A 57,671-nucleotide genomic window follows, 5' to 3' on the forward strand; every position below is an offset into this window, starting at 1 on the left:
CCGTTGACTCTGCCGGAGCGTGGCGCGGTTCAGGTGCAGGTCGCCGTCGGTGTCCCCGACGAATCGGGCCGGCGTTCGGTGGGGATCTACTCCCGCTCGGAGGACACGTCGAACGTGTCGGACGTGTTGGACGCACCCTGGACCCAGCACGCCACAGGTTCGCTGGCCGGCCGTTCCGAGGGGGCGGACTCCGGCTTCGACGCGACGGTGTGGCCGCCGACCGGTGCCAAGTCTCTGGATGTCGAGGGTTGCTATGAGCGGTTCGAAGAGCTGGGCTTCGCCTATGGTCCGGTGTTCCAGGGGCTGCGGGCGGCTTGGCGGCGTGATGGTGAGATCTTCGCGGAGGTGAGTCTTCCGGAGGGTGCGGAGGGTGACGCGGCCGCGTTCGGTCTGCATCCGGCCCTGTTGGACGCGTCTCTGCATGCTTCGCTTCTGGCGGGTGACGGTGATGGTGATGGGGGCGGTGGTGGTCTGCCGTTCTCGTGGGTGGGTGTGTCGTTGCATGCGGTGGGTGCGTCGGCGTTGCGGGTGCGGTTGGCGCCGGTCGGTAAGGACGCGGTTTCCGTGGCCGCTGCCGACGCTTCCGGTCAGCCGGTCGTGTCCGTCGACTCGCTGCTCGTACGGGCCGTGTCGCGCGAGCGGCTGAACGGCCCCGGGGGTGCGGGCCGGGACTCCCTGTTCGGTGTGGAGTGGACGCCGGTGACGGCCATGGCCGAGCCGGACGCTCCCGAGTCCGTCGTGATCCTCGGACCGGACGCCTTCGGGCTCGCCGGCGTACTGGCGAAGGACGGTACGTCCGGTACGAGCGTCGAGGCGTACGTCGATCCGGCGTCGCCGGCGGCCGGGGACACCCCGGTGCCGGATGTCGTGCTGGTGCCCGTCCTGGGCGAACCGGACGGTGCCGAGGCAGATGCCGTGCCCGGCTCGGTGCGCGAGGTCGTCTCCCGGGCGCTGGGGCAGCTTCAGTGGTGGCTGGCCGAGGAGCGGTTCGCCGGGTCGCGGCTGGTGTTCGTCACGCGGGGAGCGGTGGCCGTGGACGGCGGTGCTGTCGCCGACTTGGCGGCGGCCTCCGTATGGGGTCTGGTGCGGTCCGCGCAGTCGGAGAACCCGGGCTGCTTCGGGCTGCTGGACCTCGACCCGGCGGATGACGCCGCCGCGTGGGCGCCGCTGGCTCGGGCTCTCGGTTCCGAGGAGCCGCAGTTGGTGCTTCGAGGGGGCGAGATCAGGGCCGCCAGGCTGGATCGCGTAACCCTTCCGGAGCCCGTCACCCCGGCCGACGGGGAGACCGGAGACGGACAAGCGACAGGAGAGAGCTGGGAGCGGGGCGGCACCGTACTGATCACCGGCGGAACCGGCGGTCTGGGCGCCGTACTGGCCAGGCACCTGGTCGCGGAACGCGGCGTACGCCAGCTGCTGCTGCTCAGCCGCCGAGGTCCCGGCGCCGAGGGCGCGGGAGCGCTCGTCGAGGAGCTGGAGCGGCTCGGAGCCGAGGTCACGGCCACGGCCTGCGATGTCGCCGACCGGGAAGCGCTGGCCGAGGTGCTGGCCGCCGTACCCGCCGCACATCCGGTCTCGGCGGTCGTACACGCCGCCGGCGTGCTGGACGACGGCGTGATCGGTTCGCTGACGCCGGAGCGGTTGGTCACGGTTCTGCGGCCGAAGGTGGACGCGGCGTGGCATCTGCACGAGCTGACGCGGGATCTTGGTCTGTCGGCGTTTGTGGTGTTCTCGTCGGTGGCCGGTGTGTTCGGTGGTGCGGGGCAGGGCAATTACGCGGCGGCCAATACGTTCCTGGACGCTTTGGTGGCGTGTCGGCGGGCGGAGGGTTTGCCGGGTGTGTCGCTGGCGTGGGGTCCGTGGGATCAGGCGGGCGGGATGACCGGGTCGGTGAGCGAGGCGGACATGCTGCGCCTGGCACGCTCCGGGATGCCGCCGCTCTCCGTCGAGCAGGGCGTCACGCTCTTCGACGCGGCGGTCACCGGCTCGCGGGCGTTGGTGCTGCCCGTACGGCTGGATCTGGCGGCCCTCCGCGCCCAGGGTGAGATCCCGGCTCTGCTCAGCGGTCTGATCCGTACTCCGTCACGGCGGTCGGCGACGGCCGCTCCGCGGTCGGCCGAATCGCTCGGGCAGCGACTGACCGGACTGACCGATGAGGAGCGTCGTGACGTTCTGCTGACGCTGGTCCGCGATCAGGCGGCCGTGGTGCTCGGACACGCGGACGGGACGGCCGTCGGCGCCTCGCGGCAGTTCCAGGAGCTGGGCTTCGACTCCCTGACGGCGGTGGACTTCAGGAACCGGCTGAACGCGGCCACCGGGCTGCGCCTGCCGGCCACCCTGCTGTTCGACTACCCCACCCCGGCCGCGGTCGTGGACCATCTCCACTCCCAGCTGGTGACCGAGGAGGTCACCGGGGCCGGATCGGTGCTCGCCGTTCTCGACCAGTTGGAGAAGGCGATCACCGAGATGACCGTCGACGCACAGGAGTTCAAGCACGTCGCCGGGCGCATCGAGGTGCTCAGGACGAAGTGGGCCGCGTTGCGGCAGGAGTCGGCGAACGGCTCAGGCGAGTTCGATCTGGAGGCGGCGTCCGACGACGATGTGTTCGCGCTCCTCGACGACGAACTCGGCCTGTCCTGAACCGAGGCGCCTCCGGGAAACCGCGGGGGCTCCGGGAAGCGGCACGGTCCGCCTCCCGGAGCCCCGGCCGGCCGGGGCGTCGTAGGCGGTTCCTTCACTCCCGGGTGGGTTCCGTCACCGATGTCCATACAGAGACTAGGGAATTTCCCACTGTCCGTCCTAGTGGAATGGGGTGGTCGGTCACCGGGCCGGCACGTGGCGGTCGATGAGAGTGCGAGTCGGACGACGTGAGTCATCCACCCACTCTGTTGGGTAGGAGTGCCGCATGGAACGTTCGGTCGCTTCGGCGAGATCACGGCGCGCGCGGCGTGCAACGTCCCGTCATATTCCACTGTCACCGGCCCGGAGGCCCGGATCGCTGCGCGGTCCGGATCGCCCGGCCCACCGCTAGGAGGATGCAACACGATGACGACGTCCACCGAGGAGAGCCTCTGGGCGCGGTGCTTCCATCCAGCACCGGCCAGCTCGGAACAACTCTTCTGTTTCCCCCACGCGGGTGGCTCGGCGTCTTTCTACTTCCCGGTCTCCGCGCAACTGTCGTCCGTGGCCGAGGTGTTCTCGGTCCAGTACCCCGGCCGTCAGGACCGGCGCAAGGAGACCAGCCCTGGCGACCTCGGGGTCATGGCCGATCAGATCTACGAGGCGTTGCGCAAGCAACTCCGCGCCCGGCCGACCACGTTCTTCGGGCACAGCATGGGCGCGACGATCGCTTTCGAGGTCGCGCGGCGGTTCGAGGCCGATGGCGGCGAACTCTCCCATTTGTTCGCCTCCGGTCGGCGTGCCCCGTCGCGCCACCGGGCCGAGAGCGTGCACCAGCGCGACGACGACGGCATCGTCAGTGAACTGAAACTGCTGTCCGGTACGAACACGGCGCTGCTCGGCGACGAGGAGATCCTGCGGATGATCCTCCCGGCGATCCGCAGTGACTATCGGGCCATTGAGACCTACCGCTGCGATCCAGCGACGCGGGTCCGGGTCCCGATCTCCGCGCTGACCGGCGACAACGACCCGAAGACCACGCTGGACGAGGCCGAGGACTGGCGTGGCCACACCACGGGAGCCTTTGACCTGAAGGTCTTCCCCGGCGGGCACTTCTTCCTCAGCTCACAGGCGCCGGCGGTGATCGGGCTCCTGCGGAAACATCTCTCCACTCAGGCATAGTCCGCCGATCCGGGCCGAGCGACCGCTTCCGCCGAGCGACCGATCTCGCTGAGCGAGCGATTCCGAGGAGAGACCGGGCTCACCGAGCGGCCGATCCGTCCGCGTCGCCCACCTCTGTGATCAGGGGCTCCGAGTGGTCAACACCCCTCGGTGATCGACACCTTCGGGTGGTGTGTGATCCCTGATGGGCTTCTAGCGCCAGTGATGGCGCGATTCCGCTTGTCGCTCTGCAAGGATGTCTTCTTGTGCGGTCATCCGGATGATCCGGTTATCCGGACATCCGGGTTTCCGGAGTGGGGTGTTGCCCGGAGTGCGGGCGGCTCTCCGGGCGGGCTTGTCACCAACTCCCGGACGGCGCAATGGCGTCCAGCGGACAGTAGTGCTTGATCCAGTTCGCGCTGGGTAGTCCCCAAGTGCCGAAACGGGCCTGGTGGGCTTCGTGGGTTGCGGGATCTTGTGATCATGTAACCTCGCGCCGCCGATCGTGGAACGTTCAGCTGTTTTTGCGAGATGTGCGGGATGTGCGGGATGCGTCGGCGAGTCATCGCGCCGTTGTGTCCCCCGAGAGGCGAGGAGACCATGATGCTGGAACAGGCCGACCTCTCCGGTTTGTCCAGCACCCTGGTCGGTCGCGCCGGCGAGCTGCGGATACTGAGCCGCCATGCCGAGGCCGCGCGCGCCGGACGTGCGGGCCTGGTGATGCTGTCCGGTCCCGCGGGCATAGGGAAAACGAGTCTTCTGCGGGCGTTCCTCAGGAGCGACGCGTGCCGCGACATGGCCGTGCTGTACGGATCGTGCGGCGAAGTCGCCGCGGGCGCGGGATACGGCGGCGTACGGGAGCTGTTCGGCTCGCTGGGGCTCAGCGGTGAGGACGCCAAGAACTCCCCGCTGCTGCGCGGCCTCGCCCGTCGCGCGCTGCCCGCCCTCACGGCCGGACCATTCGAGCAGGAGACGTCGGGCGCGTCCGCCGCCTATCCGGTGTTGCACGGGCTGTACTGGCTCGCGGCGAATCTGATGGTGGACCGCCCGCTCGTGCTCGTACTGGACGATGTGCACTGGTGCGACGAACGCTCCCTGGGCTGGGTGGACTTCCTGCTGCGGCGCGCGGACGATCTGCCGCTGCTGGTGGTGCTCGCCCACCGCAGTGAGGCCGAGCCGGTCGCGCACCCCGCGCTGGCCGACATCGCCGCGCAGCGCCGGCCCGCCCTGATGCGGCTGGGGCCGCTCACGCACGCCGCCATAGACGAGATGGTTCGGCAGATCTTCCAGGCGCCCGTCGAACCATCCTTCACCGAGCGCGCCGCCGCCGTCTCCGGCGGCAACCCCCTGACCCTCAGCCGGCTCCTGGGCGAACTGCGCGCCGAGGGGGTGCAGCCCGACGAGAAGGGCGTACGGAGAGTCGCCGAGGTGGGCGGCCAGGTGATCGCGTCCTCCGTGAGCGCGCTGCTGGACAATCAGCCGCTCTGGGTGCGGGAAGTGGCCAGGGCGATCGCGGTCCTCGGCGAGGAGTCCCCCGATCTGGTCGGCATGCTCGCCGATGTGCCCCCCGCGCTCGTCACCGAGGGCGTTGTGTCCCTGCGGCGCGCCGAGGTGCTGGCGGCGGACCGGGCGGACCTCGTGCACGACGTGGTGCGCTCGGCCGTACTGGAACCCCTCGGCGCCGAAGCGCTGGCCGGTCTGCGTACCAGAGCCGCCCTGCTGCTGAGTGACGCGGGCAGGCCCGCCGAGGAAGTCGCGGGCCTGCTCATGCTGTTGCCCGCCCTGACCCAGCCGTGGATGCCCGCGGTGCTCCGTGACGCGGCCGTCAAGGCCGAGGTGCGTGGCGCTCCCGAGGCCGCGGTGCGCTATCTGCACCGTGTGCTGGAGGTGGAACCGGACAGCGTCCCGGTACGCATCCAGATGGCCACGTCCCTGGCGGAGATCAATCCGACGGAGGCCATCCGGCTGCTGGAGGAAGCGCTGTCGCTGGCCGACGACCCACGCGCCAGGGCGATGGTCGGCGTGCGGTACGGAATGGTCTGCCTGGCCGTTCAGCGGTCGCCCGCGGGCGTACGGGTCCTCGAAGAGGTCCTCACGGAGCTGGAGGCCGCGTTGGGGCCCGGCCCGGATCCCGCCGACCGTGAACTGCGCACGCTCGTCGAGTCGGTCCTGCTGATCGTCGGGATGGACGAGAAGTCGACAGTCTCCGCGACCCTGGACCGGGCCAGGCTGCTGACGGCGCCGCCCGGTGATACGCCGGCCCAGCGCCAGATGCTCTCGATGATGACCGTACTGACCGCGATGGAGGGCCGCTCGGCGGACCGGACGGTCGAACAGGCCCGCCGCGCGCTGAGTTCACCCGGCGTGGAGCGGGAGAGCTGGCCGCTGCTCGCCTCGTCATTCGCGCTCAGCCTCGCCGACGAGGTCGAGGAAGCGCTGGACGCGCTGGACCGCACGCTCCGGCACAGCCAGGAAAACGCCGCCGTCTGGACCTTCGTACTCGCGCTGTCCACCCGCGCCCTGGTGCTGCACGGCGCGGGCGCGTTCCCCGACGCGCTGGCCGACGCACAGACGTCCATCGAGATCATCGGCGAGGAGAAATGGGGTGACGGCGCCGCGCTCCCGCAGATCGCACTCGCGACGATGCTGATCGAACGGGGCGAGGCCGCACGGGCCGAGGAGGTGCTCCGCGGTATCAAACGGGGCGGCCTCGACCGGTTCGTCATCGAGTACCACTGGGCGCTGATGGCGCGGGCCCGGGCCCGATGGGCGCTCGGCGACGGGGAGGCGGCTCTCGGTCTCTACCTCGAATGCGGCAGTTCGCTGGGGGAGTCCCGGTTCAGCAATCCCGCGTTTCTGCCGTGGTGGTCCGAGGCGGCCTGTCTGCTCGCGATCATGAACCGCGGCGACGAGGCCCGGGAGATGACCGAGTACGGCGGCGAGCTGGCCCGGCGGTGGGGCACCCCCCGCGCCCTCGGGCTCGCCGCGCTCGCCCGCGGCGTGATCGCCCCTGGCGGCACGGGCATCGAAGCGCTCACCGAATCGGTCCTCACCCTGGCGGGATCGCCCGCCAGGGCGGAGCACGCCAAGGCGGAACTGGTCCTCGGCCGCACCCTGCTGAAGACCGGCGACCAGCGTGGCGCCCGTGAGCATCTGCGGACCGCCACCGACCTCGCCCAGCGCTGCGGAGCCCTCGCGCTCGCCGGAGTCGCCCGCAGGCTGCTGGTCACCGCCGGCGGCCGGACGCGGAAGATGAGCGCCTCACCGCTCGACATGCTGACGGGAATGGAACGCAGGGTGGCCGGCCTCGCCGCCGCGGGTGCCAGCAACCGCTCGATCGCGGAGACCCTGTTCGTCACGGTACGCACCATCGAGACACATCTGACCAGCGTGTACCGGAAACTGGGCGTGAGCGGGCGCACCGAACTGGGCGCCGTTCTGCGCACGCCCGACATCCCCGATGGGCAACCACCGGGCTGGGTATCCGAATCACGCTGGCGACGCTGAGGCGAACGGGGCAAGGCGGTGCGTGTGACTGGCCGGAACAACAATTGTCCGAGCACGCGGTCCCCTGAGTGGACGCACGGACCGGACATCCAAAGAGACGCGATGGACCTGCTCGAACGGGGCCGCGAGCAGGCGGCGCTGACCTCCCTGCTCACCTCGCTGGGCGGAAGACGCGCGGGCATCGTGACCCTGACCGGCAGACCGGGCCTCGCGCAGAACGCGCTGCTGAGATGGGCAGCCCGGAGCGCCGAGGACCGTGGACTGCGCGTGCGGCACGCACAGGCGGCCCCGGCCGAACGCGACGTGCGCTACGGCGTGATCGCCCAACTCATGACATCGCCGACGGGCCAGGCCGAGGACGGTCCGGCCGGCGGCTCGCTGCGGGAACTGCTGGAGCACCGGCATCCCGATCCGCTGCCCGGACTCGACGGAACCTTTCACTCCGCACAGAAGATGCCTACCCTGCTGGTGATCGAGGACACCCAATGGCTCGATCCCGCCTCCCTGCGCTGGCTGCACGCGCTGGTCCGGCGGCTGACCCCGGACACACCGGTCGCGGTGCTCGCGAGCGGCAGCGGCGTGTCGGCCAAGGGCCGGGACTGGCTCGGCCTGCTGCCCACCTCCCCGGTGCCCGTCAAAGAGCTCGTGCTGCGCGGCCTGACCGAGCGCGGCGTCGCCACCGTGGTGGAGACGGTCTGCGGCACCCAGGGCGACCAGCGGTTCACCGCGACGGTCGCGGCGGCCACCGAGGGCAACCCCGCCGTACTGCGCGATGTGCTGTGCCAGTTCATCGACCAGGGCCATGAACCGGTCGCCGCCCGGCTGCCCGAGCTGCGTACGATCACGGCCGCCGTCGTCGGCGACCACGCGACGCGCGCGCTGAACGGCCTGCCCGCCGAGGCCGTCGCGCTGCTGCGGGCGCTGGCCGTCTGCGGCGAACTGCTCAGCTTCCCCCTGGTCCGCGCACTGGCCGGGCTGAGACCCGTACGCGGCCAGGAACTGCACGTGATGCTGGAGGCGGCCGGACTCACCGTCTCCGGGGGAACGAGGACACAGGTACGCCACCCCACGGTGAAGGCCCGGGTGCTGGAGGACATGGCCACCGACGAACGGGCCCAGCTGTACTCCCGCGCCGCCGAACTGGCCCACCGGGCCTGGGCGAACGACGAGGACGTCGCCCAGATCCTGCTCCGTACGCCGCCGCTGGGAGCCCCCTGGGTGGTCAGCACGCTGCGCGAGAGCTTCGCCGCCGCCCTGGACACGGAAGACCACGGCCGCGCCGCCGCCTATCTCTCCCGCGCCCTGCGCGAACCCCTCGAACCGCGCGAGCGCGCCCGGCTCACGCTGGAACTGGCCGCCGCCGAAGCGATGTCGGCGCCCCTGGCGGGGGACCGAAGGCTCGGTGAACTCGTCAGGGCCGGCAGCGGCGCCCCCGAAGGACTGCGGGCCCGCGCCGTCGACCTCGGACTCGCCCGCGGCAACAGCGACTGGGCACGCCACGCGGTGGCCGAGGCGCTGTCCGATGTCCGGCCGGGCGAACGCGACAGCCTGATCGCGCTGTTCTGGCTCGCCGACGAGTGCCGGGACGACACCGAGCCGATGGTGCCCGAGGTGCCCGCTCTGCCCGAGCGCCTCTCGACCCCCGAGCAGAGCGGTGTACGCGCCTGGCAGTTCGCCGTCCGCGGCGAGGACCTGGAGACGACCAGGACGCTGGCCCGCGCCGCCCTCGCGGGCGACGGCGCCGACACCCCGCTGGTACTGCCCCGGCTCGCCGCCTGCCGGGCCCTGATCCTGACCGATGACCACGAAGAGGCCCAGGCGGAGCTGGACGCGCTGCTCACCGTCGTACGGCGCGGCCACCACAGGGCGGCCACCGCGCGGATCCTGACGGCGCGCGCCGAACTGTCCCTGCGCGCGGGCCGGTTCGACGCCGCCGAACGGGACGTCGAGGCCGCCGAACGGGCCCTGCCCGTGTCGAGCAGGCATCCGCTCCTCACCCCGAGCCTGACGGCCCTGCGCATCGTGACCGCGGTGGAAGCGGGTCGCCAGGGGTACGCGCGCTCGCTCGCCGCCGCGCCCACGCAGCCCGGAGCGGAGGAGGGCGTCGCCTGGTCCGTCCTCCTCTTCGCCAGGGCGCGCGTGGCCGCCGTCGACGGACGCTGGACCGAAGCGATGGAGCTGGCGAAGGAGAGCGGACGGCGGCTGCTGCGCCGGCAGTGGAGCAACCCGGCGCTGCTGTGCTGGCGCCCGCAGGCGGCCGCGGCCTGTTACGCACTCGGCGACCGCGAGGAGGCGGCGCGGCTGAGCCGGGAGGAACTGAGGCTCTCCCGTCGGTGGGGCTCGGCGAGCGCGGTCGGCCTGGCCGAGCTGTGGACCGCCCCGATGACCGGCGTCGGCGGCAGGCCCGTGGTCGGCGCCCGCGAGGCGGTCCGAGTGCTGCGCGACTCACCCGCCCGGCTGTCCCACGCGTGGGCGCTGGCCCGACTGGCCGCCTGCGAGCTGGAGGAGGGCGACAGCCGGGCCGCCGCGCTCTCCCTCGCCGAGCTCTCCGCGTTCGCCACGGCCTGTCCGCAGGGCCGGCTGGCAACGGCGGTGCGCCGGCTCACCGAACGGCTGGAGAGGCCGGCCGGGCCGGTGACCCCCGCCCTGCCCCGGGAGTGGACCACGCTCTCCGAGGCCGAACAGCGCACCGCGACCTTCGCCGGACGCGGCCACGGCAACCGCGAGATCGCGGAACTTCTCTCCGTGAGCAGACGCACCGTCGAGCTGCGACTGAGCAACACGTACCGAAAGCTTCGTATCACCGGGCGCGAGGAACTGTGCGTGCTGGTGCGGAACATGGGAGAACGGCCGAGCGATGCTTCTTGAGCGGGAGTCGGAACTGGCGCGGGTGGGGGCCGCGTTGAGCGCCGCCGACGGGGGCACCTCATCGGTGTTACTGCTGTCGGGCCCTCTCGGCATCGGAAGATCCGCCCTGCTGCGGCAGCTGCCCGGAGTCGTCTCCGGCACGGACGTACGTGTCCTGCGGGCGAACGCCGCCCCGATGGAGCGGGACTTCGCGTTCGGCGTGGTCCGGCAGCTGCTCGACAGCCTGTTCTCCAGTGCCTCGCGGGCGGACCGCGAGCGCTGGGCGCGCGAACCGGACCGGGCCACCGGCCTGATGTTCGGCGCCGACGATATTCCGTCCGGCCGCCCGCTCGCCGAAGACATGCCGAGAGGGAACACGCACGGGGGCGCGGGCGCCGGAGGACCGGCCGGCGCCGCGTCCGAGGCGACTCTGCACGGCCCGCGCTCGCTCCTCGCCGACATCAGCGCACACGCCAGGCTGCTCATCCTCGTGGACGACCTCCAGTGGGTGGACGTCCCCTCCCTGCGCTGGCTCGCCTACCTCACCAAACGGCTGCGGGGCCTGCGCGTCGTGCTCGTCTGCACGCTCCGGGACGGGGACCACGGCGCCGGACACGCCCTGGTGCGCGAGATCGCCGCCGCCTCGACCCAGATACTGCGCCCCGCCCCGCTGTCGCGCGACGCCACCCGGGACGTGATCCATGAACGGTCCGGCGTGCCCGGACACGAGGAGTACGTACGCGCCTGCCATGAAGTGACCGGCGGCAACCCGCTGTTCCTGATGTCCGTACTGCTGGGCATGGAGACACGGGGCCACGCGCCGACCGCCGACCACGCCGACCAGGTACGCGCCCTGCGGCCCGCGGGGCTGCGGGAGCGGCTGGCGAGCAATCTGAGGACCCGGCCACAGGCGGTACGTGACACGGCCGCGGCGATCGCCGCCTTCGGCGGTCACGGAGACCCCGCGCTCATCACGGAACTCGCCGGACTGGACGAGATCGGCTTCGGCGCCGCCCGGCGCGCACTCCTCGAAGCGGGGCTGCTGGCCGACACGCGCGAACCGCGCTTCATCCACCGCGTCGTCCAGGACGCCATCGAATCCGCGATGTCCGTGGCCGAACGCGAGCGCTGGCACGCCGCCGCCGCGGACCTGCTGTACCGCAGCGGCCGTCCCGCCGAGCAGGTCGCCGCCCATCTGATGGCCGTCACCACCTTCGGCCGCCCCTGGTCGGCGATGGTGCTGCGCGGCGCGGCCGACACCGCGCTGCGCCGGGGCGCGCCGGAGACCGCCGCCCGCTATCTGCGCCGCGCGCTGCTCGGCCACCGCCCCCAGGACGAGAGCCGGGCCAGACTGCTGGTCGATCTGGCCACCGCGGAGCGGGGGTTCGACCCCGAGGCGTGCCGGCGCCACATCGTCCAGGCGATGCCCCTGCTGGCCACGGTCGGGGACCGAGCCGCCGCCGCGCTGCGTATCCCGCCGCCGCTGCTCGACGCCGTGGCCCCCTCCACCGCCGCGCTCCTGCGCGGTGTCAGTGACGAACTCGGCCCGCCCGCCGAACTGGACGGGCCGGCACGGGAGATGGCCCTGCGGCTCGAAGCCCGGCTCAGGCACTGCGGGCACGAGAACCCCGGAGAACTCGCCTCGGCCATGGAACGCCTGCGCGAGCTGGGGGAGGAGCCACCGCTCGGCTCCGCGGCCGAACGCGAGCTGATGGCCGTACTCCTCTTCTCCGGCGCTCTCACCGGCCAGCTGTCCGCGGCCGAGGCGGCGCGCACGGGCGCCCGCATCCTGGAACGCGAACCGGCAACCTCGGCGGGCGCGCACACCACTCTGCCGCTGGTCGTCGTCACCCTCTTCGCCGCCGAGTCGGTACAGGACGTGGGCTCGTGGCTGTCGACCGAACAGCAGACCCGATGGCAGAACGCGACGGGCGCCGACGGCGTACTCCTTCTCGCGGAACGGGCGTTCGTCCTCGTCTCGCAGGGCAGGCCCACTCAGGCACGCGAATACGTCGAGCGTGCCATGGGATCGGCCGAGACGGACTGGCGCGAGGCCTCCATCATGATCCTCTCCACGGTCGCGCTCGAACTGCGCGACCCGGCGCTCAGCGAGCGGATCCTCGCCAGGGCCCGGCGGCGCCGGACGGAGGGGCTGGCGCTGACGGCCTCACTGCGGATTCTGCAGGCGTCGGTGGACGCCCAGCGGGGACTGCGGCCCAGAGCACTGGAGAGTCTGCTCGCCTGCGGCCGTCAACTGGACGTCTCCCGCTGGCGGAACTCGGCGCTCTTCCCATGGCGTCCGCATGCCATCGGCCTCTACCAGCGGCTCGGCGACTCCCGGTCCGCGCTGCGGCTCGCCGAGGAGGAACTCGCCTGGGCCACGGCGTGGGGAGCCCCCGCCGGACTCGGCCGCGCCCTGCGGCTGAAGGGCTGGCTCCAGGGCGCGCAGGGCGTCCCGCTGCTGCGCGACGCGGTCGCCGTACTGCGCGGCTCGTCCTTCGAACTGGAACTCGCCAGGACGCTCGTGCTGCTGGGCCGGCAACTGGGCAGCGGCACGGAGGCGGAGGCGGCGCTACGGGAGGCGGGCACCCTCGCGGCGGCCTGCGGTGCTCCGTGGCTGGTCGAGCGGGCCGAGCACGGCCTCGGTACGGCCTCCGCGCCGAAGACCGCCGTTCTCACCCGCAGCGAGCGCAGGGTGATCACTCTTGTCGGCCGCGGGCTCACCAACCAGGAAATTGCGGGTGAACTCGGCGTGAGTTCGCGCGCTGTTGAGAAACATCTTACGAATTCCTATCGGAAGCTTGGCATCTCGGGCCGGCATGAGCTGGCGGATGCTCTTCCCGCGTACACGCAGAGACATAACTGTTAACGGCATGCTACGCGGCACTGTGACCTGTGCGGCCCCTGCGCGGCTTGGTTCGGTCCGGCTTGCCACGCGGACCTCAGGGGAACCTCAAACAAGGCTTAATTGCACGGATGTCTCGCCAATCGGTCCCGCCCGGCATGCCGGGTTTTTCCCACCGTAGACATCGTCATTGCGGACCGAACCTTCCCAGGGTGGGACCACAGCTTTAGCCGTGTGAACAGGGGACTTGTTGACGGGCAACCACAAAGCTACCTACTCTCAATTCAGTAAATGGATAACCCGTCAATGAGGTCATGTGAGACCGGCTGCCGGTGTTATCCGGCCCGCATAATGATGTTGAGCATTCCCAATGAATCGGGGGAACCCGAAAGGATGGCGGTCTCGTGGCGATTGCTGCACTCGCAGATTCGGCGCAGGTCACAACGAGCGACCTCAAACCCGACCAGAACGGGCACGGACGCGCCCAGCAGTTCGACCAGCCGGGGCTGTGCATGGCCTCACTCGACCCGGCTCTGACCATCCAGCAGGCGAACGAGGAGTTCTTCCGCCGGTTCGGCGACTCCTCGGCGGGCGTCTGCGGCCGTAGCTTCCGCGATCTGGTGCATCCCAGCGTCCAGCAGCCGCTCATGCGTCAGTTCTCCCGCCTGGTGGAGGGCAAGCGTCAGCGGTTCGCCTCGCACGTGGTGGCCGTGGGACCGGAGGACTCCGCGTTCGCGGGGACGCTCACGGCCGCGGCCGTGAGCGGGGAAACCCCTCAAGTGGCCGCGATCCTGGTGCTCATGCGCTCCTCGGAGGGGTCCGCGGACGCGGGCGTCCTGACCAACCAGAAGAAGATCCTCACAGAGATCGACGCACGCATTCTTGAGGGCATAGCCGCAGGTCTGTCCACGATCCCGCTGGCCTCCCGGCTCTATCTGAGCCGGCAGGGCGTCGAGTACCACGTGACAGGGCTGCTCCGGAAGCTCAGGGTGCCCAACCGGGCCGCCCTGGTCTCCCGGGCCTACTCGATGGGCGTGCTGAACGTCGGCACCTGGCCGCCGAAGGTCGTCGAGGACTTCATCAAATGACGGCGGAGCCGACCGCCAACGGCTCTGTCCGCCGCGGCTGATGCCGCCCGTACCGCGGGAATTCGCCGACATCCACTCGCCGAACCGGCATCCACCCGCCGAACCGCACAACCACCCGCCGGACAGTGACGCCTTGACGGGCGCCACGGTCCGGCGGGTTTCTGCGTTCTTGTCCGACTTCCCTCATCGATCCGCTCCGCCGGCTATTTCGCCCGGTATCCGTCGCGGGTCCGGCTGGTCATGCGACCGTGAAAACTCTCTCACGAGTCCGCTTGTGCCATCCCGGTTGTCTGTTTGCCGGAGCATTGCCGAAGTCCGCTTCGAAGGCGTGTGCACGGCCGCGGTGGGTGCACCCGGCGCCCTGGCGATAGTGGAGTTCACATGTATGTGCTATTTCGCATCGATGGCGTGCGAGAAACGTTTCACTTCGTCTCAACGCAACTCCCCCGCGCCGTGGAGAGCGTGTGGCCCACAGTAATTGTGCTGTGCGGCACATTTCGAAGCCCGATGTTCGAACGGAATGGTTACCGTGTGGTTTTGGCCGCCGCCGCTTGTGGTTTTACTGACCGATTCGACCGGTGATTCGGGCGGGGCGACGGCAGTCGGGGTACGGTCGGCCGGTGTTGGCCGGAAAACGTGGCCGGGAAGTGCCAGGCGCATAGTCATGCGTCCCGCGAAGTCGTCGGACGACCCTTCCCCTCACACCATACTTTTAATCTCCCGGTCGCCATCGAATCCGGACCGACCGTGGCTGGGCCACGGTCGGTCCGGAAGAGACCTCGATACGAGGGGCGGACACAGGCGGTGTGGGGGGTGCGGTGGTCGATCAGACGGACCCTCAGCCGGCGGACGCCTGGTAGAGACCGCGGCCGGCGCGGTGGGCACGCGAGGTGCCGACGAGCCGGTCGAGGGTGCTGCGTACCGCGTTGATGCTGCCGGGAGTGCCGTCACGGCCCAGCTCCTGCGCCACATCGCGGGCACGGACGGGGGTGCCGTCGGACGCCGCGAGCACCGCGAGGATCTGCTCGGTCAATCCGCCCGGCTGCTCGTCGGCGGTGGCGGGGGCAACCGTCTTCTTCGCCGCCCGGGTCTTCGTGGCCGTGGCGGGCGCGGACTTCTTGGCCGGGCTGCTCTTCCGCTCCTTGGGAGCCGGCGACTTCGCCCCGGAATCCCCGCCGGAGGCGCGCGTCGACGCCGATGCCGACGCGGACTTACGGGACTTGCCGGCCTTGGCGGGCGCGGGCTGCTCCTCGGCGGGGGCTTCCTGGGCGGGTGCCTCTTCGACGGCCGCCTTTTCGGCGGGAGTCTCGACGGCGGGAGTCTCCGTGACGGGAGCCGGGGAGGCGGGAGTCTCCACGGCCGACGGCTCCGCGGCCCGCTGTTCCGGCACGGTGTCCTGCGCCTGCGGGGCAGGGGTGAGTGCCTGCAGGGCGCTCAGGGCGGTACGTACCGACTCCAGGCGCTCGGTGACGCCGGCCAGTTCTTGTTCGAGCGACTGCTGCTGTGTTTCCAGCTGGGGCAGTTCGCCGCGCAGGAGCGCCGTCGTGGTTTCGATGCTGTCCGGTGCGCCGGATGTGGATGTCATGGTGTAGCCCTCTCGTTCCGTGTCACCGCTGTCATTGCCCCCGTTGGTGACCGCTGGAGAGCAGACTAGGCTCTGTTGCGTTGTGATTGGTAACGGACGAGCTCGGTACGGCCCGGGTTCCCGGCGAAACGTCCGTGTGCCGGGGTGTGAAACGGGTCGCCACCGAGTGCCAACTCCCCCTTGAACCACGGGTGGTGCGGGATCGAGGAGCGCGCTGCCCGCCGCGAGGACACCGTCATAATTACTGTCGGCGCCGGCAGTGTGGCCGCGGGGTGATCCCGGTGGCCCGAGCGGAACCGGGAGCCCACCGCCGGGAGCCGACCGCCGGGAGCCCACCGGCCGTTCGTCGCATCGCCTCGGAACGCGTGCGACATACGTGCGTAACAGAACGGCCGCTCGAAGGACAAGCGTTGGTGTTACGGTCGGGGACACGCGGTCGCCGCTGCCCGCCGGTCTGCCTCACCCGCTCGACGAGACCGGTCGTACAGGAGACTCGTGTCCGCACCGCCTTCCCCTCGTTCCCTTTCCTCCGTCGCGCGCTCCGTGCCCGCCTGGCTCACGCACCCGCTGAGCTGGCGCTCCGCGCCCATCCCGTGGACCGCCGTGCTCCGCGGCGCCCTGAGCGCGGGACCGCTGCTGGCGCTCGGCGCGCTGACCGGACTCCTGAGCCAGGCGGTCCTCGCCGGGCTCGGCGCGATGCTCGCCGGTGTCAACGACCGGCCGGGTACGCGGCGTACCGGTGTGGTCCACATCGGCCTGCCCGCCGTCGGCGGCGCCCTCGGGCTGCTGTTCGGCGGTCTGCTCGCCGACGCGGGGAGCCGTTGGACCGCAGTGCCCGCCCTCTTCGTGGTGGGCTGGCTCTCCGGCGCGCTGAGTGTGACCGGACCGGTGTGGTCGGCGGCGGCCATGCAGTGTCTGGTCACCGCGGCGATCGGCGCCGGGATGCCGATACCCGGCCCCGCGTGGCTCAAGACCGTCTGCTATCTGGGCGGCGCTGCCTGGCTCCTGCTGCTCCGGTTCCTGCTGCGCGCCCCACGGCGCTTGCTGCGGCGCGGCGCCCGTCGCGAGGGAGAACGCGAGGCCGTCGCAGCGGTCTTCGACGCGCTCGCCGACGCCCTCCGCGCCCTCGGCGGACCCGACGCGGAGCCCGCCCGTCGACGGCTGATCGCCGCACAGCACCGCGCGGACGAGTCGCTGCGCCTGATGCGGCTGCTGTCCTTCCCCGGACGGCGCGAGGGCCGTGGCTCCGCCCAGGCGTACCGGATAACGGAGCGCTTCGCCGCCGCCACCGCCCTGTGCGAGGCCGGTGTCGCGCTGCTGTGGGAAGGCAGGCCGCTGCCCCCGCACGTGGCGGAGGCGCCGCGCCTGCTGGCCGCCGCCGTACGTGCGGACTCCGCCCCCGGCGCCCTGGCGAGCCCCGTCTCCGACACGGTCCAGCGCGGCGCGTTCGACCGCGCGCTGCTGGCCGCGGCGGTGACCTTCGACCGTACGGCGCAGCGCGCGACGCCCGTACCGCCCGTACCGCCCGTACCGCCCGTGCCCTACGAGCCGACACGTCCGGTGCGTCCCCCGCGTCCGTCCCTGCACACACGAAGCGTCCGCCGGGCGCTGAAGGAACTGACCGCGCCCGGCTCGCTCCGTACGCTCGGCCGTGTGTTCGCTCCCGCCAGGCGCGAGAACGCGCTGCGCGTGGCGCTCTGCGTGGCGGCGAGCACGGCCGTCGCGCTCAGCCTCCATCAGACCCACTGGTACTGGCTCCCGGCCACCGCGGCCTTTCTGGTGAAGCCCGATCTGGGACCGCTCTTCTCCCGTGTGGTCAACCGCGTCGCCGGCACCGCCACCGGCGTGCTCGTCTTCACCGTCCTCACCCTGGCCATGGCGGGACTCGGCGGCCTGTGGTGGCTGGTCGCCGTGGTCGTGGCGGGCGGCGCGCTCATCCCGGTCGCCACCCGCCACTTCGGCTTCCAGACCGCGGTGGTGACCCTCCTCGTCCTCTCCTTCGTCTACGCGGTGGGTGACACCGAGGCGACCGCGGCCCGGCTGCTGGACACGGCACTCGCCTGCGGGATCGTGCTGCTCGTCGGCCACCTTCCGCGTCTGACGGACCCGCGCGTGCGGGTGGGCCACCGCTTCGCCGTCGCGCTGCGCCGCACGGAACGGTATCTGCGGCACGTACTGGACGACCCGGGGACCGCACCCGCCCCGTCCGCGGGCGCGTCGGTCACAGCGGCGGCGCCCCGCGGTGGAGACCCGACGGGCATCGCGCTGCGGTACGCCGCGTACCGGGCGCTCTCCGAGGCGCGGGCCGCCGCGGAGACGGCCGCGGCCGAACTGCCGGGGCCCCACCGCGCACACCGCCACGACTGGCCGGCCGTCATGGCGCGCGCGGAGCGCATCCTCGACGCCGCCACCGTCTGCGCCGTACGCGTCGAGCACGGGGTGCCCCTGCCCACCGCCACCGAGGCGCGCTGGGTGACCGGGGCGCTGGCCGCGATGGCGGACGCGCTGGAGGGCGGCCGCGGCACTCCGATGCCCACGCTGCCGCCGGTCCCGAAGCACTGCCGTTCGCTGCGCGATGTGATGACCGAACTGCACGGCATCCAGTCACTGACCACCGTCGCCTGAGCCGCGCGCCGCGCACCACCGGGCGTCAGGTGACCGCCGGGACGGCGGCGGGACGTGGCCGTTTGCGCCGGGTGAGCGGCTTCTCGATGAGGTAGTGGGACGCCGTGGCGGCGATGAGGCTGGCGGCGACCGTGGCCGTCGCGTGCCACGTGGCGTTCACACCCAGATCGGAGACCAGCCGGCTGAGCGGGTAGTGCCAGAGATAGAGGCCGTAGCTGAGGTTGCGGCCCACCCAGACGAGCGGGGCCAGGGACAGTCCCCGGGAGAGCCAGGTACGCGGCTGGAGTTCCAGCGCCGCCACCACCGTCGCCGACAGCACGGCGGTCACCAGGAAGCCGACGGTGTACCAGGGCATGGTCCAGGCGCTCGCGCCGGTCATCGGCACGTACCGGACGATCAGCGCCAGGATCCCCAGCGCCGGCCAGGCGAGCCGTGCCGACCAGCGCCGCAGCGCGGCCAGCCGCGGGTCGTCCCTGTGCAGCCGGGCCACCAGAACCGCCAGCACCGCACCGGCCAGCAGCTGGTCCGCGCGGGTGTCCACGCCGTTGTAGATACGGTGCGCCGCGGTCGGGTTCCACAGGATCAACCGCCATACCAGCGGCAGCAGACACAGCACCGCGGCGCAGAGCAGCACGGTCCGCGCGCCGACCCGACGCAGCAGCAGGACCAGCACGGGCGGCCAGAACAGGTAGAACTGCTCCTCCACACTCAGCGACCAGGTGTGGGACAGCAGAGAGGTGTCACTCGAATAGATGTCGGGCTGGGCGGCCCTGACGATATTCATCAGGAAGGTGACGGCCAGCGCGATCGCCGCCCACGCGCGGTCGAAACTCGGCAGCCGCGTGGTGAGCGCCAGCACGGCGCACACCGCGCAGACCGCCAGCAGGGCGGGGACCAGCCGCAGCCAGCGCCGCCAGTAGAAGGACCGCATGGCGACATCGCCGGTACGGGCGAACTCGGCCAGCAGCAGCCGGGTGATGACGAAGCCGCTGATGGTGAAGAAGACATCCACCCCCAGGGCGCCACCCGGCAGCAGGCCCGGTTCCAGGTGGTAGACGATGACCACCGCGACGGCCAGCGCCCGCAGACCGTCCACGCCCCGGACCCGCCCGTCGGCCCGCAGCGCGGAGGGAAACCCGCGCCCGCCCCGGACGAGCCGGTCCTCGACCCGTCGTGGGAGGAGGGCCAGGGCGGCACCGGCCCGGGTGGCGTGGTGTCCGGCCCGGTCGGGTAGGTGTACGGCAGCGGCGTCCGCGCTACCACGTGTGTCCGCGGTCGGTGGAGTGTCCATTCAGTGCCCGTGCCCACCCTGCGGCGGAGCACGCGATAGTTAACCGAAATCTCAGAAACACCACTCGTCCGCCCCACACCACTCGTCCGCCCCACACCGGCGTCCGTGCCGCCCCGGTGTCCCAGGGAGCGGTTACTTCAGTGGTTCGGCGAACAGCGGGACGACCTTCTCCAGCGCGTACGCCACCGAGAACACCGAGTCCGTCGAGAAGGCCGCGCTGAGGGTCTCGTCGTCGAACACCACCGAACGGCCCGCCTTGACGGAGGGGACGGCCCGGTACAGCGGGTCATCGGTGATCTTCGCTGCGGGGATCCCGATGGGTGTCATCACCGTCAGATCGGCGTCGAGCAGATCGAGGTTCTCGCGGGAGACATCGATGAAGAACGACGCGCCGGCCTTGGCGTCGACCTCCGGGTTGTTCGTGAAGCCGAGGCGCTCGACGAAGTCGACGCGGCCCGTGCCGTGCACATACGCGCCGAACCCGTCGCTTGTCCGCGAGCCGAGCGTGATGGTCCTGTCCTTGAACTCGGGGTGGGCGGCGGCCGAGTCCCGGAACTTCTTCTCGGTCTCGGAGATGAGCGCCTTGCCCTTCTCGGGAACACCGAGGGCGGTCGCGACCATCTCGGTCTGCTCACGCCATGAGATCTTGTACTGGTCGCCGCCCTTCGGGACGCCGATGGTGGGCGCGATCTTGCTGAGCGTGTCGTAACGGGTCTGGTCGCCGCTGGACTTGGTGTCCAGGATCAGATCGGGCCTGATGACCGCGATCTTCTCGAACTCCGGCTCCAGTGTGCCGATTATCCGAGGGCTCTTCTTGTAGAGGCCCTTCGCCCAGGGGCCGACCCCGTCGCCGCCGAACGCCAGCCAGTCGCTGGCCCCGACGGGCTGCCTGCCGAGCGAGAGCACGGCCTCGGCGTCGCCCCAGCCCAGCGCGACGACGCGCTCGGGCCGCTTCGTCACTGTGATGTCGCCGAACTTGGTCGCGACGGTGGCGGGGAAGGCGCCGTCCTCGGCACCGGACGCGGCTTCCGGTGAGGAACTGCCGGAGTTCGATGTCGTGCCGCAGGCCGTCAACCCCACGACGAGGGCGGCGAGTACGGCCCACAGCGCGAGGATTGTCGGCCGGGAGCGGTGCGCGGGGCGAGCGGAGGGGTTCTTTCACGATGACATGAACTTAGGTTAGCCTACCCTAAATCATGCTTGAACCGGGGTGATGTGATGACGCCCGATCGGTACGATCACGGGCGTGCCCGAGGCGGGGTCCTCGGTGATCGAACAGCGCATCCCGAACACCTCCGTGACCAGCTCCGCCGTCACGATCTCGGTGGGAGCGCCCTCCGCCACGATCCGCCCGTCCTTCATCGCGACCAGATGGTCGGCGTACCGGCAGGCCAGATTCAGATCGTGCAGGACGACCGCGATGGTGGAGCCGTACTCACGGTTCAGATCGGTCAGCAGGTCCAGCACATCGAGCTGGTGGCTGATGTCGAGGAACGTCGTCGGCTCGTCCAGCAGCAGGATGTCCGTACGCTGCGAGAGCGCCATCGCGATCCAGACCCGCTGCCGCTGGCCGCCGGACAGCTCGTCGACCGGCCGCCCGGCGAGCTCCAGCACATCGGTGGCCAGCAGCGCCCGCGCCACGGCCGTGTCGTCCTCCGCCGTCCAGCGGCGGAACCACCCCTGGTGCGGATAGCGGCCGCGGCCCACCAGATCGCTCACCGTAATGCCGTCCGGCGCCACCGGGCTCTGCGGCAGGATGCCGAGCACCGACGCCACTTCCTTGGTCGGCATCTCCTGGATGCTCCTGCCGTCCAGGAGCACACTGCCCGAGGACGGCGCCAGCAGCCGGGCCATCGAACGCAGCAGGGTGGACTTCCCGCAGGCGTTCGGGCCGACGATCATGGTGATCGCGCCGGGCAGAATGTCCAGGCTCAGCCCGCTGACGACCTCACGGCCGTGGTAGCCGAGCCGGACGTCCCGCGCCGCGAGCGTGTGCTCCGCACTCATGCGCAGATCCTTCCGTTCCATCGGTCAGCCGCCCTTGCCCACACGGTTCGAGCGGGCCAGCAGCCACAGCAGATACGGGGCGCCGATCATGCTCGTCACCACGCCCACCGGGAACTGGACGGAGCTCAGCAGGTGTTGTGCCGCGAAGTCCGCGACGCTCACGATCAGCGCCCCCGTCAGCGCGGCGGGCAGCAGGGCGGCGCCCTGGCGCGGCAGCAGCCGGCGCGCGATCGGAGCCGACAGGAGGGCCACGAAACCCACCGGTCCCGCCGCGGCCGTCGCCACCCCCGCGAGCGCCACCGCGCAGCCGATCAGCGCCAGTCGGCCGCGCTCCACCCGGGTGCCGAGCCCCAGCGCGGTGTCGTCCCCGAGTTGCAGCGCCGGCAACGACCGCGCCGCCAGGAATGTCAGTGGTACGAGCACCACCATGGCCCCCAACAGCGGCCACATCTGCGACCAGGACCGGCCGTTGAGGCTGCCCGTCAGCCACGCGAGGGCCTGCTGCGCCTCGGTCACCTCCGAGCTGGTCAGCAGATACGAGACCAGGCTGGACAACCCGGCGCCGATGCCGACACCGACCAGCACGAGCCGGTATCCGGCGAGGCCCTCGCGCCAGGCCAGTGCGTAGATCGCCACCGCGGTCAGCAACGCGCCCGCCAGGGCACAGACCGAGAGCGGGAAACCGCTGACGCCGAAGGCCGCGCCGGCCAGCACACCCGCGGCGCTCGCGCCCCAGGTGATACCGATCATGTCCGGGCTGGCCAGCGGGTTGCGCAGCAGCGTCTGGAACACCGCTCCCGAGAGCCCGAACGCCGCCCCCACCAGCAGGCCGATCAGCGCGCGCGGCAGCCGCAGCTCGATGATGACGAACCGCGAACCTGTGTCGCCCCCGCCGGCCAGAGTAGCGATGACCTCGCGGAGCGGTACGACGAGATCGCCCACCGAGAGCGCCAGACACAGCGCGGCGAACACGGCGGCCAGCAGGCCGACGGTGACGGCGGTGGCGCGGGCCCGGCCCGCCCGGCGGACCCGCGCGACCTCCCCCGGAGAGACACGGACCCCCGGCGGCCCGTTCACGGAAGACCGACTGGCCGGTGCCGTACGCGCCACGTCACGTCCCACTTCCGCCGCCGACTCCCTCACAGCTCCACCAGATCGCCGCGGCGCACCAGTATCACGAAGGGCACCGCGCCGATGGCAGCCGTCACGATCCCCACCTGTACCTCACCGGGCGAGGCGATGACCCGCCCCACGATGTCCGAGACCAGCACCAGAACGGGCGCCAGGAGCAGGCTGTACGGCAGGATCCACCGGTAGTCGGGGCCGGTGACGACCCGCGCGGCATGCGGGACGAGGAGGCCGACGAAGCCGATGGGTCCGGCGATCGCGGTGGCCGCGCCGCACAGCAGCACCACGGCCCCGGCCGACGCCAGCCGGGCCGGACCCACGCGTTGTCCCAGCGCCCGCGCGAGGTCGTCACCGAGCGAGAGGGCGTTCAGGCGCGGCCCCAGCGCCAGCGCGAACACGGCGCCCACACCGATGAACGGCAGCGCCTGCCAGAGCACTTCGGTGTCCCGGTCGGCGAGCGAGCCGACCTGCCAGAAGCGGAACCGTCAAAGGTCTGACGGTCCGTCAGCAGCATGGCGGTGGTCAGCGAGGTGAGTACGGCGCTGGTCGCCGCGCCCGCGAGAGCCAGCTTCACGGGCGTGGCGCCCTCCCGGCCGAGCGAGCCGATGCCATAGACCAGGAGGGCCGCGCCGAGCGCACCGAGAAATCCGAACCAGATGTACTGCCGCGGCTCCGTCAGCCCGAGCACACCGATCGCGAACACCACGACCACGGACGAGCCCGCGTTGATCCCGAGGATGCCCGGGTCGGCCAGCGGATTACGGGCCATGCCCTGCATCACCGCCCCGGCCAGGCCCAGCGCCGCGCCCGCCAGCAGACCCGCGACCGTACGCGGAATGCGCACCTCCCGCACGATCAGCTGCCCCTTGTCGGACAGATCGGGATCGAGCAGCGCGCGGAACGCATCGCCCGCGCCGGCGTCTCCCGACCCGATCACCAGGCTCGCCCAGGTCACCACCGCGAGCACGCCCGCGGTCAGCAGCAGCCCCACGGCGAGCAGCGGACGGCTCCGGACCGCACGACCGGCTTCACCGGTCTCCACGCCGGTCAGCAAGTCCGTTGTCACGCCCCGCGGGCCTTCGAACCGATCGTGCCACCGCGCATGCGAGCCGCCCTCACTGCCTCTCCGCGACCGGCTGTCCACCGGGCGGAACCGCACCGTCCAAAAAGTAAGGTGACCCTAACATCGAAGTGCGGACGGGTGCGCACCCGGTCGCGGTCCTCCTCGCCGGCCGCGGATCGGCGACCGGCGGCTCCGTATCGGACGTCCGCCGCCCGCCGCGAGGTGGTTCGCGCACTGGTGGAACCGGCGTGGGGGCGAGCCCCTGAACGGCATTTACCATGGTCGCCGTGACCGTGATTGATGCCGAGGAAGTCCGCCGTATCGCGCTGTCCCTCCCTCAGACGGTGGAGAAGGAGGCGTGGAGCATGCCCACGTTCCGTGTCGCCGGGAAGATGTTCGTCACGGTCCCGGACGATCAGACGTCGTTCGCCGTGCGCTGCCCCCGGTATGAGCGGACGGAGCTGATCGCGGCCGAGCCGGAGAAGTTCTGGGTGCCGCCGCACGAGGCGAGTTCCGCGTGGGTGCGGGTACGGCTGAGTGCGCTGGAGGATCTGGACGAGCTGCGCGACATCCTCGTGGACTCGTGGAAGCAGGCCGCGCCGGACCGCCTCGTGGAAGCGTTCTCCACCGCGGAAGCCGGTGCGGGCACGGACACCGGGACCGGGACCGGGAAGGACTGAGTCGCACGGACGGGCCGCACGTACGGGCCGCACAGAGCGGCCGTACGGACCGGCCGCACAACAAGAACGCCCCCTCCGTCGGAGGGGGCGTTCTTGTTGTGCGGCCACGTCAGCCGGGGCTGGCGGCGGGATTCGTACCCGCGAACTGAGAAAACCATAGCCCGCGATCGCCGCGCGTTGGTGGAGTTCGGCGGACATACGGGCCAACACGCGGGCGAATTCACCCATTCGGCCGATCGGTAGTCGGTATTGAAGCCGGTGGGGCCCTCGACGTAGGTTCCGATCCATACCCGCGCCCGCGGCCCGTGGGGCGGACGGGACGGACAGGACGGACGAGCCGGGTGAGGCGGATGGGGGCCGAGGTGGGAAAGTCCGGGGTGCCGGTCACGGAAGACGCGCAGGTCGTGGTCGTCGGGGGCGGGCCGGTCGGCATGCTCCTCGCCGCCGAGTTGGGGGTGTACGGCATCGACACCGTGGTCCTCGAAGTCCGTGCCGCCACGACGGACCGGCCGAGGGCCACCACCGTGCACGCGCGGACGGTGCAGTCCCTGGCGCGGCGCGGCTGCTTTCCGGTGCCCGACGCGGCGGCGGAGGGCACCGTCTCACGGCCGTTCCATTTCGCCGGCCTGCCCGGACTCCGTATCACCGCTCCCGCCTCCGAACCCGAGCCCCTCCTGAAGAAATCCCAGGCGGCGCTGGAGCGGTCCTTCGAGGCGCGGGCGCGGGCCGTCGGCGTGCGGGTGTTACGTGGGTACCGGGCGACCGACGCGCGGCAGAGCCCCGAGGGCGTGGTCGTCACGGCGGAGGGCCCGGAAGGCGTACGGGTGTTCCGTGCCGCGTACCTGGTGGGAGCCGACGGTTCACGCGGCACGGTCCGTGCCTGGGCGGGCATCACGGCGGACGCCCGACCCGCGACGGCGTCCGCGCTGATGGGGCTGGTCCGCTTCGCCGGGGAGCGGGTCCCGCCGCTCGGCTGGCACCGTACCCGCCGCGGCTGGATCATCACCAAACCCATGGCGGACGGGCGCGTGCTGGTCCGTACGCTCGACTGGACGGGCGGGCACGGCGACCGCAACTCCCCGGTCACCCTGGACGAGTTGCGCGATCGGGTGTCGTGGATCGCCGGATACGACGTGGACATGGTGTCTCCGAGCCGGCTGAGCCGGTTCAGTGACTTCGCGCGGCAGGCGGACAGATACCGCGCCGGACGGATGCTGCTCGTCGGCGACGCGGCACATGTGCACTTCCCGATCGGTGGACAGGGCCTGAGTACGGGTCTGCTGGACGCTCTCAACCTCGGCTGGAAACTGGCGTTCACCGTGCGGGGTACCGCGGGGCCCGATCTCCTCGACACCTATCACGACGAGCGCTGGCCCGCCGCCCGCCGGGTCATCGACAACACCTGCGTCCAGGTCACCCTGATGCGCCCGAGCCCCGAACTCGACCCGATGCGCGCGTTGTTCGCTGGGCTGCTCGCGGGCGACGAGGCGAAGGAGGGAGACGGCCGGGACGGCGGGGAGAGCGGCGAGGACGGGGTCCGGCATCTGAGCGACATGATCAGCGGGCAGGACACGGTGGTCGCGCCCCGGTCGGTCGGGTCCTCGCGGTGGGAGGGGCGGTTCCTGCGGAACACCGCGCTTCGGACGGAGTCGGGCCCGGCGGATGTGATCGGGCTGCTGCGCGGCGGCCGGCCGCCGCTTCTGCTCTTCGGCGAGCGGGGCCTTCCGTACGAGGCCGAGGCCCAGGGATGGGCCCATGTCCTCCGGGTGGTGCGGGCCGAGCCCGTACCGGCGTTGCCCTGTGCCGCCCTGCTGGTACGCCCCGACGGCTATGTCGCCTGGGCCCCGGAGGATGTCCCGGAGGATGGTGCCGCGGGCGGCGCGGGTCTGGGTGAGGCGCTGCGCGACTGGTTCGGGGAGCCGCGGTGAGCGCTCGCTCCGGTGAGAGTACGTGCCAGATAGTGCGTCACAACTGAGTGATCTGCGCCACATACGGACCGAATATGGATTGAACTCGACGCGGGGGCGACCGGTCGGCGGCTCGGTCCGCACTGTCGTGTCGACGCAGGTCGGAGACTGCCTGAGGGTGTTCAACCGCTCACGCGGTGTGGCGCATGGGGTGGATGGGACGGCATCTGTACGTAAGGGGACGATCGCTTTCCGTATTTTTCTTGGGTGTCGCGTTGCACGTTTGACCACCCCGGTCCGAAAAGCTGCTTCTTGAGGACACCGAAGTCCTCCAGCACCAGCGGGGGTTCGAGGTGCTGCTCAGTAGAGAAGGACATGCCGTGACGCCCAACGACGTCTTCGCCCTGCTGGTGCTCGCCACCGCCGTGCGCGTCTTCGCCTCGGACCTGCGCTACCTGACGCGGCGTCTGCTGCGCGCCGGGGTGCGGGTGGGAGCCGCCGCGCTGATAGAGGACCGCCACTCCGGTGCTCCCCGTGCTCCTCGTGCTCCCCGGACCGAAGTGCTCACGCCCGCCGCCCACGACGAGGAGGCACAGCCGTGAACATCGACCTCCCGTCGCCGGACGACCACGGCGAATACCTGGCCGAGGTGCAGTACACCCTGCCGCCCGCCCTGGAGGCCTTCCACGACCTGTATGTGAAGGCCTATCTGAACTACGCCCACGCCATGCTCGGCGACAAGGCCGCCGCCGTAGCGGTGGTGCGCCGCTGCTTCTCCCATCTGGCCCTCAACTGGGAGCGCGTCATGCGGGCGGAGAGCCCGGAGGCGTACGCGTGGGCGCTGCTCAAGGCGCGGGTGGACACCCATCTGCGGCTGGCGGGCCTGGATCCCCAGCTGGTGGAGACCGCCGCGTTCCAGCGCACGGCCCGCGCGGTACTGGAGTCGGTGCGGTGCAAGTTCGAGGTGATGGAGACCTCGCTGGGCCTCTACACCGCCATCGCCTCCCTGCCCGAGCGGCAGTACGACGTGATCGTGCTCCTGTACGTACTGGGCTACCCCTCGTACCGGGTCGCCCGCATCATGGGCGTGGAGCGCGACACCGTCCGTTCCCACCGGCGGCTGGCCAAGCGGCGAATCGCCCAGAAACTCGGACTGCCCCAGTACACGGACGCCGACAAGGAGAAGGAGTGAACCCCATGCAGCCCCCGCGCGGCATCGACGAAGTCCTGGAGGACGCTGTGATCCCCGACGCGTTCGCCGAGTACGATCTCGCGGCCTCCAAGGCGCAGATCGCCCGTGATGTCGCCGACACCCTCATGTTCGACTCCTCCGCCGCCCGTAGCGCCGGTGTCGCCCGTCCCCATCCGGCGGCCCCGGCCGGCTTCTTCCCGACCGTCCACGACCAGGCGGGCAAGGATCTGCACGCCCTGTCGGCCGAGGCACTGCACGGCATCGACGCGGCCGGGCAGCTGGCCCGGCTCCACAACTCCCGCCGTATCGACCCCGACGGCGCGCTGTACTTCGCCTGCCTGCTGAACCTGGCCGGATGGCACGAAGGCGCGCAGTTCTGGTGGCAGTTCGCGGCCGGCGCGGGCAACCCCACGGCCGCCTACTGCCTCTATCTCCTCCACCTCGGCAGAGGGGAGCGACGCGACGCCGCGCACTGGGCGGACCAGGCCGCCGATCTCGACTCCGGGCTCGTGGCGCTCCCGGCGGGGCGGCTCAGCGTCTGCCACCCCACCACACACCACCGACGCCCGCCCAGCCCGGCACTGCGCGCGGCCGTGCAGCGCCTGACGATCGAGGAGGACGAGGAGTTCGGCAGCGTTCCCCACCCCGACCCGCATCTCGCGGAACAGATCGGGGAACTCGCCGACGCGCTGTGAGCCGGCCTCCGCGCCTCCTGTGGCTCCGCGCCTCCCGCGGCCTCCTCACATGTGGAGGGCCGTGTCCCGGAAGGTGCTCAGCACGGCCGCCGGCGGCGTGTCCTCCGGGGCCGGATGGGGGTAGCCGGCGGCCAGGACGTACAGCGGGGTATGGGCGATGTTGTCCAGGGCACAGCGCTCCGCGACGGCCGAGTCGTGGAACGCGCCGGTCTGCGCCGGGCCGAGGCCGAGCGCGGTGGCGGTGAGGGCGAACGTCTGGCCCAGATGACCGGCGTTGAGCAGGCAGACGCGATAGCAGCGAGGGGTCGGGTACTTGGCGCGCATGCGTTCCAGCGCGGCGCTGAGAATGACCAGGAACGCGGCGCCGCCCGCCCAGTCCTGATCGGCGCACAGATGCGCGGCCTCGTCGGAGGTGAACCCCTCACCGATCAGTTCGAGGGAGTGCTCCAGTGCGTTGTAGTGGTAGATGCCGGGAGCTACATCAGTGACATTGAGGACACCGATGTACGCGTCGAGTTCCTGCCGGGCACCTCCGGCCGGGCTGGTGCGCCGGAACAGCGCGCCACGGCCCGAGTCGATGAACTCCACCGGTCCGAACACCACGGCCAGCAGCGTGGCCAGCGTTTTCAGCGGAACGGGCTCGCGGGTGAAGTCACGGTGCGTACGCCGGCTGTAGAGCACCTCGTCGTAGGGGATCCGCAGATCCGCGGGCAGACGGGGCAGCGGCAGCCGGTCCGCACCGGGATACGTGGTGAACAGCGGGGGCATGTCCGCGGCGCCCGGCGCCCGTTCGGAGACCGCCTCGTGCTCGGGGTAAGGGACGTCCTGGGTGGCGTAGTGGAAGAACGGGGCCTCGGGCGCCCACGTACCCCAGTGACGGGCGATGAGCTCGTCGCGCTGCGCCTGCGGATTGCCCTCGGACATCAGCAGCCCGGCCTCGTGCAGAGCGGGAATGGCCTCGCGGAGGGTCTCCGGGGCGAGATGGCCGAGCGTCCGCGCGGCCTCGGCGGGCTCGGTCCACTCCTCGAACGCGGAGAGAATCTCCGCCACCGCCGGATGGAGCGCGACGGGTGTGCCGCGCGGATACGGATGGACGACGAACGAGCCTTCGTGCCAGTAGCAGGACAGGCCGCGGGGACGGCGAAGACGCATCACGAACCTCCGGTGTGACCGGTGTATGAGCCGCGCTGACTGACGGATCGACGGGCGGAGGGCCGGAGCCCCTGGGGACCCCGACCCCGGCACGTGAGCACGAGCGAGTGGTGGGTTACGCGTAGTACCACCGCCAGCTCCACGGCAGTCCGTCCCGGTCGGAACGGGACACTGCCTGGGCGTTGATCGAAATACGGCGCATGGCTTACACCTCCTCTCAGCACCTGATGGGAGGCGTTATCCCCGACTCGGAGGCAAATATAGGAAATGATGCTCGAAAGGCGATGAAACAATCTTTTAGTTTGCTGTTGAGGCGTGCCGGTCTCTCACCGCACGCTTGAGCTACGGCCGTTCGACCTCCGGCGCACGCCCGGCGATGGACACACAGCACCGTCCCGCCCGCAGGAGGCGAAGGCCCGTCAGCTCCGCGTCCGGGCGGGCAGGGCCCGCAGCCAGTCGGTCAGCAGCCGGTTGACCTCGTCGGCGCGTTCCTGCTGCACCCAGTGCCCGCAGCCTTCGAGGATGTGCGAGGAGACCAGACCGGGGAGGGTGGTGGGGTACGCCTTGATCGCGTCGGCCAGCCAGGTCGTGGACGCGTCGAGCGCACCGCCGATGAACAGCGACGGCTGGGTGATCGGCGCCCCGTCCCAGGCGGCGAGATCCTCCCAGTCCCGGTCCATGTTGCGGTAGCGGTTGAGCGCTCCGGTCAGCCCCGTGCGCTCGAACTCTTCCGCGTAGAAATCGAGATCGGCCTCGCCGAGCCACGAGGGCAGGGAGGCTTCGGGGAAGCGGTCCGAGAGCTTCCCGCCCGCCGGGACGAAGTGCGCATCGCCGCCGTCGGCCGGAGGAGCGGCGTCGCCCGAGAGCACGGCGTAGAACCCCGCCAGCCAGCCGCGGACATCGCGCTCGATCTCCGCCTCGGCCCGGCCGGGCCGCTGGAAGTAGCTGACGTAGAACTCTTCGGGGCCGCTCATCAGGGAGAAGGCGTCCGTCGGCCGGAAACCGTTGCGGGGCGCGTAGGGGACGCTGAGCAGCCCCACGGCGGTGAAGACATCGGGCCTGAGCAGCGCCGTATTGGCGGCGATGGTCGAACCCCAGTCATGGCCGACGATGACCGCGGTCTCCTCGCCGAGCGCCCGCACGACACCGACGTTGTCGGCGACATGGGCCGCCATTCGGTACGCCTCGATGTCGCCGGGCTTCGACGAGCGCCCGTAGCCCCGGACATCGATGGCCACCGCCCGGAACCCGGCGGCGGCGAGCGCCGGGAGCTGGTGGCGCCAGGAGTACCACGACTCGGGGAATCCATGGACCAGCAGAACGAGGGGGCCGGTGCCCTGCTCCACCAGATGGATCCGGCCGCCCGGAACGTCCACCAACCGGTGTGTCCCGTCCGGTACCTGGGCGGGCTGAGTCATGCGTCCTCCTTGAGCGTTCCTGCGTCGGTGTACCACGGCGGGGCAATTGCCGCGGTCACGACCATGTCGCCGCGACCGGGCCACAGGCAAGTTTCTTTGCCGACTCGGCAAACCGGCCGGCCGCGTGTGCGAACGCCTTGAGTCCATCGACAGTGAGATGGCCAGGCGGTTTGGCGACGACCGGCGCCAGGCTCGCAGCGGATGGTGGACGGACCGCGCTATGACCGACCAGGTACACGCCCTACTTGGTAGGCGTGTCCGCGGACGCCGCACGCAGGAGCCGGATCTGGCCGATCTCGGCGGCGTTCTTCATCAGCTCGGAATTCACCCAGCCGGCCATATGGGCGACGGTGTGCTCGGGGTCGTTCTGCCACGGGAACGGGGCCGTGGCGTCCAGGCCGGCGTCGGTGAGCCGGTCCAGCACCGCCAGCCACTCCTCGCGAAGGCCGCGCAGCCAGGCGATGGCCGCCTCGCCGTCACCCGGCCACCCGACGTCCTCCCGCTCGCGTGGCGTACGGCCCCGCGCGTGATCGATGGTCACGCTCCACCACCACCCGATGTGCCAGCTCAGCCAGCCGACCGTGGGGACGGGGATGGGGTCGGGCTCGGTCTCCGCCCAGTCCGGCACCCATGTCCCGTCGGCGCCCTGCCGTACCGTCCAGCAGTGGGACGCCGGCTCCCACAGGAAGTCCGCGGGCTCCAGCCGCTCCAGGTGATAGTCGAAGAGCTGCCAGGTGAGGTCGAACTGCCAGCGCAGCAGTTCACATCGGGATGCGTTCACCTGCCGACCCTGCCACGCCGTCGCCCCGTCCGGAAAGCCGTTTTCCGGCGGCTGCCACGGCGGGGGAAAGCCCGGTCAGCTCCCGGGAGCGGAGCCGGTGGTGCCGGCGGAGCCGACCGGGTCGGTCGCGTCGGCGGAGTCGGCGGCCTGAGCGATCGGCAGGCACACCTGGAACCGGGTGTGGCCCGGCCGCGAGTCCACCCTGATGTCGCCGTGGTGCTTGTTGACGACGATGCGGTACGAGATGTCCAGGCCCAGGCCGGTGCCCTCGCCCACCGACTTGGTGGAGAAGAACGGCTCGAAGATCCGCGGCCTGACCTCCGGGGGAATACCGCTCCCGGTGTCCGTCACCTCCACGAACACCCGGTCGTCCTCCCTTCTCGTCCCCAGCGTGAGGGTCCCCTCTCCCTCCATGGCGTCGACCGCGTTGTCGATCAGGTTGGTCCACACCTGGTTCAGCTCGGCGGCGAACGCCGGGATCGGCGGCAGCGTACGGTCGTACTCCTTGACCACCCGGATCCCGGCAGGGATCTTCGCCCGCATCATCGTCAGCGTGGCGTCGAGCAGCGCGTGTACATCCACGGCCCGATGGGGTGCCCGGTCCAGCTGCGAGTACTGCTTGGCCGCCCCGACCAGGTCCGAGACCCGGGTCACGGCGTCATCGATCTCCCCCATCAGGAGTTCGGTGTCGATGGTGTACGACAGCCAGCGCACCGTCGAGTCCAGATGGTCCGCGCCCACCGCCTCGGCGACCGTGCCCAGCCACGGCACATCGACCCCTCCGGAGACCAGGACGGGCGCCACATCCCAGGGGTTGGCCACCTCGTGCTCCTCCAGCCAGTCGGTGAGTTCGTCCTCGGCGTCCGAGGCGTCCAGCGCCGACAGGGGAGAGGCCGCGGCAGCCTGCTTGACCGCGGCGTCCTGGAGCTCCACCAGCTCGCGCAGCCGGGTGCCGTCCAGCCGGCCGTCCGCGATCAGGGCCAGTTTGTGCCGCATACCGGTCACCCGCTCGCGCAGCGCCTCGGTGGCTCGCACCGCCGCCGCGGCCGGATTGTTGAGCTCATGGGTGAGGCCGGCGGACAGCGCCCCCAGCGCGACCAGCCGCTCCCGCTCGCCCAGGATCGTGTCCGCCGCACGTGAGCCGAAGAAGAGCCCCTCCAGCAGATGGAGCGCCATCGGGAACCAGGTGCGTATGGCCGTGGCGAACTCTTCGGCCGGCAGGGCGAAGAGCTCCGCGTCGCTGACGGCTCGCAGTGTGTTCGGATAGACCTGGTCGACGCGGTCTCCGAGATACGCCTGCGTCGCCCCGCTGTAGACGCCGCGCCGGTCGGTCCTGGTGACCTCGATGTCGTCGCCGTGCAGCCGTCGGCTGAGCGTCACCGCACCGCTGAGCAGCACGAAGAAGCAGGTGGCCGGTTCACCCTCGTTGTAGACGGCGCTTCCGCCCGTCCGCTGCTGCACTCTGCCCCGCTCCGCCAGCCAGGCCAGCTGGCTCTCGTCGAGCGCCTCGAACAGGAACAGGGTGCGCAGTTCCGCCGGCGTCAAACGGTCCGAAGCGCTCACTGTGACTCCAAGTAGCGGTGGACGAGGGAAATGGCCATCGCGCCGTCACCGACGGCGGAGGCGACACGTTTGAGCGACGCGGCACGGACATCACCGGCCGCGAACACCCCCGGCACGCTGGACTCCAGGTGGTACGGGTCCCGCGGCAGTGGCCAGTTGGCCGGCCGCTGTCCATCGGCCACCAGATCGGGGCCGGTGATCACGAACCCCCGCTCATCGCGCTCGACCACGCCCTTCAGCCACTCCGTACGCGGCTCGGCGCCGATGAAGACGAACAGCCAGGACGAGTCGACCGAGTCCGTCGCCCCCGACCGGACGTCCCGCAGCGTGAGCTGCTGCAAGTGGCCGTCGCCCTTCCCGCCGACGGCCTCGGTCCAGGGATGGACGACGATGTGGTCGATATCGCTGATCTGCTCGATCAGATACCTGGACATGGAACTGGTCAGATCGGCGCCCCGGATCAGCAGGTGCACCCGCCGCGCGTAGCGGGAGAGATACACGGCCGCCTGCCCGGCCGAGTTGGCGCCGCCTACCAAGTACACCTCCTCGCCCGAGCAGGTGGACGCCTCGGTGACGGTGGACCCGTAGAAGACCCCCGCCCCCGTGAACTCGTCCAGGCTGGAGGTGGCCAGGCGGCGGTACGAGACGCCGGTGGCGAGCACCACCGTATGGGCGGTGATGGCGCTGCCCTGCCCGAACCGCACCACCCGGCCCGATCCGGCCGCCTCCAGCCCGACGACCTCGCGGGCACTGAGGATCTCGGCCCCGAACTTCAGCGCCTGGCGGCGGGCGCGGTCGGTCAGCTGGGCTCCGGAGACGCCGTCGGGGAACCCGAGATAGTTCTCGATCCGGCTGCTCTGTCCCGCTTGCCCGCCGGTCGCCTCGCGCTCGACCAGTACCGTACGGAGCCCCTCGGACGCGCCGTACACGGCGGCGCCGAGCCCGGCCGGTCCGCCGCCGACCACCACGAGATCGTAGAAGTCCGAGGTGGGGATGGTGCTCAGGCCGACATGCGCGGCGAGCTCTTTCTCCGCCGGTGCCACCAGCGACGTGCCGTCGGGGGTGACCACCAGCGGTACGTCGCCGCGGGCCACTCCGGCGGCGGACAGCAGCCGGTCGCCCTCGGGCTCGTCGGCCGGCAGCCACCGGTACGGCACCAGATTGCGGGCGAGGAAGTCACGTATGGCGAAGGACGGAGCGGACCAGCGGTGCCCCACCACCCGTGTCTCTGTGATGCCCGGGTCCGGGGTGGTCGCCCAGACGTCGAGCAGCTCGTCGATCACCGGGTACAGATGCTCCTCCGGCGGGTTCCACGGCTTGAGGAGGTAGTGGTCCAGATCGACGACATTGATCGCGTCGATGGCCGCGCCCGTATCCGCGTACGCGGTCAGCAGCACCCGCCGCGCGAGCGGGAAGAGGTCCATCGCCGCTTCGAGGAACTCGATGCCGTTCATCTGCGGCATCCGGTAGTCGGCGAGCATGACCGCGAGCCGTTCACCGCGCAGCTTGATCTCGCGCAGCGCCTCCAGCGCCTCCGCCCCGGAGACGGCGCGTACCACCCGGTACTGGTCGCCGTATCTGCGCCGGATGTCGCGTGCGACCGCTCTGGAGACCGCCGGATCGTCGTCGACGGTCAAGATCGTCGGGTTCGCCATGCCATCACCATCGTCTGAGGACGAAACGGTCTTCAGAGAAACAGTCTACGAGCGCTCGTCCCCTCCGCGCCCAGAAGCACGGTGACGGGGCCGCGACGGTCGGCCCCGTCCTTGTTCCGCGACGAGTTACCGGGGGTTACGCTCCAGTCGGTCGAGGGGACGCTCGGCCCGGTGCTCGCAGCGGAAGCCCGGCCGCGAGCGCCACGGGCGGGGCTGGCCAGGGGCCCGGTTACGGTGGGGCAGATCATGGTCGTCGAGATGTCAGCCGCCCGTTGACGTCCGGGGGTGCGGGGAGGGGCGATGAGGCTCTGTTTCGTCGTGGAGGAGCAGTACCGGTTCGACGGCATGCCGGTGGAGGTGATCCGTCAGCTCGGGGTGTGGGGGCACCGGGTGGACGTGGTGCGGCCGGGCACGTCACTGCTGCGGTTGTCCGAGGTCGTACAGGCGGGCGGGCATGACGCGTGGGTACTGAAGACCGTGTCAGGGGGCCCGGGGCTGGCGTTGCTGGAGGCCGCCGCGGCGGTCGGACTGACCACGGTGAACGACGCCCGGTCGATTCGAGGCGTACGGGACAAGGTGGCGGCGGCGGTGGTCGGCCGCAGCCGGGGACTGCCGGTTCCGGAGACATACGCCGTCCCACACCCCGCCTTGCTGGCGGAGCTTCCCTCGGCGGTGTTTCCGTTGGTGGTCAAGCCCGCCGAGGGGAGTTCCGGGCGGGGGGTGCGGCTGGTGCGGTCGCCGGATCTGCTGGCGGCCGCGAGCGCCGGGCTGTCGGGGGAGGGGATGCTGATCGCCCAGCCGTACGTGCCCAACTCGGGCGTCGATCTGAAGGTGTACGGGGTGGGTGGCGAACTGTTCGCGACGGAGCGGTCCTCGCCGCTCCATCCCGGCGGGCCCCGGCGGGAGCGGTCCGTGCCGCTGCCCGTGGAGGTGGCGGAGCTGGTCGCCGAGGCCGGTGAGGTCTACGGGCTCGATCTGTTCGGCGTGGATGTGCTGCTGGGCCCGGACGGTCCGGTCATCGTCGATGTGAATGACTTTCCGAGCTTCCGGAGTGTGCCGGACGCGGTGGCGCGCGTGGCGAGGGCGGTGCTTGAGCTGGCCCGTACGGGCGGTACCGTCCCGGGCGCGGCGGCAGTCGGCCCGCTCCCGCCGCCGGAGCCGGTGCCCGGTCCGGTGCCTGGTCCGGTAGGCGAGTCGGTGCCCGTTCCGGGGCCCCTGTCACTGCTGACATCCGCCGGGGTTCCGTTCCGGATACCCGCGACGGCGGGCGAGGCCGGATGAGGATCTGTCTGATCACGCCCCGGCCCGATCACCCGGTGCTGGCGGCCACCACCGCGCTGCTGACGCCGCGCCACCGGATCGAGTCGATGGACCCGGAGACTGAGGGCGACGGCGCGCCGGGTGACCCGGCCGTTCCCGGCCCGCTCGCCGACGTCTATCTCCTGAAGGCACGGACACCGCGGGCGCTGGCCCTGGCCAGATCGTTCGAGGAGCGCGGGGCTCCGGTGCTGAACTCGGCGGCGGCGACCGAGCTGTGCCAGGACCGTACGGCGATGGCCGGCCTGGCCCGGCGCGCCGGGCTGCCGTTCGCGGCCACCCGGACCGTGGCGAGCCTGGCCGAACTCGCCGACGAGCGGGACCTCCCGTATCCGCTGGTGGTCAAGAGCCGGCACAGCCGACGGCACGACCTCGTCACCCGGGTCGACAACGTCGCGCAACTGCGTGCGCTGTGTTCCCGTTGGGCCCGGGAGCCGGTAGTGGTCCAGGAGTTCATCGCGAACAGCGGCTGGGACCACAAGCTCTGGGCGATCGACGGCCGGATCTTCGCCGCCCTGCGCCGCTCGGAACTGGCCGAGGGAGGGCGGGGCCCTACGCTGCCGCTCGAACTCGGTGATCTGCCCCATGGCTGGCAGGACCTGGTGCGCACGGTCGGTTCCGTATACGCGCTGGATGTGTACGGCGTCGATGTGATCGACGCGGGCGACGGCACCCCGCTGATCGTGGACATCAACGCGTTTCCCGGAATACGCGGCCAGAGGGGAGCCCCGGAGGCCCTCGCGGCCCTGGCACTACGGGTGGCCCGGCGTCCATAGCGCCAGGGCCGTGGGCGTGATCAGCGCCTCACCCGCTGTCCGTATCGCCTCCGCGCCGGGAGTCCGGTCGGCGGCGGGCGCTCTCCGGCCGACGGCCGCTCCCCAGCCGGCGGGCGCGGTGACTGGCCACATTGAGCCGGTTGCCGCACACCTCGGGCATGCAGTAGCGACGGCGCCCGGCCTTGCTGGTGTCGACGAACATTCCCTCGCACACCGGTGAGGCGCAGCGGCGGAACCGGTCATGGCTCAAGGTCCGCAGGGTGCCGAGCAGTCCCGTGCCCATGAGGACGGCCAACTCGTCGGCGACGGATGTGTCCGGTGAGGTCGCGACGTACCACTGCCAGCGGTTCTCCGCGTCGCGGTACAGGGACGGACCGATGCCGGCCCGCCCGACCAGCGCGCTCGCGGCCTCGACGACCTGCTCCTCGGCGTCGGCCGCGAGAATGGCGCGGATTTCCCCACGCAGGGCGCGTACCTCTTCGAGATCGGCCTCGTCCGGCGGCCCGCCGGCGGCCAGCGCGTCGGGGTGGACATCGTGCTCGGCCAGGAAGCGCGTCAGCGCGGCGGGGCCGGTCAGGATCTCGCCCAGGTTCGTACGGACCACGGGCGAGGTGTTGACCAGGTCGGTCGCTACACCGGCCCCCACCTTGTAATCGGAAAAAGAAATCTTCAAGCCTTACTCCGTGCTAGGGTAACCGGATAAATCAACTATACCCATTAGCCTGTGGCCGTTTCGGAGCTGATCCGCAGGGGCCGATACGCCGGTGCCCCCGAAACCCGCTGAGGAGAACACTATGGACACCGCTCCCTTCCTGGCCTACCTCGACGGACGCCAAGTCCGCTGGCAGCTGATGCTCGACGAGTGTGTCGACGACGCGGGCGAGGACCCGCGCGCCCGGCTCCTCGCCGTCTTCGACGCACTGCGGTCGTGGGCGGCCTCGTCGCCGGGCTTCCGCAGCTGCGCGCTCGTCAACGCCATGGTCGAGCTGGCCGACCCGCGGCATCCGGCCCGCTCCGTGACCGCGGCCCACAAGCGGGCGCTGCGCGCCAGGATGCTGGAGCTCGCCGAGGCGACGGGCGCGCCCGATCCCGGCCTGCTCGTGGACCAGCTCCTGCTGGTCTACGAGGGAGCGATCGCCGGTCACGCCGTGGGCAGCGTCGAGCAGGCCGCGGACAAGGCCCACATCACGGCCCGTCGGCTGATAGCGGCCGCCACTCCGCACCCCTTGGACACCTTCTGGGCCGGCCCCGATCCCATGTCGCGGTAGCGCTGTGGAGGGAATTTCGCCAGGTCCGGTGGGAACATCGGGCGCATGGTTCTGATCGAGGTCGTACAGGGCGACATCACGCGCCAGGACGTGGACGCCGTCGTCACCGCGGCAAATCAGTCGCTGATGGGCGGAGGCGGTGTGGACGGCGCGATTCACCGGGCGGCAGGGCCGCGGCTGGCGCAGGCGGGCGCCGCGATCGGGCCGTGCCTGCCGGGCGACGCGAAGGCGACCCCCGCCTTCGACCTCGACCCACCGGTCACGCATGTGATCCATGCCGTCGGTCCGGTCTGGAGGGGCGGACAGCACAACGAGGCCGAGGTCCTCGCCTCCTGCTATCGCCGCTGCCTCGTGGTCGCCGACGAACTGGGCGTCAGGACCATCGCCATTCCGGCCATCTCCACCGGTGTGTACGGGTTCCCGGCGGAGAAGGCGGCGCGGATCGCCGTCGCCGCCGTCAGATCCTCGCCGACCTCTGTCGAGCGCGTCCGGCTCATCGCCTTCGACCGGGGGACACACGATCTGCTGGCAGTCGCCCTCGCGGAGTAAGAGGCCGCCCCACCTATGCGCCTCCGTGCGCGGCCTCCAAGGCGCAGGACCGGATCCGGCACTTCCCGTACGGTCCGGTAGACGCCAGGCTGGGGCCGGCACGAGTCATCAGCGAGAGGATCCGACGGCAATGACGTTCGACGTGGCAGCGGTACGCGCGTCCTATCCCGCGCTCAGCGACGGTACGGCCTATCTCGACGGCGCGGCCGGCACACAGGTGCCGACCGCCGTCATCGACGCGATCACGGACGCCTACCGGTCCGGGATCGGCAACGTGGGCGGCTCGTTCGCGGCCAGCCGGCGCGCGGGGGAGATCGTCTCCGAGTGCCGCCGGGCAGTCGCGGATCTGGTCGGCGGGGTCCCCGAGGGCATCGTCCTGGGCCAGAACACCACATCGCTCATCTACCGCTTCTCCCAGGCTCTCGGCTCGACCTGGCGACCCGGCGACGAGATCGTGGTCTCCCGGCTCGACCACGACGCGAACATCCGGCCGTGGCTCCAGGCGGCGGACCGCGCGGGCGCGGTCGTACGGTGGGCCGAGGCCGACCCGGTGACGGGCGAACTGCCGGTGGAGCAGTACGACACGCTGCTGGGCGACCGTACCCGCCTGGTGGCGGTGACGGCGGCCAGCAACATCCTCGGCACCCGCCCCGATGTCCGGGCCATCACCGCCAAGGCGCACGCGGTCGGCGCCCTGACCTTTGTGGACGGGGTCCACGCCACCCCGCACGGCCCCGTCGATGTCACAGGGCTGGGCGCGGACTTCTACGCGACGAGCGCCTACAAGTGGTCCGGTCCGCATATCGGCGCGGTGGCGGCGGACCCGCGGCTGCTGGAGTCCCTGAGCCCGGACAAGCTGGTCTGTTCGCCGGCCGCCGTGCCGTCCAGGTTCGAGACCGGCACGGCGCCCTTCGCGGACCTGGCCGGGGTCACGGCCGCCGTCGACCATCTGGCCGCTCTCGCCGGACCCGCTCGGGGAAGCCGACGCGAGCGGCTGCTCCGGTCGATGGCCGCCGTGGAGTCGTCCGAGCGGGAGCTGTTCGCGGTGATGCGGCGGGGGCTGGCGGAACTGCCCGGGGTCACGCTCTACGGCGAGCCCGCGCACCGGACCGCGACCGCCTACTTCCGGGTGGCGGGCCGCACGCCGGGAGAGGTCTCCGCGTGGTTGGCCGGACGCGGCGTGAATGTCTGGGACGGGCACTGCTACGCCTGGGAACTGGCCGGCGTGCTGGGGCTGCGGGACACCGGTGGCGCGGTACGGGCCGGGCTGGTGCACTACAACGACCGCTCGGACGTGGACCGGCTGCTGGCGGCTGTCGCGGAGCTGGCGGACTGAACCTTCTGCCGTACATCGGCGCGCGCATGCCGAACATGTCGTGGCGGCGATCGAAAATGGCGCGACGGGGCCGAATGTCACCCCCCGTGGCTATTGTTGAGGAGTATGAGGGAGACCGGGGGAACTTCCAATTATGTGTCGGGGGACGGCTGTTGGCGGGTTCGGCTGTTCCAGGGGGAAGACCGCGCGGCGGCGCCGCTGGGAGCGGGGGTGCTGCTGTCCGGTGGGCTGGTGCTCACCTGCGCCCATGTCGTCCTGTCCAAGCGCCGCCCTGGGAGCGCCGATCCGCCCCGGTCTCTGGAGCGGGTGTACGCGGAATTCCCGGACGCCCGCTCCGCGGTGCCCGAGCCGCTGCACGCCGAGGTGCTGGCCGAATATCTGCGGCCGCCCACCTCACACTTCAGCGCCGACATCGCGCTGCTGCGGCTGGCCGAGCGACCACGGGTGAAGCCCGCCGTGCTCCACCGGCAGATCCCGGCGCGCAACGCGCTGGTGCACACCGTCGGCTATCCGGTGGACCTGCCGGGCGGTGAGCACATCAACGCCCGGCTCATGGGGCGGGGCGGCCCCGGCCACGACCCGGAATGGGTGCAGCTCGACCCCGAGTCGGCGCCCTATGCGGTCCGGCACGGCTTCAGCGGCAGCGGAGTGGTCCACAGCGGTACGGGTGGGGTCATCGGCATCCTCGTACATCAGCACGAATCGGAGCGCTTCCCCGTCGCCCTGGGCCACGCCTATGTGATCCCGACGGAGACGATCCTGAGGCATCTGCCCACCGGCAAACTGGATCTGCTGGTGTCGGGGCCGCGCGCGGTCTCGCGCACCATCCCGCTCGCCCCCCGCCCGGGGAGCGCGGAGCGTGCCCTCGGGCTGCGCCGCACGATGACCCGTTGGCTCAGCGACGGCGGCACCGCGACAGGCACGGGCACAGGCACCGCAAGCAGCGCAGGCACCACAAGAACAGGCGCGGGCAGCGCGGGCACAGCAGGCATCGCGGATACGGGAACGGGGTCGCGTACGAGCGCGCGGAGCCGGACACGACCGCGGCCAGGAGCGGGGGCCGGGCCGGCGACCTCCATGGACGCGGCCGCGGGTCCCGACCGTGTGGCAGAGCCCGTGGAGCTGGCCTTCGCCCAGGACGACGACCACGACGCCCTGTTCGCCATCCACTCGACGCTGATCCTCGCCGACCGTGAGCGCAATCCGCGGGCGGTACGCACCGGCGGAGCGATGGACCCGCAGGCCGGCTCGATCGACATCGCCCTGGACGCGACGGGCTGGACGGCGGAGCAGCTCGTCGCCCGCACCGCGGCCCGGAGCGGTTTGCACGACCGTACGTCACCGGCCACCGACACCGCCGTACTGCTGGAGCGGATCGCCGAGGAGGGCCCGCCGCTCTCCGCCGCCTTCCTCTCCATCGACCGGGTCGCCCCGGAGGGGGAAGCGGCCCTGCCCCTGCTCCGCGCGCTGCTGAAGCCCGGCCACAGCAGGCTGCTGCTCGTCTTCCGCGATCCGCACTCCCCATTGCTGGAACGCGTCGCCGGTGAACTGCTCGACCCGCGGTGGGCGGAACGCCGCGCGGTCGCCGTCGCCGCGCGACTGACCGTGCTCGCCGGTCTGGAGGAGCGGCGCCGTCAGCTCCAGGAGGCGGGGAAGGATCGGCGGGCCGCGCGCGCCCCCGAGCCTCTGTCAGCTCAACTCACCTCGCGATTGGCGGAGTTGCGCCAGGGCGATGTGCTGCGTAACAGCGCGGTCGTCGCGTACGAACTGTTCCGGCTCACCACCGCCGTGGAGGACGCCGTACAGTCGCTCGATCTGCCGCACACCCCGCGGGGATACGTCGTGCTCCCGCCGGGCGACGGACTCACCGACCTCCCGCACGTCACCGTCGGCAATCCCGACGATTTCGTCGAGCCGGAGCCGGAGCCGGAGCCGGAGCCGGAGCCGGAGCCGGAACACGGCCACGAGCCGGACCGGGAGCACGGCCACGGCCACGAGCACGTACCCCGGACCCGTCCTCCGCGCGCGCCCGTAGCCTCGCCCGTCGCCGTTCCCGATCCCGGTCTCGTACGCGGGCAGGAGCTGCATCAGCAGTACCGGGTCGTCGGCCGGCTCGGCCAGGGCAGCTACGGGCAGGTGTATCTCGCCCGCGACCAGATGCTCGAAGAACGGGCCGTCGCGCTCAAGGGTGTGCGCGACCCCGACGATCCCAGCGCCACGAAGACCGCCCTGACGGAGCGTCTGCGGCTCGTCAGCCTCAACCACCCCTCGATCATCAAGGTCTTCAACTACGCCAAGCACCCCGGCCACCCGGCGAACACCGCCAAGTTCATCGTGATGGAGTTCGCCGACGGCGCGCCGCTGGCCTGGGTCGCCGAGCAGATCGCCCAGCGCGTCGCGCCCTTCCACGACTACCGCGTGCACGAGTTCATCGCCATCTACGGGCTGCGCATCCTGAACGCGTTCACGTATCTCCACGTCGAGAGGGAATTCGTCTATGGAGACCTCTCCCTCACCAACGTGATCCACTGCGGCGACGGCATCAAGCTGATCGATGTCGCCGGCGTACGGAAGATCGGTTCCCCCGGGCCTGTCACCTATCCGGCTCCCGAGCTGCGCACCTCCACCAACATGACCGTATCGGCCGATCTGTATGCCGTCGGCGCCGTTCTCCAGGCACTGCTCGACCGGGTCCCCGAAGACCCTTCCGGCCTCGGTACGACCTCACTGCGACGGGCGCTGAGCCGCGCCACGGCGCCTCTTCCCTCGGAGCGCTTCGCCACCGCGGAGGAGATGTCCGTCCAGCTCCGCGGCGTCCTGCGTGAGCTGCGCTCGCTGCGGCTCGGCGAGGAGACGTTCGAACCGTCACCGCTCTTCGCCGCGGCGCCCGCCGCCCTAGACGGCGAGCTCGGCAAGGCCCCGCCGCTTGAGCAGTGGCGACACGGCGGCAACGGGAAGCGCCGGCTGACGGCCTGGCCACCGAGACCCACGGAGGTCGCTCTTGGGCTGCCGGTTCCCAAACCGGACGACGCCGACGAGAACTGGACAGAGTTACAACGCACGTCGTACGACGATCCGGCCGGGCTGCTCCAGCTCAGCAGCGCCTGGGACGAGTCTCCCGAACGGGCGCTGCTGCGCTGCCGGCTCCATCTGGAGATCGCCCGAGACCAACCCGCCGAGGCCGTCCGTGAACGGGCCGCCGCCGAGCGGGAGCTGAGGCGGGCCCGGACCGCCGTCGGCGCCCTGGCCGCGTACGACTGGCGGCTGCGCTGGCATCAGGGGCTGCTCCATCTCGCCCGTGACCGGGTGGAATCCGCGCTGGAGTGCTTCGACCGGGTCTACGCGGCGATCCCCGGCGAGTACGCGCCCAAACTGGCCCTCGGCTACTGCCACGAGTTCCTCGGCCGCCCGAAGGACGCCATGGTCCTGTACGGGGCCGTGTGGCACCGTAACCACGCCCTGGGCGGTGCCGCCTTCGGTCTCGCGCGTATCCATCTCGCCGACCGGAAACCGCAGCTCGCCCTCGACTGTCTCGAAGCCGTCCCCGCCGATTCGCGCCATCGCACCGCGGCCCGGACGGCCATGGTGCGTATCCTCGCCGACCCGCCCGCCGACGGCTCCCCGCCGACCGTGGCCGCGGCCAGGCAGTCGTGGGTGGCCCTGCACCGGCTGACCCTGAAGGAGGGCCTGACCGACCGGCACGCGCAGGAGCGGCTCCGCGCCGATCTCCAGGAGCTGCTGCTCCGGCTGGTCACGACCGCGCGGGACGGTGAGCCGAGCCGTACGGTCCGGGACCGTGGAAGACAGAGCCATGGCGGAAGGGCGTCCGCCGCGGCCGAGACGGAGTCCGGGCCGCTGGCCGCGCTCCACGCGAAGCTGGCGGAGCTGCCGGAGAGGATCCCCGCCCCGGTCACGGCACGGGAACTGCGCGAACAGCTCGCGGCCTGCTATCTGCGGCTCTCCGAGCAAGTGCCGCTCACCGCACGGCCCGAGGACCGGGAGCTGGCCGAGGCCCTGGTCGACAACGCGTACCGCACCCGCCCCTACGCCTTCAGCCACCGCCGAGGCGAACCGCGCCGCGGCCTGTTCCGCGGCCGGCTCCGCGGCCGGTCCTCCGGCCCGGACGGCGCCGCCGCGACGGGGGAGCGGAGATGACCCGCCGACTCACACGCCGTGTCCGGGCGGCGGGGCGGGCGCTGTGGCGCTGGTCGTCCGGGCGCACGCCCTCGGGTGACCGGCGGTCCACCGCGCGGTTCCTGCTCGGCCGGATGCTGCTGCTGCCCGCCGTCGCCCTCACGGTTCTCGCCCTCGCGGCCACGGCGTACTTCAACCTCCAGGGCCGCACGGAACAGCTCCGTGATCGTTACGCCCCCGCCCTGGTGGAACTGACCCATGCCCGGATCTCGCTGACGCTGGCGCAGTACGAGGCCGAGCGCCGGCTCGGCACGGGCGAGGACGAACCACTGCCGCAGACCGCCCTCGTCGGGCTCGGCGAGCGGTACCCCTCCCTGCTGACCGAGGCGTCGCAGAGCCTGAACAACGCCGCCCAGACCAAGGCCCTGGGCAAGGCCCAGGAGCAGGAGGTCCGCGTGATCTCGGGGCTGGTCGTCGCCTACGACGACTGGATCAACTGGGCGAACAGCCACCACGGGAGCGACGAACTGCGCAGGGCCGGCATGGAGTACGCGACGGGCCTGCTGGGCAGTGGCAGGGGCCCCATCGATGCCACTTCCCCGGCCCTCCTCGACCGCGTCAGGAGCCTGGAGAAGGAACTGCGCGCCGACGTGGACGACCTCTCGGCATGGACCGCGCTGCCGGTGGGGGCGGCGTCGGCGGCGCTGCTCGCGGCGCTGGTCTTCACGTTCACCGTCGTGGGCACGCTCAACTTCGTCCGGGGGCAGCTGCGGATACGGAGCCCCCTGCTGACGGTCTTCGCGGTGCCTGTCCTGCTGGTGCTCGTGGTGCTGGCGTTCGGCGCCGCCGGTCAGCACCGCGCGCAGCAGTACGTACGGCACACCGCCGGAAACCTCGGCGCCGTCTCGGTGGCGCACGCGGCCGGCGACAGCATCAAGAAGGAGATCAAGAGCGAGATCGACACCGACACCCTGATCGAGGAGGAGGACGAACAACTCGCCGCGAACCTGCGCGACACGCACCCGGGCACCTGGGCCTCGGCCGCCGCTCTGGCCCTCGCGATCGCCTCGGCGACCACCGTGGCCTGCGGTTTCACACTCTTCCACTACGGCCGGAGGCACTTGGCGATCCACTGGAGGTCCCCATGAGAACCACGCGCCCCTCGCTCCGCACCGCTCTGGCCTGCTGCCTTCTCGCCGTGGCCGCGCTCGTGTCGACGGGCTGCTCGACCGAGGAGGACAGAACGCTGGTGGTGCTGGGCCCGTGGACCGACGGCGAGGAGAAGCCGTTCGTGGACACGCTGGAGAAGATCGCCGAGCGGACGGGTGACACCTACGTCTACGAGGGCACACGCTCCCTGCGCGAGACGCTCGTGGCCCAGCTGCGCACGGACACACCGCCCGATGTGGCTATCCTCAACGGCCAGGGCGAGCTGGCCGAGTACGCGCGCGACGGCGACGCGCGGCCGTTGCCGGAGGATGTGGCGCAGGCGGCCATCGGACCGTGGTCGCCGAGGATCACGGTCCTGGACAAGGACGGCGAGCAGCGCCAGCACTCGTACTGGGTGCCGGTGCGGGTGGACCTCAAGAGCATCGTATGGAGCCGCCGCGGTGACACGGCCCCGGCCGGGGAGCCCACCTGGTGCCTGGGCATGGCATCGGACGCCACGTCCGGCTGGCCCGGCACGGACTGGATCGAGGATCTCCTCCTGCAGCGGTACGGCCCCTCCGTGTACGAGGAGTGGGCCACCGGGGATCTCGAGTGGGACGACGGCCCGGTGAAGGAGGCATGGCGGTCGTGGCAGACGCTGCTGACGGCGGCCGGTGACAACGCGGGCAAGGAGGCGCTGTCCACGCCCTTCGAGGGCCAGAGGCCGTACGGCCTGCTGAACAGCGGCGACTGCACCCTGGAGCATCAAGGTTCCTTCATCCGCCGCTACTACGGCAACGATGTGCTGCCCGCCCCCATCTCCGAGTTCGTCCCCGGTCTGCCGGCCCCTCAGAAGGCCTTCGAGGTCTCCGGCGACATGGCGGCCGTCTTCACACCGAGCGAAGCGGCCTGGAAGCTCATGGAGCAGCTGACATCCCGGGAGACCCGTGACGACTGGGCCGCCGTGGCGGAACCGGCGGAGCGTCCCTTCTTTCCCGACCGCACGGCGGGTCCAGGAGCCCTGACGCCGGGCACCGCGAAGGTCCTGGAACTGTTCCGGGAGGCGGACGAGCTCTGCTTCGACGCCTCCGACGCCATGCCGTCGACCCTCCGAGGCGCCTTCCAGCGGGCCGTACTGGAATTCCTCCAGAACCCGCGTGACGACCAGCTCCTCGACGGACTGCTGCGGCAGCTCGAGGCGGAACGGCAGTTGCAGCGGGAGGCGGGCGCGTTCGCCCTGGACCATCTGTGCGGCAGCCTCCCCGAAGGCTGAGCCGCCGAACGGCGGACAACGACGCCGACGGGTTCCCGGTGGGCGTGTCTCGGCGCGGGCGTGTCAGTCCCGGGCCCGCGGGGTACGGACGTACGCTGAGCCGGCGGCCCGGCCGGACGCGGGGCGTCGCACCACGAGGACGGCACAGAGGCCGGTGCCCGGCGCGCGACGGTCCCGCGGCCCTTCCCTCTCGCCCCGGAGGCGTCCTTGCGGTTCAGCCCACCCTCGCCGGGTCTGTTCAGCCGGATTCCGCTGGCCGGTCGCTATCCCGCGGCGGTGGCGCTCTCACTGCTCGCGCTGAGCCCGTATCTGATCCTCACCACCGCCACCTCCCAGGCGGAACCGCGGATCATGGGGGACATCGGCGCCACCGCGTTCGAGCTCCAGCTCGCCAGTGGCATGTCGAACGCGGCGTACGCGTTCGGCGCGGTGGCCGCCGCGGACCTCGTCCAGCGCGTGGCACGGCGCAGGATCTACCTCATCTGCGAGACCGGCTTCGTGCTGAGTTCGGTGCTGGCGTTCAGCGCGCCAGGTGTCGGCCTGTTCACGGCCGGTGTGGTGCTCCAGGGGCTGTGCACCGGGATGCTGCTGGTCGCGGCGCTGCCACCACTGGTCACCGGACACCCCATCGGGCGGCTTCGGACGACCGCGGCCGTCGTCAGCCTCGGGCTGTTCGGCATGGTGGCCTTCGGGCCGCTGGTGGGCGGGCTCGTCGGCAGTCTGGGCGGTTGGCGGGTGTTGTTCGCGGGCCTCGCCGCGCTGGCGGCGATCGGCCTGACCGTCGGCGCCCTGACGTTCGAGGGCAATGAACCGACGGCCCGCCGGGCGAGGTTCGACTGGTCGGCGATTCCACTGGCGCTCGGAACCACCGTGCTGCCGTTCTTCGGCGTCTCGTGGCTGACTCGTAGCTCGTTCGGCGACCCCGCCTTCTATGTGCCGGTCATCTGCGGGCTGATCTGCGGTGTGCTTCTGGTGGGAGGCCAGTACAGCAAGGCCACTCCGCTGATGCCGGTACGGCCCATCAGCAACACACTGCCGGTCGTCGGAACGGTCAACGCGATGCTCGTCGGCGCGTGCTTCACCTCGCTCCTGGAACTGACCGAGGTCTATCTGACACGGGAGGCGCACTACGCTCCGCTGCGCGTCGGGACGCTCCTCACACCCCAGATCCTCGGTGTGCTCGTGGCCGCCGTCCTGTTCCGGCGGCTGATGTCGACCCGCTGGACCCCGTATCTGGCCCTGTCCGGCACCGTCAGCGTGGCCATCGGCGCCGGCATCCTGCTGACCGGGTCCACGGCGAACGCCTCGGTGGTCGTCCCCGTCGCCGCGCTCTTCCTGGGCTTCGGGGCGGGCGCGGGCGTGACGCCGGGGCTCTTCCTCGCGGGCTTCTCCGTACCGTCGGCACAGATCGGCCCGACCTTCGCCCTGGTCGAACTGCTGCGGTCGGAAGCGGCGTTCCTGGTCGGGCCCGTTCTGCTGCACCTCGCCCTGACCATGGGCCTGGCACACGGCTTCCATGTCGCCGTGGCGATCGCACTCACACTGACCGTGATCGGCGTGCTGCTCCTGGTGGGCCTCTACGCCCTGGGCGGCGCACGTCCCCAGCCGCCGGACCTCGAATCCTGGCTGTCCGGCCGCTCGACGGCGTACCACTCACCCGCTCTGCTCGCCGCGATCCGCAAGACCTGAGCAGAGCGGGTGAGAATGCGTAGCCGCCGACGGGACCGCGGCCTCCCGCGCGCCTCGAATACCTCTCCCGGATACCTCTCTCAGAGAGAGGCGAGATACCGGGCGTGGAGCTGCCCGCACGCGGCGTCGATGGACGAACCGAACTGCCGCCTGCGCGTCGCCCGCACCCCCAGAGCGCGCAGCTGCGCCACGAACCGCGAGACCGTCTCCGCCGCCGGTGCCCGGTAGGAGGGGTCGGCGCCGGAAGCGGTGTTGTACGGGATCACGCTGACGTGGAACAGCTCCGGGCGTGACCGCGCCCTCACCAGCCGGGCCAGGGCGCGCAGATGCTCGTCGGAGTCGTTGACTCCGTCGATGAGCAGATACGCGAGGTAGACCTTGCGGCGCACGGCGACGACGTGCCGGTCGAGGACGGCGAGATTCTCGGCCAGCGGGAAGCGGCGTTCCAGAGGGATGAGCTCTGCCCGCTGCTCCGGAAAGGGGGAGTGGACGGACAAGGTCACCGTGATCTGCGGCTGTTCTCGTGTGAGCCGTGCCAGGTTGGGTGCGAAGCCCACGGTCGAGACGGTGATGCGCCGCGGCGAGAGCCCGCCGTACCCCGGGGTGGTGAGCAGTTGGAGGGCGGGGAAGATGTGCGGGTTGGCCAGCGCCTCGCCCATGCCCATGAAGGCGACACTGTCGGGCAGGGCCGCACCGTCGGCGCGCCAGTGCGGATGCACGACCTGGGCGTAGATCTCGTCCGCGGTCAGGTTGCGGACCAGTCCCACCGCACCGGTGGCGCAGAAGGTGCAGCCCAGGCCGCATCCCGCCTGGGACGAGACGCAGATCGACGACCATCCGGCCCGGTAGCGGGACAGGACCGTCTCCGCGCGGACGGTCCGGGTCCCGGCCCCGGGCCGCGTCCGCGCCCGCGTCTGGGACCGGGCCTCGAAGAGGACCTTCTCCACCTGCTCCGCCGACTGGATGACCACCGGCTTCAAGGGGAACACCGTTGGTCCGAAGCGCGCGGTCAGCTCCCGCCGCAACGCCGTGGGCAGCTCCCGCAGATCCTCGAAGTGCTCCACGCGCTGGTGGTGCAGGCAGCGCACGAGCTGCCGGAAACGGTAATCCGGTGCGCCCGCGCTCTCCAGACACGCTCGGATATCGGCCAGACGCGTTCCCGGCGGCGGGTTGGGGAGGACCGATACGTCCGAGGGACGTCCGCCCGCGCCGGCCGTACGGGTACGACGTGCCGTTGTCGCGTGATGCGTCAAGGGTGATCTCTCCTTGAGGTGACTTAGTGGGTGAGGGGGTACGTACGAGAAGGCGCCGCGGCGGCCGTGTCAGCCGGCTTCCGGTGCCTCCAGCAGGCCGCGGACCTCTTCCGCGGTGGTCTCCTGGAGCTCTTCCGCGAGGAGCAGCCACCGGGTGATGCCGGCCGCTTCGAGGAACGGCAGATCGTGGCCGGCGATCAGGAGCGCGCCCTCGTACGAGGCGAGCGCGCTCGTCAGCTGCCGCACGCTGGCGGTATCGAGGTTGTTGGTCGGCTCGTCCAGCATCAGCAGCTGCGGGGCCGGCGCGGCGAGCATCATCGCCGCGAGCGCGGCGCGGAAGCGTTCTCCGCCCGAGAGGGTGCCCGCGGCCTGCTCGGCGCGCGCACCCTTGAACAGGAATCGCGCGAGCTGGGACCGGATGTGGTTGTCGGTCACTCCGGGAGCCAGCCGGGCGACGTTCGCCGCGACGCTCAGTTCGTCGTCCAGCACATCCAGACGCTGTGGCAGAAACCGCAGCGGTACGAACGTCCTGGCCTCGCCGGCCAGCGGAGCCAACTCCCCGGCGAGGGTGCGCAGTACCGTGGTCTTGCCCGCGCCGTTACGCCCGACCAGCGCGATCCGCTCGGGCCCCTGCACCTGGAGGTTCCCCTCGCGCAGCCTGCCGAACCGGGGGCGCAGCTCACGCAGGCTCAGGACGGTGCGGCCCGCGGGCACGGCCGTATGAGGAAGGCTCACGCGGATCTCCGCGTCATGACGGATCGCGTCCGCGGCCTCCTCCCGGCGCTCGCGCGCCTCATGGAGCCGGTCCTCCTGAAGGCCGCGCAGTTTGTCCCCCGACTCCTGCGCGGAACGCTTCCGTTCGCCCGCCACGATCCTCGGGGCCCGCCGCTGGGCGTCCATCTTCTTGTTGTGCCGCTGGCGCCGGGCCAGCTTCACCTGGGTCTCTTCCAGTTCGCGTTTCTGCCGGCGTACGTCCGCCTCGGCGGCCCGCAGCATCCGCCCGGCCGCTTCCTGCTCGGTGGCCAGGGCCTCCTGGTAGGCGGACCAGCCGCCTCCGTACCAGCTCACGGATCCGGCACGCAGCTCGGCGATACGGTCCACGCGTTCGAGCAGTTCGAGGTCGTGGCTGACGACGACGAGCACACCGGAGCGCCAGGAGTCGACGGCCTCGTAGAGTCTGCGGCGCGCGGACAGGTCGAGGTTGTTGGTCGGCTCGTCCAGCAGGAGGATGTCGGGACGCTCCAGCAGCAGTGCGGCCAGCCGCAGCAGGACGGTCTCCCCGCCGGACAACTGGCCAACCGTGCGGTCCAGTTCGACATCGGCGAGGCCGAGAGAGCCCAGTGTCGCCAGGGCCCGTTCCTCGACGTCCCAGTCGTCGCCGATCGTCTCGAAGTGTGTGTCGCGGACGTCTCCGGCCTCGATGGCGCGCAGCGCGCCGCGCCGCTCGGCGATGCCCAGGGCCTCGTCGACGCGCAGCGCGGTGTCGAGTGTGACGTTCTGGGGAAGGTACGCGAGGCTGCCGCTCGCGCTCACCGACCCCTGGGCAGGGCGCAGCCGGCCGGCCAGCAGTCGCAGCAGTGTGGACTTGCCCGTGCCATTGGCGCCGACGAGACCGGTGCGGCCCCGGCCGATGGTGAGGGACAGCCCGTCGAGGACGGGGGTGCCGTCAGGCCACTGGAAGGAGAGGGCGGAGCAGGTCAGGGAGGTACTGGGGGTGGTGGGTGTCGCCATGGGGATTCTCGCAGTCGAAAGCGCGGTGGACGGGGGGCTTCGTATGCGAGCACCACGCGGCGACCGAACCGGGAAAACGGAGGGTGCGGCAGTCCGGAAAACTGGGAGGACGGCCCATGCACCGAGGTCGCATCCACGCGGGCGTCACGGACGGCGGAGAAAGCCGCTACAACGTGACAGGCGTACGGACAGAGCCGTACGGCGCGATGATCGCGAACCTCAGATGCGCAACGTCCACCTCTATCGGAGACAACAGGGCCGTGTGAAACCATAACGACCCATCCGGCGAAAGGCAAAGCCCCGGCCTGACGCCCGGCCGAAGGCGGCACGATCGTGCCTCGGCACACGTGGATCGGCCGGTCGGCCCTACGGATTGTTCTGCTCGGGACGATCGGGGTACCTGGCCATTGATCGCGAGTTCGCGGGTCCCGTGAACCCACGACCGGTCCGCAACCCCCGAGAACCCGGAATCCGAGGGAGCCGCTGTGAAGTTCGGTGTATCGACCTTCATCACCGACCAGGGCATCGCGCCCATCGCGCTGGGGCGCGCCATCGAGGAGCGAGGGCTCGACTCCTTGTTCCTCGCCGAGCACACCCATATCCCGGTGGACCGCCGTACGCCGTACCCCGGCGGCGGCGAGCTGCCGGAGATCTACTACCGCACCCTCGACCCGTTCGTCGCGCTCAGTGCCGCCGCCGCGGTGACCGAGCGGATCCTGCTGGGCACCGGTATCGCGCTGGTGGTCCAGCGGGACCCGATCATCACGGCCAAGGAGGTGGCGTCCCTGGACCTCGTCTCCGGCGGGAGGGCCGTCTTCGGGGTCGGCGTCGGCTGGAACGAGGAGGAGATGGAGAACCACGGCACGGACCCGCGCACCCGGGGCCGCCTCGTGGACGAGCGGCTGCGGGCCATCCGCGAGCTGTGGACGAAGGACAAGGCCGAGTTCCACGGGGACTTCGTCGACTTCGATCCCGTCTACTCCTGGCCGAAGCCGGTCCAGCGCCCCCACACGCCCATCTACGTGGGCGGCGGCGAGGGGGCCTTCAAGCGCGTGGCCGCCTTCGGCGACGCCTGGCTGGCCAACAGCGCGGGGCCCGAGGAACTGGCGCCGAAGATCGACCGTATGCGGAGCGTCGCGGGCCGGGATGTGCCGGTGACCGTCTACGCGGTGCAGAAGGAGCCCGAGATCGTCGAGCGGTACACACGGCTCGATGTGGAGCGGCTGCTGTTCTATCTGCCGACGATGCCGTTGGCCGAGAGCCTGTCGTATCTGGACGAGCTCGCCGCCGTAGCGGAACGCTTCCGGTGAGCCGTCGGATGCCGCCGTGCCGAGGATGACGAGCGGCCGGGCCCGGGAGCGCTTCGCCCGGGCCCGGGTCGCCCGCCTCGCGACCGTCGACGCCTCCGGCCGCCCGCACCTGGTCCCCGCTGTCTTCGCCCTCACCGGCGACACCCTGGCCTTCGCCGTGGACCACAAGCCGAAGCGGTCGACCCGGCTGAAGCGGCTGGCCAACATCCGTGCCCACCCCGAGGTCTGTCTCCTCGTCGACGGCTACGACGAGGACTGGGACCGCCTGTGGTGGGCGCGCGCGGACGGAACGGCCACCGTGCTGCCACCGGCCGAGGGCTCGGCGGTGTCCGCGCGGTATGTGAGCCTGCTCGCGCGGAAGTACCGGCGGCAGTACGCCGACCGCCCGCCGGAAGGACCCGTCGTGGAAATCGCGGTGACTCACTGGTCCGGCTGGCACGCCACTTGACCGGCCGGGGCACGCCCTCGGACAGACGCCCCACCATCGCGTCGGCCATGAGGTGATCGTCATCGACGGTCAGAACCGAGCCGGATCACAGCGCGAGTCGTTTGTCCTGTTCTGATAGACCGAGCGGGTGACATAGTCCCAGATTTTGCTGAAAAGGCTGAATACCAGGGCATGCATCCGATGTTCGCTTCACCCGACGTAGGGAGCTCACATGCGTATCCGTACGGCGCTCGCCGCCACCGCCCTCGCCGCCACCGCTCTGCTGGGCGGCGCCAGTTCGGCGTTTGCCGGGGAAGACCATGACCTGACCGCTGCGGCGGGCGGCCTTCATGCGGCGGGCGGCACGGGGTACTACGAAAACCTGGGCGGCGACGCGGGAATCACCGACGCCGGGTTCTCGGCGTTCGAGGTCGACGGCTGGTTCGGCTTCCTCCACTTCTGATCCCCGCCTTGCCGTTGCTGTCCCGCCCTCTGCGCCGAGCGCAGAGGGCGGTCGGCGTCGGGCCCCGGCCGGTCAGTGGATCCGTTCAGCGGATCCGGTCAGTAGACGCTGACGCCGTACGCGTTCAGCACCGGGATGATCGGCTGGAAGAACGACGTTCCGCCGGCTGAGCAGTTTCCGCTGCCGCCCGAGAGCACACCGATGGCGCGGCCGCCCGAGTAGAGCGCGCCGCCGCTGTCGCCCGGCTGTGTGCAGATGTTGGTGGAGATCAGGCCGTAGACGATGTTGCCGTTGCCGTAGTTGATCGTGGCGTTGAGGCCGGTGACCACACCGCTGACGACGCCGGATGCCGCGCCGCGGAAGGTGACGGCCATGCCGACGGTGGCATTGGCCGCGCTGGTGATGTCGACGCTTCCGACGGTGCCGGGTACGGGCACCGCGGGGTTGGTGTAACGCACGAGGCCGTAGTCGTTGTTGGGGAAGCTGGACCCCGCGGTGAGGCCGACGAGCGTGGTGTGCGTGGAGTTGGCGTACCAGGTCGAGCCGCTGCCGGCGCAGTGTCCCGCGGTCACGAAATAGTACGTACTGCCGCTGACGACATTGAAGCCGGCCGAGCAGCGCGCACCCGTGGAGTAGACGGCGTCGCCCCCGGAGAGCTGGGGGGAGAGCCGGCCGGCTGTGCGCTCGACGCGCAGCGCACCGGCGTCGGGGCCCGCTGCCCGCTCGATCGCGGCGATCTCCGCGGCGGATACGGTGCTGTCCGCGGTGACGACCACGGTGTTGGCCGCGGGGTCGGCGTACCAGGCGGTGCCCGCCACACCGGCGTCCAGGACCGCGTCACCGGCGGCGGCGAGCCTGCTCCCGCCGGACGCGTCGGTGACGGTCCCGGCGTTCGCGGCGGGGACCGCGAGTGCCACGGCGGCGGCGAGTCCCGTGGCGACGGCGAGCAGCCGGGGATGTCTGGATGTGCGGGCGCGGCGAATGGTGCGCTTGATCCTCACTTGGCGTTTCTCCCGGGGAATCGGGGGCCCTCCGAGGCGTACGGGCCCGTGAGGCGCGGCGTGGGCGGCCGTGCACTCCGGTCGGACCGCGCGCCCCCGGCCGGTGTTGCTCGGGAGTATCGGGGGCGTCAACTCGCCGCGCAAGGGCGTCTTTTGGCCGTGACCCGGGCTCGCCCGCCGGACACCGCGGGGTCGCTGTCCGGTGGATCCGCGACAGGCGGCGCGTGCGGTCTTCCCCGTCGGAGGGTCAGCTCCGTCGTTCCGCCAGCGCCAGCACCCGTCGTGCGTCGGCGACGACGGCCGCGTCCACGAAGCGGCCGTCGGGGAGGGCCAGGGCGCCCGCGTCCGCCGCCGCTGCCCGGACGATCTCGTGGGCCGCGGCCACCTCCACCTCCGTCGGCAGGAACGCCTCCTCGATCACCGGGAGCTGCCTCGGATGGATCGCCGTGCGGCCCAGGAAGCCCAGCGCGCGGCCCTCGGCGCAGGAGCGGGCCAGGCCCTCGGTGTCGCGGACGTCCGGGTACACCGACTGCGGCGGGGGCGGCAGTCGCGCCGCCAGCGCCGCGACCACCGCGCGACCGCGTGGCCAGGCCAGGCCCCTGGCGTCCGTGACGCCGAGCTCGGCGCGCAGGTCCGCCTCGCCGAGCGCGATGCCGTGCACAGCCGCGTGGTCCGCGATCGTGTACGCGTGCTCGATACCGAGGGCCGACTCCAACAGCGCATACAGCGGCGGCACTTCGACCGCCCAGTCCAGGACGCGGGCGATGTCGTCCGGGCCGCCGACCTTCGGCAGGCGCAGCGCGTCCAGGCCCGGCAGCGGGGTGAGACGGCGTACCTCCTGCTCGGCGAGGGGCCCGTCGAGCGCGTTGACGCGGACGTGGACCGGCACCTCGTGCTTGTCGGCGAGGAGGTCGGCGGTCGCGTCGAGCGCGTAGCCCTTGCGGTCGGGGGCGACCGCGTCCTCCAGATCGACCAGCACCACGTCGGCCCCGGAGCCGAGTGCCTTGGCGACGACGCCGGGGCGGTCGCCGGGAACGTATAGCCAGGTCAGATACGTAGGGTCCGTCACACCGCACCCGCAGTGCGCAGTGTGGCGATCTCGGTGTCCGTCAGGCCGAGCCCGGTGAGGATCTCGTCCGTGTCCGCGCCGTGCGGGCGGCCCGTCCACTTGATGGAGCCAGGGGTCTCGGAGAGACGGAACAGGACGTTCTGCATCTTCACCGTGCCGAAGTCCGGGTCGGGGAGCTCGGTGATCGAGTCGAGCGCCCGGTACTGCTCGTCAGCCATCACATCGCGGACGTCGTAGATCGGGGCGATGGCCGCCTCCGCCTTCTCGAAGGCCGTCACGACCTCGTCGCGGGTGTGCGCCGCGATCCACGAGCCGACCGCCTCGTCGAGCTCGTCGGCGTGCGCGGCACGGCCGGAGCCCGTGGCGAACCAGTCCTCGTCCAGGAACTCGGCCCTGCCGACCAGCCGCATCACGCGCTCCGCGATCGACTGCGCGGAGGTCGACACCGCGACCCACTTGTCGTCGCCGGTGCGGTAGGTGTTGCGCGGCGCGTTGTTCGTGGAGCGGTTGCCGGTGCGCGGCTGCACATAGCCGAGCTGGTCGTACCAGAGGGGCTGCGGACCGAGAATCGTCAGCATCGGCTCGATGATCGCCATGTCGACGACCTGGCCGCGGCCCGTCTCGTCGCGGCCGCGCAGGGCGGCCATCACCGCGTACGAGGTGGAGAGCGCGGCGATCGAGTCGGCGAGGCCGAACGGGGGCAGCGTCGGCGGACCGTCCGGCTGCCCGGTGATCGCCGCGAAGCCGCTCATCGCCTCGGCGAGGGTGCCGAATCCCGGGCGCCTGGAGTACGGGCCGAACTGGCCGAAGCCGGTGACACGGGCCAGGACGAGACGGGGGTTGGCGGTGGACAGCTCGTCCCAGCCGAGGTTCCACTTCTCCAGGGTGCCGGGGCGGAAGTTCTCGATCAGGACGTCGGACTCGGCGACGAGTTTGAAAAGCACTTCCCGGCCGCCGGTGGTGGACAGGTCGAGTGTGATGTTCTTCTTGTTGCGTCCCAGCAGCTTCCACCACAGGCCGATGCCGTCCTTCGACGGGCCGTGGCCACGGGACGGGTCCGGTTTGCGGGGGTGCTCCACCTTGATCACCTCGGCGCCGAAGTCGCCAAGCATCGTGGCGCACAGGGGACCGGCGAACAGCGTTGCCAGATCGAGGACGCGCAGGCCCTTCAGCGGGCCGTCGTGCCGGGGGAGCGGGGTCTCGTTCATCGTGCCTTCTTCACGTCGGCGAGCGGGTTCGTGGTGGCCGGGCCGAGTGCGGCCGGGCCCGTCATGCGCGGACCTCCAGGGTGAGGCGGGCTAGTTCGTCGAAGCCGAAGCCGTCGAAGCCGCCGACCGTGGTGGCGAGGCGGTTCTTCAGCGGGACCGTCCAGCGCTCACCGAGGGCTTCCGGGCCGCCCGCGAGCAGGCCCGCGATCGAACCGGCGGTCGCGCCGTTGGAGTCCGTGTCCCAGCCGCCCGACACCGCACGGCAGATGGAGCCCGTGAAGTCGCCGTCGGCGTGGGTGAGCGCGGCGGCGAGCAGGGCGGCGTTCGGCAGGACGTGCACCCAGTGGTGGTCGTGGGCGTACCGGGCGTGCAGGGCGTCGACGACCCGCTCGAAGCCGGCCGGAGTACCGGTGGGTTCCGTCCGCGCCGTCTGGGTGCCGAAGCGGATCGCCCGCGCGTAGCGGGAGTCCGGCGGGATGTGGGCCAGGGCGGAGGCGAGGGTTTCGTGGATCGTGGTGGGGGCGGGGCCGGCCGCGTGCGCGATCGCCGCCGCCACGAACATCTCGCCGTACACGCCGTTCGCGGTGTGCGACAACACCGCGTCGCGGTGGGCGAGTTCGGCGGCCTTCGCCGGGTCGCCCGGGTTCGTCCAGCCGAAGACGTCGGCCCGGATCTGTGCACCGATCCACTCGCGGAACGGGTTGCGGTGCGTCGCGGTGTGCGGTGGCTCCAGACCGTCCAGGAGGTTGCGGTAGGCGATGCGCTCCGCGGTGAACGTGCGGCCCGCCGGAAGTTCGTCCAGCCATAGTTTCGCCACGTCGCCCGTGGTGAAGTCGTGGCCGTGGCGCTGGAGCAGCAGCAGGCCCAGGAGCGGGTAGTTGAGGTCGTCGTCCTCCGGAGTGCCGTCGATGT

41 protein-coding genes and 1 pseudogene (1 of these 42 running past the window's edge) are annotated in these 57,671 nt (G+C 71.2%); 24 read left to right on the forward strand and 18 right to left on the reverse strand.

Annotated elements, in window-relative coordinates:
* The 6 genes from ACIRQP_RS24245 to ACIRQP_RS24270 form a co-directional block, all read left to right on the forward strand.
* Nucleotides 1-2,637 (forward strand): type I polyketide synthase (locus ACIRQP_RS24245; RefSeq protein WP_403893214.1); only part of this gene is annotated, 2,637 nt, incomplete at its 5' end.
* A 405-nt stretch (nt 2,638-3,042) separates the two neighbouring features.
* Nucleotides 3,043-3,798: a thioesterase II family protein gene (locus tag ACIRQP_RS24250; protein WP_403893215.1), complete on the forward strand. Its 756-nt coding sequence runs from the start codon at nt 3,043-3,045 to the stop codon at nt 3,796-3,798.
* Nucleotides 3,799-4,377: 579 nt separating this feature from the next.
* Entirely contained in the window at nt 4,378-7,284 is a 2,907-nt protein-coding gene (locus ACIRQP_RS24255) for an AAA family ATPase (RefSeq protein WP_403893216.1), read from the forward strand.
* A gap of 102 nt (nt 7,285-7,386) precedes the next feature.
* Nucleotides 7,387-10,152, forward strand: coding sequence for an AAA family ATPase (locus ACIRQP_RS24260; protein ID WP_403893217.1), 2,766 nt, complete (start codon nt 7,387-7,389; stop codon nt 10,150-10,152).
* Entirely contained in the window at nt 10,142-13,000 is a 2,859-nt protein-coding gene (locus ACIRQP_RS24265) for an ATP-binding protein (protein WP_403893218.1), read from the forward strand. The genes ACIRQP_RS24260 and ACIRQP_RS24265 overlap by 11 nt, the downstream gene beginning before the upstream one ends.
* Before the next feature lie 482 nt (nt 13,001-13,482).
* Entirely contained in the window at nt 13,483-14,064 is a 582-nt protein-coding gene (locus tag ACIRQP_RS24270) for a LuxR C-terminal-related transcriptional regulator (RefSeq protein ID WP_403893336.1), read from the forward strand.
* 838 nt (nt 14,065-14,902) lie between these two features.
* Here ACIRQP_RS24270 and ACIRQP_RS24275 read toward each other — a convergent pair.
* Entirely contained in the window at nt 14,903-15,649 is a 747-nt protein-coding gene (locus ACIRQP_RS24275; protein ID WP_403893219.1) for a hypothetical protein, read from the reverse strand.
* 495 nt (nt 15,650-16,144) lie between these two features.
* Between ACIRQP_RS24275 and ACIRQP_RS24280 the strand changes: the two genes are divergently transcribed.
* Nucleotides 16,145-18,274: an FUSC family protein gene (locus tag ACIRQP_RS24280; RefSeq protein ID WP_403893220.1), complete on the forward strand. Its 2,130-nt coding sequence runs from the start codon at nt 16,145-16,147 to the stop codon at nt 18,272-18,274.
* Between the two features lie 25 nt (nt 18,275-18,299).
* Here ACIRQP_RS24280 and ACIRQP_RS24285 read toward each other — a convergent pair whose 3' ends face one another.
* The 5 genes and pseudogenes from ACIRQP_RS24285 to ACIRQP_RS24305 all read right to left on the reverse strand — a co-directional run bounded on the left by ACIRQP_RS24285 (nt 18,300) and on the right by ACIRQP_RS24305 (nt 23,766).
* Nucleotides 18,300-19,565 carry an acyltransferase family protein gene (locus tag ACIRQP_RS24285; protein WP_403893221.1) on the reverse strand — a complete coding sequence of 422 codons (1,266 nt, stop codon included), beginning with the start codon at nt 19,563-19,565 and terminating at the stop codon, nt 18,300-18,302.
* 132 nt (nt 19,566-19,697) lie between these two features.
* The gene (locus ACIRQP_RS24290) at nt 19,698-20,681 is read right to left on the reverse strand and encodes an iron-siderophore ABC transporter substrate-binding protein (protein WP_403893337.1); all 984 of its coding nucleotides are present in this window, start codon (nt 20,679-20,681) and stop codon (nt 19,698-19,700) included.
* Between the two features lie 78 nt (nt 20,682-20,759).
* Nucleotides 20,760-21,572, reverse strand: a complete 813-nt coding sequence (locus tag ACIRQP_RS24295) for an ABC transporter ATP-binding protein (RefSeq protein WP_403893222.1) — start codon at nt 21,570-21,572, stop codon at nt 20,760-20,762.
* A 24-nt stretch (nt 21,573-21,596) separates the two neighbouring features.
* Nucleotides 21,597-22,649, reverse strand: coding sequence for a FecCD family ABC transporter permease (locus ACIRQP_RS24300; RefSeq protein WP_403893223.1), 1,053 nt, complete (start codon nt 22,647-22,649; stop codon nt 21,597-21,599).
* A 62-nt stretch (nt 22,650-22,711) separates the two neighbouring features.
* Nucleotides 22,712-23,766 (reverse strand): annotated as a pseudogene (locus tag ACIRQP_RS24305) (FecCD family ABC transporter permease).
* A gap of 275 nt (nt 23,767-24,041) precedes the next feature.
* Here ACIRQP_RS24305 and ACIRQP_RS24310 point away from each other — a divergent pair.
* From ACIRQP_RS24310 to ACIRQP_RS24330, 5 genes are all read left to right on the forward strand, one after another.
* Complete coding sequence (locus ACIRQP_RS24310) at nt 24,042-24,443, forward strand: MmcQ/YjbR family DNA-binding protein (RefSeq protein ID WP_403893224.1); 402 nt, start codon at nt 24,042-24,044, stop codon at nt 24,441-24,443.
* A 350-nt stretch (nt 24,444-24,793) separates the two neighbouring features.
* Nucleotides 24,794-26,371, forward strand: a complete 1,578-nt coding sequence (locus ACIRQP_RS24315; RefSeq protein WP_403893225.1) for an FAD-dependent monooxygenase — start codon at nt 24,794-24,796, stop codon at nt 26,369-26,371.
* Between the two features lie 359 nt (nt 26,372-26,730).
* Nucleotides 26,731-26,952, forward strand: coding sequence for a hypothetical protein (locus ACIRQP_RS24320; RefSeq protein ID WP_403893226.1), 222 nt, complete (start codon nt 26,731-26,733; stop codon nt 26,950-26,952).
* Nucleotides 26,949-27,542 (forward strand): sigma-70 family RNA polymerase sigma factor, encoded by a 594-nt coding sequence (locus ACIRQP_RS24325; protein WP_403893227.1) that lies wholly within the window; start codon nt 26,949-26,951, stop codon nt 27,540-27,542. The genes ACIRQP_RS24320 and ACIRQP_RS24325 overlap by 4 nt, the downstream gene beginning before the upstream one ends.
* Nucleotides 27,543-27,547: 5 nt before the next feature.
* A complete protein-coding gene (locus ACIRQP_RS24330) occupies nt 27,548-28,237 on the forward strand; it encodes a hypothetical protein (RefSeq protein ID WP_403893228.1) in 690 nt (229 codons plus the stop codon).
* 45 nt (nt 28,238-28,282) lie between these two features.
* On the opposite strand, the gene ACIRQP_RS24335 is transcribed toward ACIRQP_RS24330, so the two are convergent.
* From ACIRQP_RS24335 to ACIRQP_RS24355, 5 genes are all read right to left on the reverse strand, one after another.
* Complete coding sequence (locus ACIRQP_RS24335) at nt 28,283-29,389, reverse strand: SagB family peptide dehydrogenase (protein WP_403893229.1); 1,107 nt, start codon at nt 29,387-29,389, stop codon at nt 28,283-28,285.
* 419 nt (nt 29,390-29,808) lie between these two features.
* The gene (locus tag ACIRQP_RS24340) at nt 29,809-30,807 is read right to left on the reverse strand and encodes an alpha/beta fold hydrolase (RefSeq protein ID WP_403893230.1); all 999 of its coding nucleotides are present in this window, start codon (nt 30,805-30,807) and stop codon (nt 29,809-29,811) included.
* Between the two features lie 241 nt (nt 30,808-31,048).
* On the reverse strand, nt 31,049-31,588 hold the full coding sequence (locus tag ACIRQP_RS24345; RefSeq protein ID WP_403893231.1) for a DinB family protein: 540 nt from the start codon (nt 31,586-31,588) through the stop codon (nt 31,049-31,051).
* A 75-nt stretch (nt 31,589-31,663) separates the two neighbouring features.
* Nucleotides 31,664-33,151: an ATP-binding protein gene (locus tag ACIRQP_RS24350; protein ID WP_403893232.1), complete on the reverse strand. Its 1,488-nt coding sequence runs from the start codon at nt 33,149-33,151 to the stop codon at nt 31,664-31,666.
* On the reverse strand, nt 33,148-34,806 hold the full coding sequence (locus ACIRQP_RS24355; RefSeq protein WP_403893233.1) for an FAD-dependent oxidoreductase: 1,659 nt from the start codon (nt 34,804-34,806) through the stop codon (nt 33,148-33,150). Before ACIRQP_RS24355 ends, ACIRQP_RS24350 begins: the two co-directional genes overlap by 4 nt.
* A 300-nt stretch (nt 34,807-35,106) precedes the next feature.
* On the opposite strand from ACIRQP_RS24355, the gene ACIRQP_RS24360 reads away from it, so the two are divergent.
* Both ACIRQP_RS24360 and ACIRQP_RS24365 read left to right on the forward strand, forming a co-directional pair.
* Nucleotides 35,107-36,087: a RimK family alpha-L-glutamate ligase gene (locus tag ACIRQP_RS24360; RefSeq protein WP_403893234.1), complete on the forward strand. Its 981-nt coding sequence runs from the start codon at nt 35,107-35,109 to the stop codon at nt 36,085-36,087.
* A complete protein-coding gene (locus tag ACIRQP_RS24365; RefSeq protein WP_403893235.1) occupies nt 36,084-36,899 on the forward strand; it encodes a RimK family alpha-L-glutamate ligase in 816 nt (271 codons plus the stop codon). The genes ACIRQP_RS24360 and ACIRQP_RS24365 overlap by 4 nt, the downstream gene beginning before the upstream one ends.
* Before the next feature lie 28 nt (nt 36,900-36,927).
* Here the strand turns inward: ACIRQP_RS24365 and ACIRQP_RS24370 are convergent, their stop codons facing one another.
* Complete coding sequence (locus tag ACIRQP_RS24370; RefSeq protein ID WP_403893236.1) at nt 36,928-37,572, reverse strand: CGNR zinc finger domain-containing protein; 645 nt, start codon at nt 37,570-37,572, stop codon at nt 36,928-36,930.
* A 121-nt stretch (nt 37,573-37,693) separates the two neighbouring features.
* Between ACIRQP_RS24370 and ACIRQP_RS24375 the strand changes: the two genes are divergently transcribed.
* From ACIRQP_RS24375 to ACIRQP_RS24405, 7 genes are all read left to right on the forward strand, one after another.
* Nucleotides 37,694-38,167, forward strand: coding sequence for a TetR/AcrR family transcriptional regulator (locus tag ACIRQP_RS24375; protein WP_403893237.1), 474 nt, complete (start codon nt 37,694-37,696; stop codon nt 38,165-38,167).
* A gap of 45 nt (nt 38,168-38,212) precedes the next feature.
* Nucleotides 38,213-38,716 carry an O-acetyl-ADP-ribose deacetylase gene (locus tag ACIRQP_RS24380; RefSeq protein ID WP_403893238.1) on the forward strand — a complete coding sequence of 168 codons (504 nt, stop codon included), beginning with the start codon at nt 38,213-38,215 and terminating at the stop codon, nt 38,714-38,716.
* A 130-nt stretch (nt 38,717-38,846) separates the two neighbouring features.
* Nucleotides 38,847-40,052, forward strand: a complete 1,206-nt coding sequence (locus ACIRQP_RS24385; protein WP_403893239.1) for a cysteine desulfurase-like protein — start codon at nt 38,847-38,849, stop codon at nt 40,050-40,052.
* 210 nt (nt 40,053-40,262) lie between these two features.
* Nucleotides 40,263-44,207, forward strand: a complete 3,945-nt coding sequence (locus tag ACIRQP_RS24390; RefSeq protein WP_403893240.1) for a tetratricopeptide repeat protein — start codon at nt 40,263-40,265, stop codon at nt 44,205-44,207.
* On the forward strand, nt 44,204-45,334 hold the full coding sequence (locus ACIRQP_RS24395) for a hypothetical protein (protein WP_403893241.1): 1,131 nt from the start codon (nt 44,204-44,206) through the stop codon (nt 45,332-45,334). The genes ACIRQP_RS24390 and ACIRQP_RS24395 overlap by 4 nt, the downstream gene beginning before the upstream one ends.
* Entirely contained in the window at nt 45,331-46,608 is a 1,278-nt protein-coding gene (locus ACIRQP_RS24400) for an ABC transporter substrate-binding protein (protein WP_403893242.1), read from the forward strand. The genes ACIRQP_RS24395 and ACIRQP_RS24400 overlap by 4 nt, the downstream gene beginning before the upstream one ends.
* 207 nt (nt 46,609-46,815) lie before the next feature.
* Nucleotides 46,816-48,297 (forward strand): MFS transporter, encoded by a 1,482-nt coding sequence (locus ACIRQP_RS24405; protein ID WP_403893243.1) that lies wholly within the window; start codon nt 46,816-46,818, stop codon nt 48,295-48,297.
* Nucleotides 48,298-48,377: 80 nt separating this feature from the next.
* On the opposite strand, the gene ACIRQP_RS24410 is transcribed toward ACIRQP_RS24405, so the two are convergent.
* Nucleotides 48,378-49,550, reverse strand: a complete 1,173-nt coding sequence (locus ACIRQP_RS24410) for a radical SAM protein (RefSeq protein ID WP_403893244.1) — start codon at nt 49,548-49,550, stop codon at nt 48,378-48,380.
* A gap of 69 nt (nt 49,551-49,619) precedes the next feature.
* Entirely contained in the window at nt 49,620-51,281 is a 1,662-nt protein-coding gene (locus ACIRQP_RS24415; RefSeq protein WP_403893245.1) for an ATP-binding cassette domain-containing protein, read from the reverse strand.
* A gap of 485 nt (nt 51,282-51,766) precedes the next feature.
* Between ACIRQP_RS24415 and ACIRQP_RS24420 the strand changes: the two genes are divergently transcribed.
* The 3 genes from ACIRQP_RS24420 to ACIRQP_RS24430 all read left to right on the forward strand — a co-directional run bounded on the left by ACIRQP_RS24420 (nt 51,767) and on the right by ACIRQP_RS24430 (nt 53,481).
* A complete protein-coding gene (locus ACIRQP_RS24420) occupies nt 51,767-52,591 on the forward strand; it encodes an LLM class F420-dependent oxidoreductase (RefSeq protein WP_403893246.1) in 825 nt (274 codons plus the stop codon).
* Nucleotides 52,592-52,607: 16 nt separating this feature from the next.
* On the forward strand, nt 52,608-53,039 hold the full coding sequence (locus tag ACIRQP_RS24425) for a TIGR03668 family PPOX class F420-dependent oxidoreductase (RefSeq protein WP_403893247.1): 432 nt from the start codon (nt 52,608-52,610) through the stop codon (nt 53,037-53,039).
* Nucleotides 53,040-53,250: 211 nt separating this feature from the next.
* Nucleotides 53,251-53,481 carry a hypothetical protein gene (locus tag ACIRQP_RS24430; RefSeq protein ID WP_403893248.1) on the forward strand — a complete coding sequence of 77 codons (231 nt, stop codon included), beginning with the start codon at nt 53,251-53,253 and terminating at the stop codon, nt 53,479-53,481.
* A gap of 98 nt (nt 53,482-53,579) precedes the next feature.
* Here ACIRQP_RS24430 and ACIRQP_RS24435 read toward each other — a convergent pair whose 3' ends face one another.
* The 4 genes from ACIRQP_RS24435 to ACIRQP_RS24450 form a co-directional block, all read right to left on the reverse strand.
* Nucleotides 53,580-54,482, reverse strand: a complete 903-nt coding sequence (locus tag ACIRQP_RS24435; protein WP_403893249.1) for a S1 family peptidase — start codon at nt 54,480-54,482, stop codon at nt 53,580-53,582.
* A 247-nt stretch (nt 54,483-54,729) separates the two neighbouring features.
* Nucleotides 54,730-55,551, reverse strand: a complete 822-nt coding sequence (locus ACIRQP_RS24440; RefSeq protein ID WP_403893250.1) for an HpcH/HpaI aldolase/citrate lyase family protein — start codon at nt 55,549-55,551, stop codon at nt 54,730-54,732.
* Entirely contained in the window at nt 55,548-56,759 is a 1,212-nt protein-coding gene (locus tag ACIRQP_RS24445; RefSeq protein ID WP_403893251.1) for a CaiB/BaiF CoA transferase family protein, read from the reverse strand. The genes ACIRQP_RS24440 and ACIRQP_RS24445 overlap by 4 nt, the downstream gene beginning before the upstream one ends.
* Before the next feature lie 61 nt (nt 56,760-56,820).
* Nucleotides 56,821-57,671 carry the 3' portion of an ADP-ribosylglycohydrolase family protein gene (locus tag ACIRQP_RS24450; RefSeq protein WP_403893252.1) on the reverse strand. The gene runs 583 nt beyond the window's last position, so 851 of the gene's 1,434 nt are visible here — the last part of the coding sequence; its start codon lies off the right edge, out of view; the stop codon is at nt 56,821-56,823.

Source organism: Streptomyces sp. NPDC102274 (genome assembly GCF_044766385.1).
Lineage (GTDB): Bacteria > Actinomycetota > Actinomycetes > Streptomycetales > Streptomycetaceae > Streptomyces.

What these genes read in the sequence shown, in the direction of transcription:
- ACIRQP_RS24275 (WP_403893219.1), bottom strand. Translation starts at nt 15,649, where the DNA reads ATGACATCCACATCCGGCGCACCGGACAGCATCGAAACCACGACGGCG.
- ACIRQP_RS24250 (WP_403893215.1), top strand. Translation starts at nt 3,043, where the DNA reads ATGACGACGTCCACCGAGGAGAGCCTCTGGGCGCGGTGCTTCCATCCA.
- ACIRQP_RS24415 (WP_403893245.1), bottom strand. Translation starts at nt 51,281, where the DNA reads ATGGCGACACCCACCACCCCCAGTACCTCCCTGACCTGCTCCGCCCTC.
- ACIRQP_RS24400 (WP_403893242.1), top strand. Translation starts at nt 45,331, where the DNA reads ATGAGAACCACGCGCCCCTCGCTCCGCACCGCTCTGGCCTGCTGCCTT.
- ACIRQP_RS24255 (WP_403893216.1), top strand. Translation starts at nt 4,378, where the DNA reads ATGATGCTGGAACAGGCCGACCTCTCCGGTTTGTCCAGCACCCTGGTC.
- ACIRQP_RS24430 (WP_403893248.1), top strand. Translation starts at nt 53,251, where the DNA reads ATGCGTATCCGTACGGCGCTCGCCGCCACCGCCCTCGCCGCCACCGCT.
- ACIRQP_RS24285 (WP_403893221.1), bottom strand. Translation starts at nt 19,565, where the DNA reads ATGGACACTCCACCGACCGCGGACACACGTGGTAGCGCGGACGCCGCT.
- ACIRQP_RS24335 (WP_403893229.1), bottom strand. Translation starts at nt 29,389, where the DNA reads ATGCGTCTTCGCCGTCCCCGCGGCCTGTCCTGCTACTGGCACGAAGGC.
- ACIRQP_RS24355 (WP_403893233.1), bottom strand. Translation starts at nt 34,806, where the DNA reads ATGGCGAACCCGACGATCTTGACCGTCGACGACGATCCGGCGGTCTCC.
- ACIRQP_RS24365 (WP_403893235.1), top strand. Translation starts at nt 36,084, where the DNA reads ATGAGGATCTGTCTGATCACGCCCCGGCCCGATCACCCGGTGCTGGCG.
- ACIRQP_RS24310 (WP_403893224.1), top strand. Translation starts at nt 24,042, where the DNA reads ATGGTCGCCGTGACCGTGATTGATGCCGAGGAAGTCCGCCGTATCGCG.
- ACIRQP_RS24385 (WP_403893239.1), top strand. Translation starts at nt 38,847, where the DNA reads ATGACGTTCGACGTGGCAGCGGTACGCGCGTCCTATCCCGCGCTCAGC.
- ACIRQP_RS24265 (WP_403893218.1), top strand. Translation starts at nt 10,142, where the DNA reads ATGCTTCTTGAGCGGGAGTCGGAACTGGCGCGGGTGGGGGCCGCGTTG.
- ACIRQP_RS24360 (WP_403893234.1), top strand. Translation starts at nt 35,107, where the DNA reads ATGAGGCTCTGTTTCGTCGTGGAGGAGCAGTACCGGTTCGACGGCATG.
- ACIRQP_RS24395 (WP_403893241.1), top strand. Translation starts at nt 44,204, where the DNA reads ATGACCCGCCGACTCACACGCCGTGTCCGGGCGGCGGGGCGGGCGCTG.
- ACIRQP_RS24295 (WP_403893222.1), bottom strand. Translation starts at nt 21,572, where the DNA reads ATGAGTGCGGAGCACACGCTCGCGGCGCGGGACGTCCGGCTCGGCTAC.
- ACIRQP_RS24380 (WP_403893238.1), top strand. Translation starts at nt 38,213, where the DNA reads ATGGTTCTGATCGAGGTCGTACAGGGCGACATCACGCGCCAGGACGTG.
- ACIRQP_RS24315 (WP_403893225.1), top strand. Translation starts at nt 24,794, where the DNA reads ATGGGGGCCGAGGTGGGAAAGTCCGGGGTGCCGGTCACGGAAGACGCG.
- ACIRQP_RS24330 (WP_403893228.1), top strand. Translation starts at nt 27,548, where the DNA reads ATGCAGCCCCCGCGCGGCATCGACGAAGTCCTGGAGGACGCTGTGATC.
- ACIRQP_RS24445 (WP_403893251.1), bottom strand. Translation starts at nt 56,759, where the DNA reads ATGAACGAGACCCCGCTCCCCCGGCACGACGGCCCGCTGAAGGGCCTG.
- ACIRQP_RS24260 (WP_403893217.1), top strand. Translation starts at nt 7,387, where the DNA reads ATGGACCTGCTCGAACGGGGCCGCGAGCAGGCGGCGCTGACCTCCCTG.
- ACIRQP_RS24375 (WP_403893237.1), top strand. Translation starts at nt 37,694, where the DNA reads ATGGACACCGCTCCCTTCCTGGCCTACCTCGACGGACGCCAAGTCCGC.
- ACIRQP_RS24340 (WP_403893230.1), bottom strand. Translation starts at nt 30,807, where the DNA reads ATGACTCAGCCCGCCCAGGTACCGGACGGGACACACCGGTTGGTGGAC.